Consider the following 42,048-nt stretch of genomic DNA (forward strand, 5'->3'; position numbering starts at 1 on the left):
CCGCAGCGGTGAGGCACATGTCGTACTCTGCGAGGCCGCAGGCCGGCCGCCCGGCCAACTCCCGCTGCTCGCCGGGGAACTGCACCGCGCCGGGCTCGGCGCCGACTGGGCCGAGCTGCTCTGGGAAGCCTCCTCGCTGCCGCCCGCTCCGCTCGCCGCCGCAGCGGGCGCACTGGCCGGGGCCGGCCGCGACGGCGACTGCGCGCAGCTACTGCGGCAGGGGGCTTCCCGGCCGGCGGAGGAGATCGCGGACGCCGTTCTCGCGCTCGGCGAGGTGGGCAGGGCGCCGGAGGCGCAGGCGCTGCTCAGCGCCTTCGTACAGTCCCGTACGCCCGAGGACGCGGCGCTCATCGCCGCGCCGGACCCGCGCCGCCTCGTCCCGCAGCTCCTCGACGCGGCGCGCGCGGTCTCGTCCGCCCGCGAACGCGACCTCGTCCACGCGCTGCGGATCGCCGGCATCCCGGCCGCCTGACGGGGTCCCTGCCCCCACCCTTGACCGCTTCCGTAACCGTCCCCGACCGATGTGGACCGCTCGGGTGTGAAACTTGATCGACTCAGCGGGTTAATGACGATGGTCTTGCCCCTGCCTGTGCAGGGGCTTACGTTCTCCTCTACGCGCATCTACGTGCGTAGAAGCCCCGGCCGGCAGCCGGCCGACGCCGAACGGACGCATCCGCCGAAGGAGCAGCTCGTGGCCCACGTCGTACGCGCCGCACTCGTCCAGGCGACCTGGACCGGTGACACCGAATCCATGATCGCCAAGCATGAGGAGCACGCCCGCGAGGCGGCCCGGCAGGGCGCGAAGATCATCGGATTCCAAGAGGTCTTCAACGCCCCCTACTTCTGTCAGGTCCAGGAGCCCGAGCACTACCGGTGGGCCGAGTCCGTCCCCGACGGGCCGACCGTCACCCGGATGCGGGAGCTGGCCAGGGAGACCGGGATGGTCATCGTCGTACCGGTCTTCGAGGTCGAACAGTCGGGCTTCTACTACAACACCGCCGCCGTGATCGACGCCGACGGCTCGTACCTCGGGATGTACCGCAAGCACCACATCCCGCAGCTCAAGGGCTTCTGGGAGAAGTACTACTTCAAACCAGGCAACGCCGGCTGGCCCGTCTTCGACACCGCGGTCGGCAAGGTCGGCGTCTACATCTGCTACGACCGGCACTTCCCCGAAGGCTGGCGCCAACTCGGCCTGAACGGCGCCCAGATCGTCTACAACCCGTCCGCCACCTCGCGCGGTCTCTCCTCCCACCTCTGGCAGTTGGAACAGCCGGCGGCCGCCGTCGCCAACGAGTACTTCATCGCGGCGATCAACCGCGTCGGCCGGGAGGTGTACGGCGACAACGACTTCTACGGGACGAGCTACTTCGTGGACCCGCGCGGTCAGTTCGTCGGCGACACCGCGAGCGACAAGACGGAGGAACTGCTCGTACGCGACCTCGATCTCGACCTGATCGAAGAGGTACGGCAGCAGTGGGCGTTCTACCGTGACCGCAGGCCCGACGCGTACGAGGGACTGGTGCAGCCGTGACCCAGCAGGACGCCCGCACTCCGGCGACTTCCGCGACCGTGTTCACCCCCGGCGTTCCCGCGCCGACCGACCTTCACGAGCGCCACCGCGCCGTCCTCCCGGACTGGCTGGCGCTCTACTACAAGCAGCCCATCGAGATCACCCATGGCGAGGGCCGCCACGTCTGGGACGCCGAGGGCAACCGCTACCTCGACTTCTTCGGCGGCATCCTCACCACCATGACCGCGCACGCCCTCCCCGAGGTCACCAAAGCGGTGAGCGAGCAGGCGGCGCGGATCATCCACTCCTCGACGCTCTACCTCAACCGCCCCATGGTCGAGCTGGCCGAGCGGATCGCCCACCTGTCCAAAATCCCGGACGCCCGGGTCTTCTTCACCACGTCGGGCACCGAGGCCAACGACACCGCGCTGATGCTGGCGACCGCCTACCGGGGGTCCAACCAGATCCTGGCGATGCGCAACAGCTACCACGGCAGGTCGTTCTCCACCGTCTCCATCACCGGCAACCGGGGCTGGTCGCCGACCGGTCTCTCGCCGCTCCAGACGCTGTACGTGCACGGCGGCGTTCGCACCCGTGGACCGTACGCGCACCTGAGCGACGCCGAGTTCATCGAGGCGTGCGTCGCCGACCTGGAGGACCTGCTCGGACACACCCGGGCGCCGGCCGCGCTGATCGCCGAACCGGTGCAGGGCGTCGGCGGGTTCACCCTGCCGCCCGACGGGCTGTACGCCGCGTTCCGCGAAGTCCTCGACCGGCACGGCATCTTGTGGATCAGCGACGAGGTGCAGACGGGCTGGGGCCGTACCGGCGACCACTTCTGGGGCTGGGAGGCCCACGCGGCGAGCGGTCCGCCCGACATCCTCACCTTCGCCAAGGGCATCGGCAACGGCATGTCCATCGGCGGTGTCGTCGCCCGCGCCGACATCATGAACTGCCTTGACTCCAACTCCATTTCGACCTTCGGCGGCAGCCCTGTCACCATGGCGGCCGGCCTGGCGAACCTCTCGTACCTGCTGGAGCACGATCTCCAGGGCAACGCCCGCCGTGTCGGCGGACTGCTGATCGAGCGGCTGCGGGCGATCGGCGTCACCGTCGACGCCGTACGCGAGGTGCGCGGCCGGGGGCTGATGATCGGCTTGGAGCTGGCGAAACCCGGCACGGACGAGGCGTCCCCCGAGCTGGCTGCGGCCGTCCTCGAAGCGGCGCGCGAAGGCGGCCTGTTGATCGGCAAGGGCGGCGGCCACAACACCAGCGTCCTGCGCATCGCGCCGCCCCTCACCCTGACCGTCGCCGAGGCGGAAGAGGGCGCCGCGATCCTCGAACGGGCCCTGCGCAGCGTCTAGTCGGTCTTCCCGGCAGGGCCGGGCCGGTCGCCGCCGGCCCGGCCGTACGTACGAAAGGGAGCGTCACCACCATGAGCAGCACCCGCACCCTGATCCGCGGCGGACTCGTGATCACCGCCTCCGACGAGATCCACGCCGATGTCCTCATCGACGGCAGCCGGATCGTCGCCCTCGCGGCGCACGGATCCGACGTGGCGGCGGGCTGGAGCGCCGACCGTACGATCGACGCCACCGGCAAGTACGTCATCCCGGGCGGGGTCGACGGCCACACCCACATGGAGATGCCGTTCGGCGGCACCTACGCCTCCGACACCTTCGAGACCGGTACGAGGGCCGCCGCCTGGGGCGGCACGACGACCATCGTGGACTTCGCCATCCAGTCCCCGGGGAAGTCGCTGCGCGAAGGGCTCGACGCCTGGCACGAGAAGGCCGACGGCAACTGCGCGGTCGACTACGGCTTCCACATGATCCTCGCCGACGTCAACGAGCAGTCCCTGAAGGAGATGGACCTCCTCGTCCAGGAGGGCGTCACCTCGTTCAAGCTCTTCATGGCGTATCCCGGGGTCTTCTACAGCGACGACGGCCAGATCCTGCGGGCCATGCAGCGCGCCTCCGGCAACGGCGGGCTGATCATGATGCACGCGGAGAACGGCATCGCGATCGATGTCCTCGTCGAACAGGCCCTGGCCGAGGGCCGTACCGATCCGCGCCACCACGGAGAGGTACGCAAGGCCCTGCTGGAGGCCGAGGCCACCCACCGGGCGATCCAGCTCGCACGCGTCGCCGAGGCGCCGCTGTACGTGGTGCACGTGTCGGCGGAGGAAGCCCTCGCCGAACTGGCGGCGGCGCGTGACAAGGGGCTGCCGGTCTTCGGCGAGACCTGCCCGCAGTATCTCTTCCTCTCCACCGACAATCTCGCCGAGCCGGACTTCGAGGGTTCCAAGTACGTCTGCTCGACGCCGCTCCGGCCGAAGGAACACCAGGCCGCCCTCTGGCGCGGGCTGCGCACCAACGACCTCCAGGTGGTCTCCACCGACCACTGTCCGTTCTGCTTCACGGGCCAGAAGGAGCTGGGGCGGGGCGACTTCTCGAAGATCCCCAACGGGCTGCCGGGGGTGGAGAACCGGATGGACCTGCTCCATCAGGCCGTTGTCGACGGCCACATCACCCGCCGCCGCTGGATCGAGATCGCCTGCGCCACCCCGGCCCGGATGTTCGGCCTGTATCCGAAGAAGGGGACGATCGCACCGGGGGCGGACGCCGACATCGTCATCTACGATCCGCATGCCGAGCAGATCATCTCCGCCGAAACACACCACATGAACGTCGACTACTCGGCCTACGAGGGCAAGCGCGTGACGGGCCGGGTGGAGACGGTGCTCTCCCGAGGCGTTCCGGTGATCGACACCCGCCACTACGTAGGTCACGCGGGCCAGGGAGTCTACTTGCCGCGGGGAGTTTGTCAGTATGCGAACTGACAGATCCGCTTGGCTAGTAAGGGGAAATGCCTGGCTGAGCAAGGGCAGTAGCCGTCCTGTGCCTTAGAAGCCGTCTCATTTGGTGATCGAAGGAACATGAAGTCGCTGCTGGGAGTCGGTGTGCGGGCGGTTGAATGACGTCGTGAGTGACTACTGGACGCCGGCCCACGACGCGGTCGAGCACGATGATGTGGAGTCCTTGGCCCGGCTGCTGGCCAGGGGAGCGGACCCGGACGAGGTCTTCGGAAACATGACGCTGTTGACGCACGCGATCGATATGGAGGGGGACGGAGCCCTGCAAACCGGGCAGCCGTTGACTGTGCACACCACGGCGGTGCTGCTGGCCTTCGGCGCGGATCCACAGCTCGCGGATCCCGATGGGCAAACCCCTATGGACCTGGCCGAGCACTATGGCCACGACTTGGCCATGGGGCTACTGCAGCGGCACTTCAGCAAGTGAGTCCGCGGTAGCAGATGAGGGTGCGGGCGATGCTGGTGAAGGCGAGGAAGTGCTCGGCTTTTCGCTCGTGGCGGCGGTGCGGTCGGCGGCATCCGGCGAGCCAGGACATCGTGCGTTCTATGGTCCAACGGTGGCGGCCCAGGCGGGTCGAGGACTCGACGCGCTTACGGGCGATGCGGAGACTGATGCCGCGCCCGGAAAGCCATCGCCGCAGGTAATCGTCGTCGTACCCCTTGCCTGCGTGGGGCTTTCCCGGTCTGCGCCGTCGGCGTCCGCGCCGGGAGCGGATCGGCGGTATGCCCTGCACCAGCCTGACCTTCGTCCACTCGGCAAAGCGCCGGTGCGCGGTCGCCCCCGACAGGCCGAATGAAGCGGACGGCAACCGCTGCCACGTGCAGCCCGACGTGGCCACGAACACGATCGCAGCCAGCACCTCCCGGGGTTGACGGCCGCAGCCCGTACACGGATGCGCACCTCACCTTCCCCCGCGTGCGGTGTGGGCCGCTCCAGGATCCGCAGCACCTCGGGGCCGCCGTACCGCAGAAGTCCTACTGTCCTCATAGGAGGATCCCGCTCAGGGTTCAAGGGCGCTCGGCAGTCGTTCACGCCGGGCGCCCGTAGGTCAGGTGGTCGAGAATCCGCAGGGCCTTGATCGGCCGGGGGCCGGCCGGCCCGCAGGAGTCAGTTCACCGTCTGGGTGTTGCCGGTCGCCGCGGCGCGTTCGATCGCGTCGATGAGGCGGTGCCGGGCCAGGGCGTGTTCGAAGTCGGGCACCGTGTGCGTATCTTCGGCCAGGTCCCTGGCCAGCGCGGCGTAGAGCCGGGCGACGTTCGCGCCGGCGGTGCCCCGCAGTTCGGCCGGGATGTCCTCAGTGTGCGAGGCGGGGAGGTCAAGTGGCTTGACGGTGCTGTCCGTTCCCCGCCCGCCGGCGAGGTCGAGCTGAGCGACCTGCATGTTGCCCCAGGTGGAGGTCAGTACCAGGTCGCCCTGCGAACCGTTGATCTCCCAGCGGAAGTTGTCGCCGCGCGACGCGCCGCCGCGGTAGAAGACGGACGCGGCGGCGCCGCCGTGGAGCGTGCCGATCACGGCGACCTGGTCGGCGACGGTGACCGGGACGGTCCGCCCGCTTCCGGCGACCGTGGCCTCCGTGCGGCCGACGGCCAGGTTGGCCGCCACCGTGTCGAACTCGCCCAGGACGAAGTGCAGCGGGTCCAGGGCGTGAAGCGTGGGAGAGGTCAGCGGGGTGGCGCCGTTGGCGTTGTCGTACCAGTAGACCTGGCTCTCGGCCGCCTCCGCGCCCCACGCCATGCCGGAGCCGGTCATCGTGGTTCCGAGGACCTTGCCCACGTAGCCATCGCGGACCAGGTCGCGGGCCAGGCGCACCTCGGGGGCGTACCGTCCCTGCAACCCGACCACGGTACGGACGTGCGCGGCCCTGGCCAGCTCTGCGAGCTTCTCGGCCTCGGCCCGCCCGTTCGCCAGCGGCCACTCGCTGTAGACCGTCTTCCCCGCAGCGAGCGCCGCCGCGATGATGTCGAGGTGTTCGGTGACCTTCACGGACACCACGACCACGTCGACGCCCGGGTGCGCGATGAGTTCCTGGTGATGGTCGTAGGCGGGCACACCGTGTTGCAGTGAGGCGGCCTGCGCTGAGCTGTGCCGCGAGGTACTCACCGCCCGTAGTTCGAAGTCGGGGGACGCGGCGAGCGCCGGAAGGTGCGCCAGGGACGCCCATCCGCTCGTGCTGCCACCGACGACGCCGACACCGATCGTCTTCATGATGATCCTTTCAAGGATTTATCTTGAGCATTCGTTCCATAATGAGGCCATGCGAAGCGGCACCGCGAGGAGCCGATGAAGCGAGGTCCTACGGCATGGGCCCGAGCCGGTGAGAAAACGGCCCCGGAAGTCGTCGGCCGGCCTCTCAGGCGAGGCAGGTCAGTGCGACCTCGGCGGAGCGCATCAGCGTGGCGCGGTCGGGGCTGATCGCCGCCATCACCCTCAGGCCCTGGAGGTTGGTCACCAGGAATCCGGCGAGATCGGAGGCGTCGCGGTCGGCCGGGACCTGGCCGCGCGTCTGCCCCTCGGCGATCACATCGAACAGCGCGAGTTCCAGCGCCTGCGTGGTCGACCGGAGCCGGGCCGCAACCCGGTCGTCGTCCCGGGCCCGTTCCATCGCCGCCGCCACGATCAGGCAGGCCCGGCGCCGGCCATCCCTGGCGATCTCGTCCACGGCGGCGACGAAGACCCCCCGGACCACCTCCCGCGCATCGCCATGGGTGGAGCGCAGCAGGTCGGTCAGGGGCATGGCGTACTGCTGCCGGTACAGGTCGAGCGCCGCGAGATACAGGCCCTCCTTGCTCCCGAACGCCGCATAGATCGACCCACTCCCCAAGCCGGTGGCCTCGGCGAGGTCCCGCATCGAGGTGCCTTCGAACCCCGTACGGCGAAACGCCTCCATCGCCGCCGCGACGGCGGCGTCGGTGTCGAACTCTCGGGTGCGTGCCATATCCCCACCGTACCCATATCTGGAACGATCGACAAATTATTGAGGCGCATCACACTCCGTGGGCGACCGCGTCCTTGACGAGCCATTGCCGCGGAGCCGACGGGGCGGTTGCCGGCGTGGCAGTGGTCATCCGACTGGTGCGGCTGACGGTTCCCGGGAAGAGAATGGGGGAGACGGGACGAAGGCGGGAGGTTGTCTCCGCGAGCTGTCACCTGTGCGCACGCAGCGGGAATGCCTCCCCCGCCTCTCCCCTCCGGCCCATGCGAGCAATAAGGGAGATCCCAAACATGTCCCATCCGCAGGAAATCAGTTACGAAGCCACCCGTTTGAACATTCCTCTGCCAGGATCGTTCGAAGATGCTGTGTGGCGTTATGAGAGTCTCGTCCCGCCCCTGAATGACTCGGAGATCAAGAGCCTTTCCGAGTCGCGAGCACCTTGGAATTCCTATGTGGAGCAGGCCGAGCGGAACGCCCCGCGGTTCGTGATCGACAAGCCCAGCTCGCACTTCGACAGTTACCGTAGGCGGGAGATCGCACAAGTCGGCTCAGAACTCGACCAGAAGGTTGCATGCCTGATCGCGTTGATGGGTGCCCCGGTACCAGTAAGTCTTCGGTGAAGCCGGCATCGTTCGCGCTGTTGCCGACGGGGAGGCGCACCGTCGTCTATGAGATCTGCCGCTGTGGGCTCACTCGGCGCTCACTCGGTCATCGGCCGGGTGGTCGCGTTCGCGGATTCCGCCCTGAGGGTTCCGCTGATCTTTCTGGCCGCTGCGCGAACGGATGGTGCAACTGCACGAAACGATTGCGTTCCCGCCCGGAAACAGATCGACACAGCCGCCACCACGGTGTCGTCCGGCCCGTATATCGGGGCGCCCACACAGTGCACATCCGCCGCCATCATCCTGTCACTGTTGGAGTGGCCGTCCCGGCGGACGGCGGCCAGGATGGAACGGAGCCGTCCGGGGTCAGTCACGGTTTCTTCGGTGTACCGGGCCAACGGGTTGCTCAGGTATTCCTCCCGCACGTCGAAGGGGGCGTGCGCAAGCAGGACCAACCCCGCACCCGTGGCGAATGTGCCGAACCGGCCGCCCGTCCGGCCGACGGCCTGGGGGGCGTTGGGCGCACTGAGACGCTCCAAGATGACGACGTCCGTGTGATTCCGGACGGAAAGGTGAATGTGCTGCTGTTTCGACACGTCGTACAGGTCCTGGAGAACCGGCAGAGCCACATCCCGAATGCCGTGTCCGCGGGGCGCGAGGGTAGCCACTTCCCACAGGCGCAGACCCACTCGGTACCGCCGGTCGCGGCCACGCTCAAGTGCTCCCCACTCGACGAGTTCGCCGACACGACGATGGACCGTGGGCAATGAAAGCCCCGTGCGCTGCGACAACTCTGTCAGCGTCAGCGCGGGCTCTTCGTGGGAAAATGCTCCGAGCAAAGCCAGGACTTTGTCGGTCACCGACACGCGGTCCTCGTCGGACATCTTCTCCGCCCCTTCGCTGCATGGTTGCGCGCTGCATGGTCACGCTCTTTTTCGCATGTACTCTGTGCCCTCGAAAGAGAAAGCAGTTCCGATGATCAACGGGAATATTGGCGGCATACCCCGTAGTTCATCATTATATCATCGCGACTTTGCTGTCGGTGAGTGATTTTCGCGCAGTGATTTGGCGTCAGCACGGACAGCGCATTCTTCCGAAGGGCGGGTGGACCGCCTTTGAGATTTCCCGCACTCGCAACACGATACTGAAGCCGTCAGTGGACCGGCGGCGCCTCAATGCTCAGGCGGCCGCTGCGCACCATGCCTGTGGCCAGTTCGGCGGCAGCGCGGACAGGGGTAATCAGACGCACGGGGAGCGAGGACCCGCGGGGAATCGAAACCGAGACGGTGAAGGCCCCCGCCGGGATCTGCCCTGCGAAGAACGGGGCCGAGACACAGGCCACGCCCTCGGTGAACTCCTCCTGGTCCAACGCGTAGCCCCGCCTGCGGACCAGGGCCAGGTCGGCGGTGAGTGCCGCGAAGTCGGTGATCGTGTGCGGAGTCAGCCGCTCCAGTGACCGGCTGGAGAGAATCGCCTCTAGCTGGTCGTCCGGCAGGCAGGCAAGGACGGCCTTGCAGGAAGCCCTGGCGTGCATGTGCGCGGCGTAGCCCACGTCGAGACCTGTGACGTCGTCGGTGGGAGCGTCGGCCACGTAGTGCTGAAGCCGCAGTACGCCGTGATGCCAGCCGGAGAGATACGAGGTCTCACGTGTGCGGGCGTGCAACTGGGCCAGGATCGCCACCAGTTCGGGGGCGGGTCCGGAACGCCGTTGGAGGTGGCGGCTGAGGGACGACGCGCGGGGGCCTACGTCGTAGCGGCCACCGGGCAGCCGCACGATGTATCCGCCCGCGCGCAGGGTGCGCAACAAGTGGTAGCAGGTGCCGATCTTCAGGTCCAGTCGGCGGGAGAGGGCTTTGGCCGTTGCCGTGCCGTCAGAGGCTGCGACGGCTTCGAGCAGTGCGAGTCCGCGTTCCAGGGTGTGCAGGACGGTGGCGCTCGGCGTACGGGCCCCGGCCGCGATGTTTTCGAGCATGAGGGCCTTCCGGCCGTAGGGGGTCCTGTTCTTGTCATCGACACCTTCTGGTTCTAGACGCATTCTGCACCAGGAGGACAAGCATCTTTTCAACTATATGAACACCTGGGTGCAGGGCGCGCTGATGGGCGCGGTCGGCAAGGTGGGGGACACCCTGTCGCTCGCAGATGCGGATGATCGGGTTCCGGGCAGCGGTCAGATCATGAGGGCGCGGCCGGGCAAAGCTGACGGGATCCACAGCATCTCGCCGGCAAGGTCGATCACTTGGACGTTCACTCCGTGCCGACGGTGCCTGGGTGAGTAGTCGCCGCGGCTGTCGCCGAGGCGGTTGCGTTCGGCGAGGGTGCCATTTGGGCCCTGTTTCCCGGATCTTCGCGGGCCCGGACGCCTGGTACGGCACCTCGCCGCCTTGTCGGAGTCGTCCACGTACGTCCAGTACGAGGACGATCCCCCCGCCTGGCGGTGCTCCCCCGTGGCCTGACGGCACGGGAGGGACCCCGTCCACCGGACGGCCCCGAGCTCCTCCACGAAGACCCGGGAAACAGAACCTAGGTCAGGCCGCCGCCGCCGAGCGCAGGGCGGCGAGGGCGGTCGCGACGTCGGAGTCGTCATTGAAGTAGTGGAAGCCGACCCTCAGGCGATCTGGCAGGACACTGGCCCGCACGCCGGCCGCCGTGAACTCCCGCGCCAGCCGAGTCGCAGAACTGTGCCGCACAACTGCCACGTGACTCGGTTCACCCGGCGCCGGCACGGGGTGTCCCAGTGCACGGGCGGCCTCCGTGAACACGGCGGCGAGGCGCAGGCAGTGCCGTTCGACGCTCGCTGGATCCAGGCACGCGTGCACGCGCAGCGCTTCCCGTGCTCCCAGCCACGGCAGCCAGGCGGCAGGGGTGTCGCAACGGGCGGCCGTCGCCTGGAGGTGCAGGCGGCCGCCGAAATATCCGTACTCGGCGTCCGAGTGCCAGCTCGGCAGCAGCGGCGCGAGCCGGTGCACCTGATCGGGCCGCACCACCAGCCAGGCCGCACCTCGGGGGCACAGCATCCACTTGTAGCCGTGTACCGCCACGTAGTCCGGCCGCAAGGCAGCGAAGTCGAGCCGCAGAACACCCTGCGACTGGCTGGCGTCGACGAACAGCCTCGCTCCGTACTCGTCGGTCGCTGCCCGCAGGGCCGGCAGGTCGGTCCGTACGCCGTTGCTGGTCAGTACCTCGCTGACCGCCAGCAACACCGTGGTGTCGTCGAGTGCCGAAACAAGATCCTCCGTACGCACAGCCCCGTCCCGGGAAGGCACCGTGACGACGTCGTAGCGCGCCGGGTCCAATGCCAGCCACGGATACAGGTTGCTGCGGAACTCCTGCTCGGGCACGACGACGCGACCCGGCGGCAGCGACGCCGCGACCGTGGCAGCGGCCTCCGCCACCGAGCCCATCAGGGCCACCGAGCCGACCCCGACGCCCAGGAAGTCGGCGATCAGGGGCCGGCAGGCGACGGAAGCCTGATCCCACGCCTTCCATTCGAACGTCCCGTCGCTCCAGGCGTCCAGCACCGAACGCAGCGCGTCCGTCACCGGCGCGGCGCCCGGAGGGCTGCCCGGGGAGTCCAACCACACCGCACCCGAGTCAAGCGCCGGGAACAGGGCCCGGAAGGCCGGTTGGTCCAGCGCGGCGGGCGCTGTCGGGGTCGACGCGGCCGCGCGGGCCTGCCGGTCGTGCGAGGTCATGAGTCACCCGGCACGACGATTACACCCTCGGTCTCCACCAGCAGGTCGTGGCGGGCCAGCGCGGTCACCACAGCCAGCGAGTGCGCCGGGTAGGACCCGTCCGGGTACCACTGGGCATAGACATCGTCCCGCGCCTCGGCCCATCCCGGCAGGCTCTCCGTTCCGGCGACGAACGTCAGCAGCTTGACCAGGTGCTCCGGGCCCGCACCCAACTCGTCAAGCAAGACACGCAAGTTGGCGAACACCAACCGCGTCTGCTCTTTCGCGTCGGCCGGGACACTGCCGTCCGGGTGCGCGCCGACCTGTCCGGAGACGAACACCAGCCGGTGTCCGGCGGGCGGTTCCGCCAGGTGGCTGTACTTGCCCACTGGGGCCGCCACGCGCGGTGGATCGGTGGCTGCGAATCCGGAGAGCCCCTGGCTATCGCCTACGTGCCGTCCGGCCAACCCGTCGGAGGCGTCCCTGCCCACAACTTCCGCCATCTCGCTGTTCTCCTCTTCCCGCAGCCGGTCCGCAGTCTCATTGCGGGTCTTGAACTGTCAACCCGCACGGCACCGGCCTGCCACGCGGACGGCGGCTGTGAGCGAGGGCCCCGCCCGGGCCACCATCCCCCGGGTTCCGGATTCTAGAGCCGGCCTTGCGGGGCACCAGGGAGAGCCACGGCTTTCCCACTATCTGAAATGCGCGGCCTCCGGGGCCCCGCACAACAGCAGTTGTTCGAGTATGTGAAGCCCAGTACCCGTCCGTGCCCGCACTGCCGTCGCCCCCCCGCTATGTTGAGGGGGACCCGCCGTGGACACCGAAGCCAGGTTGGAGAATGAGGACCGTCCGGCCGTACTTCCTCGGCGCAGGAGTGCTCGGCGCGCCTGTCTGGCAAGTGCGGGCGTCTCGCGAGAGTCGCTCCGCACCCCTCCTCAGTCATCGTGAAGGGCAGATGGACATCACCACCGAGCGGGTCCCCGAACTGATCGCGAGCCTGCGGGAGATGCTGCTGCCTGTCCACTGCTTCGAAGAGTGGGTCAACGCTTTGCAAGGCAGCGGCGACATCGTTAGGTTCCCTGCACCTACCTGTGCGACGGGCAGGAGGCCATGTACGTCGGCGCGTGCGCGGCTCTGGACCTGAAACAGGACGCCGTCGGCCACGTCGCACGCGTTCCGCGTGTCGTGACTGACCGGGGTCACTGTTTGACAAGGGTGGGCGCGGCATGAGCTTTCGATCCGGCGCCGGCCCCTACCCCGGCTGAGCGGACCGGGCCCCTCGTCCCTTGACAGCCGGATGTCGTAACGGCTGCCCCGGGTCAGCCGCCCCGGCGACCGCAACTGTCCGCCGTGGTACAGGTCATGCCCGGTCGCTGGGGCGAGCGGCAATGATCCGCGGCGGGCGGTTGCCTTTCGGGCTGTCCACCGCACTCGTGACGGCTTCGACTGCGCGCACGACATCCATTCGGGTGCCGACCTGTTGCGCGAGGGCCCCGTCGACCCTGCCGGCCAGGCCCGGGTACTGACCGTCGTACGCCCAGGCCGTCTCGCTGTCGTCCGGACGGACCAGCCCGGCGGGCCCGCCGCCGTCTGTCGCGCACGCACGCGAGACGATGGTGCACACCTCGATCCCGAACCCGGCCAGTTCCCTTGCGTAGCTCACAGCCAGGTGGTCGATCAACATGACGGCCTCGGAGTGCAGGGCCAGGTAGGAAGGCTCGTACGCACGGTCGGCTGGGGGCAGCATCCACACGAGCAGTCCGTCCCGGCGCTCTCGCATCTGCGGTAGCACGGCTCGGTTGACCCGCTGGGCGGTGAGCACGTGTGCGTCATAGATCTGCGCCAACTGGTAGGGAGTGAAACACTCGACGGGCCCACGGGGCACGGGGCCCGTGCCGTGGACAACCACATCGATCCGGCCGCACTCCGCGGTGATCTCCCTGACTGCGGCGGAGACCGAGCGCTGGTCGGCAACGTCAAGCGCGAGGGGACGCAGCCGCCGATCCGGCAGCAACGCCTGCTTCTCCAACTCCGCAAGTCCAGCAACTGGGATACCCGGGGAGGGGCCGATCCCGGCGTATGCCGTGTGGCCTGCTCCGGCCAACGCAGTCGCCGTCGCCGCACCGAGTTCGGTGGAGGCGGCGGTGACGAGAACGACCTTCCCCATCAGGCTCCTCCACGTACGGTGCGCGCGGGAGGACGAACCTCGGCAAGGCAGCGTCCGCGCCGCGGGCACCCGCCACGCCGCGGTGCGGCTCCGGCGAGCGCGTGACCTCGCGTGTTCCCCGCCGGGGCGGCTTTCGACCTCTGACTGTCCACCGTGCTTCTCATATGAGACCTGGCCCAACATGCCTTGTGTGGCGGACGGAGCGCGCTGCCCCTCCGGGGCCGTTCGTCCGGCACGGAGATGCCGGCTGGGACTCCGCCCGACAGATGCACTGTGCACCTGAACCACGTCACCACTATCTGTCCGGCTTGGATCGGCTCGCGTCAGTCAAATGACTGTGTCGGAGGCTATCTCTCTGACGTCTGCCGCCTGGCCTGCACGAAACACGGACCGGCCGGCCCCGGTCTGCCCGCTCCACAAGCGGGCGCCTATGGGTGTTACGGCCTCAGGGGGACGATTCACACGGTCCTCGAACTCCGCCTGCCGCAGGCCTGAGCACCCGCTGGGGCCGAGTCCCGCCACTTGGAGGTTGCGGCGCTCGTAAACCGCCGCCCGCCGGGACCGCCATGGCCGAGGTGGGCGAACTCCGTTCCTTTGAGGAGGGAGGCAGGCCGCAGCGCGTGGCAGGCCTCAGCCACCGCTCCGCTGTGATGTCCCGGACAAACGGCTGCCCAAGGCGCGGCGAGGAGACGGCCGATTGACAGATGCACCCCGGACAGCGGGTGGAGAAGTCTGTGCATTGCCGCTGGACACGCCGTACTGGACACGTGTCAGGGCGGCACACGGAGAGCGCCGCTCCGGCTTCGCCTGCGACGAGCAGTGGCTGTCGGGCTGCGGTCGGCTCTCCTTCGAGGACACGGCACACGATGACGGCTTCTCACTCCGTTGTTCCCGCCGTTGATCTCGTCCTGTCGAGCACGCTCCAACCGCGTTCGTAGCGGTGATGCACTTGGGAGATCTAATGGACGACACCGACACCGACACCAACAGCGGTCAGGCCGGCACGGTCGTGCTGATCCACGGCCTGTGGGTGAACCCCCGTAGCTGGGAGGGATGGAAGCACCACTACGAGTCCCGGGGTTACAAGGTGCTGGCACCTGCATGGCCCGGCCTCGACCGCGAAGTGGAGGAACTCCAGCGCGACCCCGTGGGAATCGCTGGGGTAGGGCTGGAGGAGGTGGTCGATCACTACGAGACGATCATCCGTGGTCTCGACCGGCCGCCGATCATCATGGGCCACTCGTACGGGGGCACGGTCGTACAGATCCTGCTCGATCGAGGGCTCGGCAGTGTGGGGGTCGCCATCGACTCCGCAGCAGTCAAGGGCGTACTCCCGCTGCCACTGTCCACACTGAAGTCGGCCTGGCCCGTGCTGGGCAACCCGGCCAACAGGAACAAGGCCGTCCCCCTGACGGCGGAGCAGTTCCACTATGCCGTCACCAACACCTTGAGTGAGAGCGAGTCGGCGGCCCACTATCGGCGGTACGCCGTTCCGGGTTCGGCCCGGGTGCTCTTTCAGGGGGCGTTCGCCAACTTCAACCCGAAGGCCCCCACGCGCATCAACTTCCGCAACGCCCTCAGGGCACCGCTGCTGTTCATCGCTGGAGAAGCCGACCACATCGTCCCTCCCAAGGTGAACAAGGCCAATTGGCACCTGTACCGCAAGTCGACCGCCGTCACGGACTACCAAGAGTTCCCGGGGCGTTCGCACTTCATCATCGGCCAGAAGGGCTGGCAGGAGGTCGCCGACTACGCCCTGAACTGGGCTGAGGAACACACTCACACACTCGTGTGACGGCGGGGGCCCCACCACTCCTCCGCAGCTCACCTTCCCGCGGAGCGTGCGCCTGCCGCTCTGCCCAGGACCTCCGGTCCCACCGAACGTCACGCCCGAAACACCGCACATGTGATCACCAGCAAGCATTCAAGGAGACAACCATGCACAAGCGTCCCAAGCACCGCGCCCTCCGCATCACCGCTCTGACAGTCGCCGGCCTTGCCCTCGCGGGCGGTGCGACGACCCTCGCATCGGCTGCGCCGTCCTACTTCGGAAAGTCGGCGCCGAAGCCGACCGTCGTCCTCGTCAACGGCGCCTGGTCCGGTCCGAGCAGTTGGAGCAAAGAGATCAAGTCCCTGCAGGCCGCCGGCTACCCCGTCACCGCCCCGCCCACCGCCTTGCGCAGCCTGTCCGACGACTCGGCCTACCTGGGCTCCTACCTCAAGACCATCAAGGGCCCCGTCGTCCTGGTCGGCCAGTCCTACGGCGGGTCCGTCATCACCAACGCGGCCACCGGCAACTCCAACGTCAAGGCGCTCGTCTACATCTCCGCCTTCGCCCCCGACAAGGGCGAGACCGTGCAGGGACTGACTGCGAAGTTCCCCGGCACCCGGATCACCACCGACCCCAACCCCGACGCACTTCCGACCGCTCTGAGCCCCGTGCCTTTCACGCTCGCCAACGGAACCAGCGGAGTGGACCTCTACGCCAAGGCCGACCAGTACCGCGACCTGTTCCTGAGCAACCGCCTCAGCAGCAAGGACTCGGCGGAACTCGCAGCGGAGCAGAGCCCGATCAACTCGCAGGCCCTCAGTGAGGCGTCGGGGGAGCCTGCCTGGAGGACGATCCCCTCCTGGTACCTCGTGTCCAAGGAGGACCACCTGATCCCCCCGGCGGCCGAGCGCTTCATGGCTGCTCGCGCCCACGCTCACACCGTCGTTGCCGACACCCCCCACGCCGCGCAGGTGACCGACCCTTCCACCGTCACCAGGCTCATCGAGCAGGCTGCCGACGCGACCCGCTGACACAGGGATCCTTCTCGCCGTCACCGGGCGGCCCGGGACTCGCCCGTGCTTCGTGCACCGTTCACCCGGTGGACGGCAAGGCGCCAGGCGATGTCCCGGCCGTCCGGACGTACGACGGCCAGCACCCCAAAACCACCGGGGAGCGGGCCGTTGGAGTGCAGTGTGTCCGACGACGGGGCGGGTCAGTTGAGTCGCTCCGTCCTCGGCCTTCCCCTGCGCCGTGGGGACGTTCGGCCCCTCCGCACACCCGAAGCGGGCAGCCGTGCCGCCAGCTAGATCTGCGGGCACTTGGCCGACGGCCTCGTGGCAGCAGCAGAACTCAGTTGCCACGAGGCCCTCACCACTACCGGACGCCGCTAGCCGTCGATGCCGGCCCGTCCGATCCCACACCAGGAAGCAAGTGCCGCGCCACCACGGCCGGCACACGACAGTAAGGCACCACCATGTCTGCAACGAAAGATGCCGCCACCAGGACAGTGAATGTCGGCGGGACTTCCTTCGCCTACCGCGAGGCAGGGCCCGCCGGGGGTGTTCCCCTCGTGCTCCTGCACCACGTCACCGCCGTGCTGGACGACTGGGACCCTGCGGTTGTCGACGGCCTTGCGGCCGAGCGGCACGTTATTCTGGTCGACCTTCGGGGGGTCGGCGCCTCCGGCGGCACCACACCGGACACCTTCGAGGCCATGGCGGAGGATGCCGTGGCGTTCATCGGAGCGCTCGGACTCCCCACGGTCGACCTTCTCGGGTACTCCCTGGGCGGGATTGTCGCCCAGGTGATCGCCCAGACGAACCCGGACCTCGTTCGCCGAATCGTCCTCGCGGCCACCACACCCGCGGGCGCCCAGGGGCCCGCCTCCACCGGTGCCGTGCTCCAAGCCGCCATCCAGAGGGCCACCTCCGAGGGCAAGCACCCGAAGCACTACCTGTTCTTCGAACCGACGCCCGCCGGCCAGAAGGCAGCGGACTCCTTCCTTGGCCGCCTGGACGAACGGACCGAGGACCGCGACACCCCCATGACCGACGAGACGATCGCGGCGCAGTTGACCGCACTCGCCAGTTGGGAGCAGGACACCTCGCCCACCGGGCTGAAGACGGTGAACCATCCCGTCCTGGTGGTCAACGGCGACAACGACACGATGTGGCCGACCACCGGCACACTGCAACTCGCCCAGATGCTGCCCAATGCGAGGCTGGCCATCTACCCCGACTCGGGCCATGGCGGCATCTTCCAGTACCACGAGCTGTTCGTGCGGCAGACACTGGAATTCCTCCGCGGCTAACACGCGCGTCGGCCGCCGCCGACGCTCCAGTACTCCAGCATGTGGCGCCTGACCTGTGGGTTTCACTGGGCGGCCGGAGTGTGGCGGATTAGGGAGTGGTCGAGGGGCGGTCTCACGGAGACTGCCCCTCGACTGCGACAACGTGGTCCGGTGAGGGGAGCGTCGGGAAGTGCCGGGCCTCCGTCCCGCCGCCGTTCGCCGACTGCCTGTCCGCGTTCGCCGCCGCGTCCTCCGTGCCGCCTGCGGACCGGCGCCGGGGCCGGGCGCACCACGGCTCGGGCGGTGCGGTCAGCGCGTCCCACCGGGACGCGGCAGTCAGCACTCTGTGACGTCGAGTATCCGGCGGAGTTCCGCGGCGGGAACCTGAGCGGCCGATTGCTGACGGACATCGCTCGCGTCCCCGGCTCCGTAAGGGGCGTGGCAAGCCGGCTGGCAGGGCTGGAAGCGCCACCCTTCGCCAAGCGGCCCGACATCGACGGAGTCAAAGCCCAGGCGATCCGGCAGCCAGGCGACCATCCTCTTGGCGACCTCGTCGTCGCCCGCCAGGGGAAGGGCGGTTCCGTTGTCAACGTTATGGGGTCGGGCCAGGTCCTTGAAATGCTTGTAGTCGATGTTGTCGATGGCCTTGACGACATGGGCTTCTTTGAAGTGACGCCGCACCAACTCGCTGCTCATAGTGGCCTGGGGAACCAATCCCTCGGGGGCGAGCGGCCGGGGGTGGCGGTTGGTCATGCCGATGAGCGGTTTCCCTGCCTCCGGACCGACGGGAAGCGACCAGTGCTCCTCGAACGGCATCAGTGGGACCAGTCACTCACCCGCCTCGGCTGCCTCCTCGGGGCCCCGCGGCACCCGGAAGCGGGTCATTCGCCCAACTTCGCAAGTGCGTCGCGAAGCGCTGCGCGTGACGCGATATTGAGCTTGGGGAAGATCTGATACAGGTGTGCGCCGATTGTCCTCGGCGACAGATAGAGCCGCTCGGCGATCTGCTTGTTACTCAGCCCGGACGCCGCCAGTTCCGCAATCTGCCACTCCTGCGGGGTGAGCAGATCGTTCCCCGCTGATGCTGTTCTCGGCGCCACCCATCCGGAGGCGCGTAGTTCCTTGTAGGCGCGTTCCGTCCAGGGACGAGCGCCGAGCAGAGTGAAGGCGTCGTGCGCCAGGCTCAACGGCCCTCTGCACTCCGAGTTCGCTCGGGCCCGGCGCAGCCTCTCCCCGTAGGCGAGTCGCACCCGGGCCAGGTCGAACGGCCATCGCTCGGTGCCGGGCAGCGCCAAGGCTGCTTCGAACAGTCGTACTGCCTCCTCGTCGTCATCGGCGCACAGCGCGGCCGACCCACCGGCGAGCAGAGCGAGCCGAGGAGTGAAGGCCGCTATGCACGCCTCGTGCATGGCGCGTACGTGGGTGGCCGCTTCTGTCCGGCGGTCGGTGCGGAGGGCGGCTTCGACGAGGTCCATGACCACCCACAGGGCGTGGGGGACGTGGGACGCGAAGGTACCGGGTTGGCTGATGGCCGAGGCCTGCTGAAAGGCGCTTTCGAACTCTCCGCGTCCGAGGTCCGCGAGGGTTCGTACGTGCCGGGCGTAGTGCAGTGCCGTTCCGACGCCCCGCGGTGTCGCGAAGCGGACGATCTGGTCGGTGAGGCGAGTGACGGTGTCGTCGTCCCCCCGTGAGGCGGCGACGACGGCTCGGCAGTACCAGAAATACCAGGCGAAGAACTCGTATCCGGAGTTCTCGCACAACTGCAGGCCCTCGTCCGCCAGCTCATCGCTCTCGTCCCATCTCCCGGACAGGAAGTCACCCAGGCACAGGTGCATGAGGGCGCCGAGGGTTCTGCGGGCAGGACCACCGTCCCGTCCTTGGAGAACGACCTTCCAGGAAGGCCCCCGAAGGTCCGCCAGCCGATCTGCGTAAAGCGACGCGGTTCCGATACGGACGATGCGTCCCGGGTCGCTCTCGTCGGGGAGCGCGCCGAGGATGGACTGAAGTTGCTCCAAAGCCGCTACCCCTGAACGGGCCGGATCGGAGAACGTCTTCCCGGCGACCGACAACAGTGCCGGCGGCTCAGGACGCAAGCGGGCGAGAGCTGTGTAGAAGGGACCCCAGAGCTCGGCCCGGCCGCTGTAGAAGCACAGGAGCAGCAGAAGGTGGATGGCCTCGACGAGAGCCGCGTCCTTGGCGTCGTAACGGTGGGTGCCCGACTCGATGGCGCCCACCAGCAGGCGGTGAGCGGTGTCGATGTCGCCGCCACCGTTGATGATCAGGTAGACGGCCGCAGCAGCGGAGTGCAACGAGTCCATGAGGCCCGGGTCGGCCTGGCGAGCGTTTTCGAGCAGATCCGACACGCTCCGCAAATCCCCGGTCGCTTCGGCCCCGATATAGGCGGCCTCGGCGAGTCTGCGGGCCCGATCCGGGGCGCGGGGGCTCAGATCGGCGCTCCGTACCAGGGCCGCCACCGCCCCGACGGCGTCACCGCGTGCGGTGATGAGGCGCGCGGCCTGTTCGAGGAGGGAGGCCACCTCCTCGTCCGGTTCGACGCAGGCCTCGCCCAGATGCCAGGCGCGGCGCTCGGGCTGCTCCAACAGCACGTCGGCCAGCGCGCGATGGGCGGAGCGGCGCTCCGCGGTCGTGCTGGCCACCACCACCGCGGAGCTGATCAAGGGGTGGCGGAAGACGAGACGCCGGGAGCCTTCCTCGAAGTGCACCAGCCGGTCTTGCTCGGCGGGTGCCAGAGCCTCAAGAGCGCCATCCTGGCCGACCTGCCGTGCTGCAGCCTGGAGAAGGCCCAGGTCACCGGTCCCGTCAAGAGTCGCGAGCAGCAGAAGGTGCCTCGCCGGATCCGGAAGGGCGGAGACCCGCGAGACGAAGAGCGCCTGTAGCCGGTCGCTGAGGGGTAGCACGGCCGGCAGATCCGCCAACGCGATGCGTTGCTTCCCGCTCAGCGCTGTCGGCAACTCGAGCAAGGCCAGCGGGTTCCCCTCAGCCACCGTCAGCAGTCGCTCTCGCACCCGCTCGGCGAGGTGGGGGGAGCTTGCGTCGAGCAACTGCCTCGACGACTTCCGGTCCAGCGGGGGGACTTCGTACTCCCGAAGCCCGATGCGGCTGAAAAAGGTGTCGCTTCCTGAGCGCATGGCTCCGAGAAAACCCACTCGGCTGCTGTCCAGCCTGCGGGCGACGAAACCCAGGACAGCAGCGCTGGCTCGGTCCAACCATGGCAGGTCGTCGATGACGAGGAGCAGCCGGTCGGCCGAGGCGATCTGACGCAGAAGCATCAAGGTCGCACTGGAGACGACGAGTTGATCCGGTGCTGGACCACTGCCGAAGCCCAGTGCGACGCGCAGGGCCTCACAGTGGATGCTGTCCAGAGCGCCGAACGACTCGGACAGGGGAAAAAGGAGCTGATTCAGCCCGGAGTAGCTCACGTCGGCTTCGAATTCGACTCCCTGGGCGCGCAGGACCCGTGTCCCTGTCGACGACACAACGGTCGCGGTGGCATCGAGCAGGGCTGTCTTTCCCACTCCCGCCTCTCCCGACAGCACGAGAGCCCCACCGCGAGAGGTGGAGGCGACGAAATCGCAGATACGCCTGACTTCCTGCGTGCGCCCCACCAGGGCGGCGCGCACGTCGTCCTCGAACAGGTCCGCCACCGGTCATGCTCCAGTCAACCGTCCACGCGGAGCCGGGTCCATCGGGACGCCAGCCTCCTTGAAACTTGAAATACCTGAGCTGCCGATGCTACCCACGGATCGTTGCATGGCGAAAAAGTTTCACTGGGTGAAAGTCCGGCCCGGGTTGCTGTGTGTAGTTGCACATCGCAGCCAGGGTGCCTACAGGACAAGAGGTCCGCTGAGCGGAGTGGGGTCGTGTAACTCTCGCAGAGAGTCGGGCGATGTCCTGGTCCCGGATCTCGTGGCCTTCGGCGCGGAGCTGGGCGGTGGCGCCATCGATGCACTTTGTCGTCCACAGCACGATCGCGTTGAGGGCCAGGCGGAGCTCCCCGAGTTGGTCCTCGATCCCGTCCCGGTACGCCTGGTGGATGGTGCCGCGCTTGCCGCGGCGCACATCGCCGGCGCGCTTGTGGCGGGACTCGCGGACGGTGAGCTGACGGTTCATCTGCTGGCGGTAGGCGTGGTCGACTGGGTCGACCATCCGCATCAGGTGCTCGGTCTTGGTGAATCCGCCCGTACTCCGCGAACGCCTGCCCCAAGGGCATGGGGTGGCCCTCGCGCCCGAACACCCAGGATCGGAATATACCCCGAACAACTACGAGCAGAAATGATGCGGTTGGACAGCCGGCAGAGCACGGGCCGCACCGGCATCTGCGACGAGGATGCTGCCGCCGAGAGCTGAGGGGGCCGGCGCGCGGGCTTGAACGTCCCGCGGAATGGGCCGCTGAGCTCAGTCTCGGGTGACCGGTGCGGCTGACTGTGGTGCTGCCTGTCAGCCTGCGATCCCTTCGACGACCAGTCGGAGAAGCCTCTCGGATCTTTCCTCGTCGCCGTTTTCATTCGCTATTGCCAGGGCCCCCACCACTGCGAGTAGGTCGGCGATCTGCAGGTCTCCGCGTACCTCTCCGGCGCGAACGGCTGCTTCCAGCAGTGCGCTACCGGCTTTGGCCACCGCGGTCTGGCACGCGGCGACCAGGGTGTCGTCCTCCTGGGTGCCGGTGTTCAGTGCGGCGCCCAGCCCGCGGTGGGCACTGACGTGGCCGATATAGGCCCGAATCCAGTCGATCAGTGCGCCGCGCGCATCCGGTGCGGCGCGCATCTGCCCGGCCAGCTCGCACAGAGCCTCCACCTCGCCGACGCATACAGCCACCAGGAGGTCGCGCCGAGCAGGGAAGTGCCGATAGAGCGTCGCGTTTCCGACGCCGGCTCGCCGCGCGATCAGGTCCAGGGGGGCGTCGGTGCCCTCCGCGATGAAGACCTCCTCCGCGGTTGCGACCAGTGCTTCATAGTTGCGCCGGGCGTCGGCGCGCGCCGGCAGGCGGGCGAGTTCCCTCGGTTTGATCACGGGCAGTCCTCGTTTGACGAAGCGGGGAGTTCCCCGTTAATTTACCCGAGAGAAAACGGGGAACTCCCCGTTTAGCGAGGAGAGACGGTCGCCATGTTGAAGCTGCTCAGCTATCTGAAGAGGCGCGACGACATCACGAGCGAAGCGTTCAAGGAGTACTACGAGAACAGTCACGTTCCGCTCATCTTGAGTCTTGCTCCGTCACCCACCGTGTATAAGCGGCACTATTTGGTGCGCGGCGACGCGGCCAACCTGCGCGAGGATGAGATCGACTTCGACGTGGTGACCGAGTTGGGCTGGGAGGACCGCGACGTCTTCAATGCCTGGATGACGGCCGTTTCCGACGAGCGGGTGGGCATTGATGAGGCGCGGTTCCTCGATCGGGCCCGAACCCGCGCGGTGCTGGTCGAAGACCGCCCGACCGCGGGCTGAACCAGCTCCCGAGCGGGTTCGGCCCGCCGTCTCCGAGATACCTCGGCAGCCCCGGCTGGTGGGCTGGACAGTGGTGTGGTGACGCTGCGAGGGCGACCGCGCCCTCGGCTCGGCAAGGGCCGCACGTCACTACCGGCTGCTGCCGGCGTGCCGGTGCGGGAGAGGGAAACGGTTGTCCAGCGTGTTGGCCGGCGCGCATCCGGATGCCGCCCGGGGCTGGATGCGCGGAGAACCGGTTGACGCGACCACCCCGGCCGGGCCGTAACCCGCCAGGGAAAGCGAACAAGATCAGCCCACCCGAGGTTCACGAGGCCCGGGAGAGAGCCCGTCACCAGCACTCCTCCCAGCGCATCTCCGTCGAACCCGCGCTCGCCGATCACAAGCGCTGGAAGCAACTGACCCGCTGGACCCACCGACGAGACCGCCTCGCCCCCACCTACCAAGCCATCGTCGGCCCCGTTCAGACCGCACCGCGATCGTCTGCACCACAGCCCACGAGCAAGCCATCACGCCCCCACCCGCTGTCACGCACCAACTCGTAAGCCGCGTGCGCTGAATCGCCGCAGTCAGGTACGGACCGTGTCCGCGGTCGCCGACAGATGACGCGACACCTCCAGGATTGAGTGCCCCTCGGCACACTCCAAAACGATCATTGAACGCTGGGCCAAGGCCTGCGCTGTCGACCGAGGACGCACCCAGCCCTCCAGCACAAAACGCTCTGCATCAGTCACCAACAACGGCGCGATCTTCGGCCCCGGACAACTCATGCCCACCAATGGCAAACCTTCGACTCAGGTCACTACTGCACTTGGTCGCTTGATGTCGGGCCGTTCGCCAGACAGCGTGAGGGCGGCCTCGGTAGTTCTCGTTCGGTGAGATACGCGCAGGGCGGCGGCTTGACCGACATCAAGAGAAAGTCGCGCGGGAGCGGGTTCGGCGCCAGGCTCCCGAGGTTCACCACGCGCGGCCCGCAGGTCGAAGCCCGGAACCCGTCCAGGAGCCGGGCGGTCAGGGCGAAGTGCCCCAGGGAGTTGGTGGCCAGTTGCAGCTCAAGTCCGTCGGGGGAGAGCACCCGGCGCGGGATGTCCATAACGCCAGCGTTGTTGATCAGTATGTCCACAGTGGTGCGCGCAAGGGCGAGACGGGTCAGTGAAACGTCGTACGGAGGCGAGGGAGGCCGCGTCCAAGTCCTCCTGAAGCACCGCCGCGCCCATCCACAGTGGTCCGTATCGCATCAAGGGCCGCGCGCATGTGGTCGGCCGCGCCATAGTCGTCGCTTGGCCATTTGACCGCTGGATGACCCTTCCCGCCCCCTCCGCCCTCACGCAGCCGGTCATGCACACCGCGCCCGGTTCCACCACCGATGGCGGCCGTTGAGCGGCCAGTTCACGACAGCGGGGGGTCATGCGGTCGTTGACCACGGCGTGCCGGTCGTGGATAAGACGATGTCCTACGTGGTCACTTTGAGGACGCCGATGCGTTTGCCGCGCAGCCAACGGCACGGTTCAGGTATGTCATACGCCTTGTCGGCATGCAGTTTTCGGGGCTTGTAGGGCCAGCCCTTTTGAGGGTCGTGTCCTGTTCGGAGACCGGTCACCTTGGGCTTCAGGCCGTGGCTGTCGTGGGTGTTGCCCGCTGAGAGGATGCCGGGCCTCCCCAAGGCCCCGGCAACCTCAAGTGAGGTCGGTCGCGTGGGCATGCCGAGTCGGGTTAGAGGCGCCCGACGGCAGAGCCCAAGCGGGTAAAGGGAAGGTCGTGACATGGATCGATCCTTTCAAGAAATCGAGTCTCCATTGGAACCGCGGCGCTTCACTGCCGAGGGGTCCTGGAATCGGGGCGAGTGGTTGAACGGCACCGGTTCTTCGGATCTTGTCCCCTGCTTCCGTGGCCGCTGAAGGCGCGGCCCCGAGGGCGGAAGTTGTTCGTGTATCACAGGGTGCGATCTTCCCGCATGACAATCTCGTCCAGAGGGATGTGGGCGAGCAGGCAGGGGCGGGCTTCGAGCGCCAAGGCCCGCTCCTTACTGATCTGTGCATCGCTGGACCATTCGGTGATTGATGGCGTCCGTTGTATTGAATTACATCCCACTTCGCCCTACTCGGCGTGCGGTTGTCCGGGCCGTCAAAGTAATCTGACACCGTTGGGTCAATGGCGGCGCGACTTATGCTCGTTTCGCTTTCCGAGTATTTTCCCAAAAATTCACCCCTGGGTGGAAACTGGACGTTTCCTGGATGAAATTTCCAGAGGTGTGGGCGGGAAATAAAAGGGATTCGTAGGCCTTCTTTGTGTGGAGTCCGCTGCCGTGCGGCGGGGGGAGCAAGGGTGGTCCGAGTTGCGTCGATGACCGACAAACAGACGGCGAGAGCGGAAAGCCCGTTCGCCGAGAACATTGCAGAGTGTTCTGAATGGTGCTTCGACGCTCCCGCGACCGACCCCACGAAGGAGAGAAGTACGTGAAGAACAAGCGACAACTCATTCTGGTTCCCATGGCAGCGGCCGCAGCTCTCACCCTGGCGGCAGGCTGCGCGTCCGCCAGCAACAGTCATGCACGCGCGGGCGGGCCGGCACACGGCCAGACACCGACAATCGTGCTGGTGCACGGGGCATGGGCTGACGCGTCCAGTTGGGCTGAGGTCACCGAGCGTCTGCAGAAGCGTGGGTTCAACGTTGTGGCTCCCCCCAATACTCTGCGGGGAGTGGCCACGGATACAGCCAACCTCAAGGCGTTCCTCCAGACCCTGACCGGGCCTGTGGTGCTGGCCGGGCACTCCTACGGAGGATTCGTCATCACCAACGCGGCAACAGGCAACAAAAACATAAAGGCGCTCGTCTACATCGACGCCTTCATCCCCGACAAGGGAGAGACCGTGGGGCAGTTGACCGCGGCCAAGCCCGGATCGGTGCTGGCCGTGCCGGACCCCAGCACCGTCTTCAACTCCGTGCCCATTCCGGGGGGCGGCGGAGACGTGGACCTGTACGTGAAGCCGAAGCTGTTTCCCTCCTTCTTCGCTGAGGGTGTACCCCGCAACAAGTCCGATGTGCTCGCGGCGGGACAACGGCCCTTTGCGGCGAGCGCCCTGGACGAACCGTCCGGGAAGCCGGCCTGGAAGAGCATCCCGTCCTGGGCCCTGATCGGTACTGCGGACAGGGTGATTCCCCCCGCCGAACAGAAGGTCATGACCGCACGAGCCGGCTCCCACACCGTCAGCGTCGAGGCTCCGCACCTGTCGATGGTGTCCAACCCCAAGGCGGTCACCGACGTCGTGATCAGAGCCGTCCAGAACGGCGGCTGACCGCCGCGGAGGAAGGTGACGAGCGAGGCTGCTCGGTAACCACCCCTACCCGGCTGTGAAGCGTCGGTCTCCGCCAGCCCCGCTCGCGGAGACCGACGTCTTCGGGCTGCTCGAAGACGATGACAGCGACAGTGCGCGAGGCGCCTGCCGGGGAAGGAACGCGTTCGCGACTCCCGATTCAGCGCAGATGGGACGCGGCAGGCGCGCCAACCGCCGGGCGATCCCGAGCAGGTTCAGCTTCTTCGACGGCTCGGGCCGTGGCGCGTCGGGCCTCCGGCAACGGCGGGCTGATCATGATGCACGCGGAGAACGGCATCGCGATCGATGTTCTCGTCGAACAGGCCCTGGCCGAGGGCCGTACCGATCCGCGCCACCACGGAGAGGTACGCAAGGTCCTGCTGGAGGCCGAGGCGACGACACTCCGCGTCGGGGCCTGGGCGGATTCCAGGGATCGTTGCAACACGTGATCACCGACGTGTGTCGGCGGGCGGTCTACGCAAGTGCTCGACTGGGAACCCGGGAACCCGAGGTCTTGAACCTGCGTGGGGCATGACGGCATTCGGGCGGCCGGGGCGAGCGGTGATGCCGGCGACCTCCGCCGGGCGTACGGTGCGCCCTCATGCGACCCATCCACCAGTCCGATAGCTTCGCGTTACATTTCAACGCAAGGAGTGACAATGCGAGGTCGTGTACCTGCCATCCTCGGCAGTCTCGCCGCCAGTGCCGTGCTTGCGCTGGCCCTTCCCGGCGCAGCCCACGCTGCTCAAGGCGCCTTCCAGTACCGCGCGCAGTCCGGGGTTCCGGAGCTGCTCAACAACCCCGTCGACAACCAGTGTTACAACGTCGGAAACGCCGGCGGGTCGGTCCGGAACGACACCAACCGCCACGCCGAGCTGTACGCAGCCCCCGGCTGTCAGGGAGACGCGATCCAGACTCTCAACCCGGGGGATGATTCGGACTGGTCCGAGTTCCAGGGTGTGAGGTTCACGCGTTGACGCGGATCGGCCACAGGTCGGCCCGATAGCCCTTTGCTCCGATCCTCGGGCTCTCCCACTCAAGCCGTTTGAGCGAGCCGGGTCGGACAATGGGCCCACGGAGACCGACGCCGGTATGACGTTGGTTGTCAGCGGGAGGTGGCCGTGACCAGGGCGGACAGGCGCTCGGCTGGGGTTTCCCAGCCGAGCGTCTTGCGTGGCCTGCCGTTGAGTTCGGCCGCGACGGTGTCGAGGTGCGACAACTGCTCACGACGCGGGCCTCGGTTACGGACGCGGTCCGGTGCCGCGGACGTTCCGGACGAAGTCCGCCACCGCGGGGCCGATCAGATCCGCACTGTCCTCCTGGGCGAAGTGGTTACCCGGCACGTTCACTTGGGTCTGGTTCGGCCAGGAGCGGCAGAACTCGCGCTGTCTCCCTAGCAGGATCATGCCGGGGTCCACCTCGAAGTACGGCTTCGGCACCGGCGAGGTGGCCGGCCACTGGCCGTAGTCCTCGACGATCCGCACCACGTCGGCGGGTTCACCCGCGATCGGCAACTGGCGCGGCCAGCTCAGCGTGGGTCGCCGGCTCTCACCGGGAGTGAGGTAGGGCGCGCGGTAGACGGCCATCTCCTCCTCGGTCATGTCCCGCAGGACTCCGCCCGGAAAGAGCTTTTCGACGAACACGTTGTCGGAGATCGCCATTGACTCGCCGGCCGGAGGACGGAGTGCCTGGAAGATCTCCCGGCCCACGCGAAAGTCCTCCCACTCCCTCGGAGCCACGATCGCCTGCATGTAGGCGATCCCGCCGACCCGGTCCTGGTGCTGGTACGCCCAGTCGAACCCGAGCGCGGAACCCCTGTCGTGCACGACGAACACGGCATCGTCGCCGAGGTCGAGGTGATCCCGGAGCGCGAACAGGTATTCCCGCTGCTCCTGGTAGGAGTAACTGTCCGGGCCCGACGACGGCAGCGGGGCGGAGTCGCCCATCCCGACGAGGTCGCAGGCGATCAGCCGACCCATACCCTCCAGGTGCGGCATCACGTTGCGCCACAGATAGGACGAGGTCGGGTTGCCGTGCTGGAAGATGATCGGAGCCCCCTCTCCCTCATCGATGTAGGCCATCCGGACCCCGTTGATCTCGGCGAACTCCTTCTCCGCGTGGGGACGGCCATTCGGCATGGTTGCCTCCAGGGGCGGGTCGCGGAACTCGACGCCAGATGATTGAAGTTGGTGGTGCCGGCCGGGCTCGGGGCGACGGGCCCGCCGGCGAGCCGGCGCGGCACAGAGCAGTGCCTCGGGAAGGCGGGGCCACAGATCGTGCGGTGTGTTTCACACCAGTGCTCGACGGGTGGGTTTCCAGCAAAGGGGCCTGGGCCCTGTGGCGGGTACCCGCGGGCGTTCCGCTGAGCGCCTCCCTGGACGCCCTGGGCAACGCCGGGCAGATCCGCCTGGATCGGACCCCACACCATCGGCGCACCGCGGGCGGGTGACACGGTCCTCGTCACCGCGGGCGCGGTGCGGCGAATGAGATCGGCGCCGACGATCGCGTCAACTACCGGGAGGAGGTATCGCGTCCTGCGCACACTGACAGCGCCCGTCAGCCTTCTCCTGCCGCGCTTCCTGCCCGCGGCGCTGGTCACGACCGAGCAAGTGGGAAGGGGCATGCTCGCCGTCGCCCGCCGAGGCCGGCCCGTCCCTTCCTGTCCGGCCGGGACCCCGCGGCCGCCGCCGAGTCATGGGATTCAGGCGTACGCGGTTGAGCGGCGCCGGCGCGCGAGGCGTAGGCCCCTCGGCGCGCGGGCGGGGCGGGGGTGGCGTAACCTACGATAGGTAAGTTACGGCAGGTAGGTTACGAAGGAGTGGAATCAATGGATATCTCTTCCGTCGGCGGCGCGAAGCCGCGTCTGAAGCGGGTGCTGGTGGTCGGAGGCTACGGACTCGTCGGAGGATGGATCGTTCGCCTCCTCCGCACCACGTGGGACGACGTGGAGGTGGTGATCGGCGGCCGCCGCCCCGAGGAGGGCGAGGCGCTGGCGAAGGAGTACGGCGCGACCCTCGCGCGCATCGATACGACCGACGCGGAAGCGGGCCTGGTCGCCCTCGGACCGGTCGACCTGGTCGTGGCAGCGGTCCAGGACCCGGACGACGATCTCCTGCGCGCGGCCCTGCGTGCCGAAACGGCACACATCGGGATCGTCCGGAAGGCGGACAACCTGGGGCCCACGGCGGTCCTCGCCACGGATCTGGCGCGAAGGCCGGCCATGGTCATGGGTCACTGGCAGGCGGGAGCAGCGACCTTCGCCGCCCTGGAAACCGCCCGGGAGTTCGGCCGCGTCGAGCGCGTGGAACTGGCCGCCCTGTTCGACCCGGCCGATCCGGCCGGCCAGATGTCGACGCAGGACAGTGAGTCGTTCTTCACCCGGGCCCTGATGCGCGCGGACGGCCACTGGAAGTGGGTCACGCCCAAAGATGCCGTTCGCATGGTCGGCAGGGACGGCGAGCAGCCCTTCGGCGCCCAGCCGATGGGCGTGCTGGACGTGCCCGCCGTCGTGGCGGCGACGGGCGCCCCCCATGTCCGCTTCGACATCGGGACCGGCGAGTCGGCCGGCACGTCCTCCGGCGGGACCGCGTCGCACGAGATCTTCGTCGACATGTGGGGCGAGGACACGCGCGGCCACCCGTTGGCGCGCCGCACCACGGTCAGCGACGCGCGTGGACAGGCCCATCTCACAGCCCTCGGAGCACTGATCGGCATCGAGCGCGTCCTGGGCCTGGACGACGGCGAACCCCTCCCGGCGGGGCTCGCCCTGCCCGAGAAGGCCGTCGACTCGTCGTACGCCGTCGACCGGCTCAGGCACTTCGGCGTCACCGTGACGACAGACCCGCTTCCGTCGTCACGTACACCGCTCTGACCCCACGGGTCCCGAACGAGGCAGCGGAGCGGGCACACCGGGCGGTGCGGCCCTCAGCCGTGCAGGGTCCCGAGCATGATGCGGCTGATACCCCGGACGGCCGTTGCCCGGTCCAGCCGTTCGGAGGCGGCCTCCCGCGCGAGCGCCTCGGCGGCACCGATCACGCCCAGCATGAGCGCGTCCGCGTCCGCCGGAAGTCGCATGAAGCGCTCCAGCGCTTCGCGGAGAATCCCCGCGTAGCGTTCGCGGCCGTCACGCACCCTGTCCTCCGCACCGGCGATGGAACCGAGCGCGGCCGTGACAGCGCCGAACTCTCCGCCGGTGCCGAGTGTGCAGTCGACGTAGGCCTCGGCTGCGAACCGGACCGCCTCCTCCAGGGTGGTAGCCCGGGAGCCGAGAGCCGCGCGCGCAGCCTCGGCCTGCTGGTCGTCCATCCGCGCGTAGAGCATGGCCAGCAGGCTCGCGCGACGCTCGAAGTGCTCGTACGCGACCGGCTTCGAAACCCCCGCTTCCTCCGCGACGCGGGCGAGAGTCAGAGCGTCGGCACCTTCCGTGCGTACGATCTTCGCGGCTGTGTCGAGCAGTTGGGCATGGCGGTCCGCGTAGGACATCCGACGCCCGGCCATGGCGACACCTCCCTCCCGACCTGGCTACCAAAAGTAGCTTACCGTCGCCATCTTCTGTCGACCGAGCAGAGGGTCGGACGGAGGCCGCCCTCACAGCTCACGACCCGTTGACGTCGTTCCGGCTGATTCCGACCGGACTGCCGGACCCCGCGCTCACCCGCGCGCCGGGGCAGTGGTCGAGCCGCACCGAGAGGGTGCCCGCTGCCGTGGTGTTGCCGATGACGACGAGACCGGCGACACTCGTCGCGTCGACGATCCAGTTGCCGGCCTCCGGGCCCGACTCGTCGCCTTCGTGCGGCCACGGCGCGCAGTTCGAGACTTCGTTGTCGAGCACCCGGATGTCGCGGTGCAAGGATTCGCCGTCGGTGTGGAACTGGTCAGGACTGATCAACACCGCTGGGCCGCCGAGCTCTTCGAACCGGTTGCCACGGATGGTGCAGTCGGTCACCGGGCCCGACTCCCAGTAGCTGCCGGCCTCGGCGGTGATCAGGACGCCCGCCATGCCGAGCCCCCGGAACACGCAGTCCTCGATGAGGATCGGCTTACGCGTCGACACGAGCGCTCCGCGTGTCGGCAGGTTCTCGAACGTCGAGCGCCGCACCGTCACGGACGGTGTGCGGGTGATGTTCTCCATGGCCAGCTCGCCGGGCGCCGATGTGGCGACGGCTTCCGGCAGCGGACCCCGGCACCGGATGCGCATGCGCGTGAGGTCGTGGGCGTGGTCCCGCCCGCTCGGCCCGTCGACACTGAGCACCTCGATGTCGGTCGCCACGACGGCGCCGTCGTCGACGCGCACGATCTCACACCGTTCGCCGACCGAGAACTGCGGGAAACCGGCGGTCTCCGGATGCGGGTAGGTCAGCTCGAGTTCATCGCCGTCGACACGGTCGACACGCAGATAGAGACCGTGCACATTGATCGCGTCGTCGTGCGCGCCGTCGAACCGGCAGTCCTCGACCACGACCCGGCCGCGCAGGCCGGACGCCTGCACGAAGTCCGCGAAACCGGCCGTGGTCCGCCCGGTGCCCTCACGTGCGGCGAAGGTGCAGTTCTGTACGAGGAGGTCGCCGCCGCTCTGCGCCAGAAGCCCGAAGCCATGCAGGTATCCGAATCGCACGTCACGGAACCGGGCACTTCCGCTTTCCAGGACGAAGACGCCGGGATGGTCGCGATCCGTGTGGCGGAGCTGGTAGACCAGCCCCTGATCGTCGGGCGCGGAGGAATCCGGCCGGTAGTCGATGCGCAGGCCGTCGGACGTCGACGTAACGCGTTCGACGTTGTCGAAGAGCGGGCATTCGGTTCGCCAGGTGCGGTTCGTACGGGGGTCGAGCACCTGGCAGTAGTCCAGCGCCCCCTCGCCGTCCCACGCCGGTTCGCCGCTGCCGGGGTCGGTCTCCCCCAGCCACCTGACCGTACGGCCGCTGGGACGGACATCGGTTCCCGGTGGCACCGAGACCAGACGGAACGGCCCGCTGTCGGCGATTCCGGCCTCCCGTACGGTCATCTCGACGACGGTCGGCCGCACCATGTCGACGGCGAAGTCGTGCAGTTCGGCCCGGCCGCAGTCGATGACGGCGATCGTCGTCTGAAGGCCGTGGTACTCGAACAGGGCGCCACCCCCGTCGATCTCGATGTCGTCGAATCCCTCCAGCAGGATCCCGATGGCCTTCTCGCGGTAGCGGGGGTCGGCGCCGACCGTGTTCGAGACATACAGCTCGCGGCGCGTCGCCGCCGACGCCCAGAAGGCGTAGGTGCCGGGTTCGAAGCGGATCGTCACGGGGCCGCCCGCCTGATGTGCCGCGGCAACCGCGTCCCGCACGGCGCGCGAAGCGTCTCGCCGGCCGGTGGGGTCCGCACCGTGGGCGGTCACCTCGACGATGTGGCGGGGTGGGGTGGTGGTGCGTTCGGTCATGGGTGGGTCGTTCTCCTCATGAGGTGCCGACCGTCGAGGGTGACGGCTCCGTGTGTCAGGTCGACGACGACGCGGCGACCGTGCGCGCCGACGGTGACTGGTGCCCACGCGTGCTTGCCGCGCGGGGTGAGTGTCGCGGCGACAAGCGCCGGACGGCCGTGCTCGTCTGCGTCCCATTCGATGTCTACGCGCACGCCCGGGCGGGCGATCAGCCCGCGTACCGCTCCGCGCGCCCAGGCGGCGGGGACGGCCGGAAGCAGTTCTATCCAGCCGGCGTGACTCTGGAGGAGTGCCTCGGCGACGCCCGCGACGTATCCGAGATTGCCGTCGATCTGGAACGGGGGGTGAGCGGCGAACAGGTTGGGGTACAGGCCCGCGCGCTGGCCGGACTGCTCGGGCGGGGCGGGGCGCAGCATCAACCGGATGAGTCGCGCGACACGCTCCGGCTGCCTGAGGCGCGCGCGCAGCGCGATCCGCCAGGCGAGCGACCAACCGGTCGACTCGTCCCCGCGGGCATCGATCGACGCGCCGGCCCCCGGGTGGAGAGCCGCGGGGATGCCCGGGCCCGGGTAGAGCGGCCAGAGGTGGCTGAGGTGACGGTGGTGCGGTTCCGCCGGAGCCGGGTCGCCGCGCCATTCGGCGATCAGACCGTCCCGCCCGATCGAGGGGCCGGGGATCATCGGACGCGCGCGGCGCACGCGCGCGAGCAGATCATCCGTCTTGTCGCCGGACGCGAACTCGATGACGGCGTCGAACAGGGCGGCGACGAGGGCGAGATCCATCGCGGACGACTCGCCCACCGCGCTCACCCCGCCGTCGGGGGTGCGGAAGTGATTCTCCGGTGACGTGGACGGGCTCGTGCCGAGCACGCCGTCACCGGCGGGAACGAGCTGACGCAACGCGAACTCCGCGGCCCCGCGCAACAGCGGCCGTACCCGGCCGAGCAGCCCGGGGGAGCCGAACCGCACCAGATCGGCCAGCTCAAGCGACAACCACACTCCGGCCATCGGCCAGAACGCCCACGCCGGGTCGGCGTCACCCGTGCCGACGGGCGGCGTGTAGCCCCACGCGTCGGTGTTGTGGTGAGCGACCCATCCGGGCGACGCGTACAACTCGCGCGCGGTGACGGCGCCCGTCACGGCGAGCGCCTCGACGAGTTCGAGCAGCGGGACGGCGCATTCGGCGAGGTCGGTGACGCCTGCCGCCCAGTAGTTCATCTCGGTGTTGATGTTGAGTGTGTAGCCCGAGCCCCAGGGCGCGCGCAGTTCGGTGTTCCAGAGCCCCTGCAAGGTGGCGGGCAGGCCGCCGGGCCGCGAGCCGGCGAGCAGCAGATACCGGCCGTAATGGAACAACAGCACGGCGAGCCCGGGGTCGTCGACGAGCACGTCCCCTTCGGCTGCCGCCGTGACACGGCGCCAAGTGGCCCCCGCCCCCGCGTTGTTGTGCGTCTCGCGGCCGCCGGGCCCGTCCGCGATCCGCAACGCGACGCGACCGTAACGTTCGGTGTGATCGGCGTGGTGGCGTTCGCGAAGCGTCGGCACGCCCAGATGGAGCGCCGCTTCGACCGTTTCGGCCGCCGCGTCCAGTGCTTCGTCGGCGAGCAGCGGTCGCGCGATCCCGCCGAACGTCGTGGCCGTGGCGACGACGAGGTCGAGCCGGGTCACCGACCGTACGATCAGCGCCTCCGCGTCCGTGTCGGGCGGGGGCGAGGCGGCGCTCGCGTTGTGGGTGAGCCGCGCGTGGACGACGCCTCGCAGGGCCTCGGCCGGCGACTCGGACCATACGACGGGGTGGTCGGGCTCGTGCGGGGGCGGCACGTCGGACGGCATCCGGAAGCGGAGTTCGGCCGTGTCCTCCCCCATGTCGCGCCGCAGGACGCCGAGTTGGGTGGTCAGCTCGACGCCGATGTCCAGTGGTGCGTCGGCTTCGACCGAGACGACGAGTACCGAGTCGGGCGCGGAGACGAACACACGCTGACAGACGTCGACGGCGTTGAGGCGGAACCGTGTCTCGACTTCCGCGTGGTTCAGGTCCAGGACTCGTCGGTACTCGTCGTTCCCGCTTCCCTGAAGGTCCGTTCCGGACCCCTGGGACGGCGTCAGAGTCAGTACGAGATCGGCGAAGGGGAGATAGGACTGGGCCCATCCGGCCTGCGTTCCCCGCACTTCCCGGGTCGCGGCCTCGTATTCGCCGCGTGCGAGGTGGTGACGTGCCCGCTGTACGGCGGCCGGACCGTCGGCAGGTGGTCGGGGGGCGCTTGACGGGCCACCCGACCACGCGGTTCCGTCGTTGAGCGAGATACGGTCCCGCGCGGTGCCGCCGTGGGCGAGGGCGCCGAGGCGCCCGTTGCCCAGCGGCGCGGCTTCGAGCCAGCTCCGCGCGGGGGCGTCGAAGACCAGCCGGTGAAGGTCGCCGTCCGTGCCGGTCACATCCATCCTCCGTCTCACCTTCGTCCTCGCTCGACGGACCTCACTTCTGGCCGATGGTCTGCTTACTCGTCTTCTGTAGCCGCGCGAACACCTCGTCGCCGATCTGGTGCTCCCAGTACTGCTGGAAGACCGGGACGACGGCCGTCTGCAATCCGGCGCCGTTGGTGTAGTTGGCGCCGGCAGTCAGGCCGTGCTGGAGGTAGTTGCTGAACGCGGTGATGTCCATGCCCTTCGCGGCCACCTGCTTCGCCGTCGAGTCGAACACGGACGGGATGCCGGAGAAGAACGCCGGGTTGGCCTTCGCGGCCGCCTGCTGGCAGGAGTTCGAGGTCATGTAGGTCAGCCACTTGTAGGCGGCGTCCTGCTGTTTCGAGCCCTGCCAGATGAACTCCAGGTCACCGCCGGCCTGGATGAGGCTCTTGTCGGTCTGGCTGTCCTTGACCAGGGGCGCGACACCGACGTTGACCTTCGAGTTACCGGAGAAGGTGGCCACGTCCCACGATCCCTGGATCATCATGGCGACCTTGCCGCTCGTGAGCTGGTCCTCCACGCTCGTATTCGCGCCGAACTCGCCGATCTTCGGGGCGAAGCCGTCGTCGGAGAGTGAGCGCAGGTACTTCATCGTCTCGCTGAAGCGGGGGTCCGCGTACGGGATCTGCGTCGGGTACGGGAGCTTGTCGCCCGCCTGCCAGCCGAGGGCGCCGGCGAAGGAGCTGAACGTCTGCGAGCCGTTGGGGTCCTGCGGGGCCATGAGCTGCATGCCGTAGGTCGCGACGTGCTTGGGGTCGAAGCCGGGCTGGTTGCCGTGCACACCGTGCTCGTCGACGGTAAGTGCCTTGACCACCTTGCCGAAGGTGCCGCCGTCGGTGGGGTTCCAGGTCAGGTGCTGCATCTGGGCGTCGGTGACGCCGGCCTTGGCGAGCAGGTCCTTGTTGTAGTAGATACCGGTGGCGTTCCAGTCCACGGTCAGACCGTAGGTCTTGCCGTCGGTGCCCTTGACGGGATCGATGCCCTTGGCGAACTCGTTCGAGTAGCCGTTCTTCTTCATCAGCGGCCCGATCTCGGCGATCTGGTGCTGCGCTATGTACGTCGGGTAGTACTGACCCGAGGCCTGGAAGACGTCAGGCGCGTTGCCGGCGGTGAAATCGGCGGTCAGTTTTGTGAAGTAGTCGGGCACGTTGTAACGGGAGATCTTGACCGTGTAACCGGGATTGGCCTTCTCGAAGCCCGGAACGCAGGCACCCATGGCGGTGACCATGTTCGGGTCCCAGTTCCAGTAGTTGATGACCTTCTTGCCGTCGGCGGTGGTTTCCCCACCGCCGGACGAACAGCCCGTGAGGGCCGTGGCGGCCGCCACCGTGGCCGCCACGAGCGCGATCAGCGACTTTCGCTGCATTCCATTACTCCTCGTTGAGTTGGACTTGCCGGGACAGGCGAGCTTGGGAGAAGGCGCCACCGGTATCAGCGGATGCCGGTGAAACCGATGGAGTTGACGATCCGTCGGCCGAATATGACGAACACAAGGAGCATCGGCAGCGCGGCGACGAGCGTCGCCGCCATGAGCCCGCCCCAGTCGGGTGTGACGGTCGGGGCGTTCTGCTGGAACGAGGCGAGTCCCACAGTGAGTGGCTGGGTTGTCTTGTCGTTCGTGACCAGGAGCGGCCAGAAGTATTCGTTCCAGGTGTTGATGAACGTCAGGATCGTCAGCGTGGTGATCGGCGCCGCCGTCATCGGGATGGTGACGGAGAACAGCGCCCTGATGGGCCCCACTCCGTCGATCCGTGCCGCGTCGTCGATCTCGTTCGGCAGGCCGAGCATGAACTGCCGGAGGAAGAAGATGTTGAACGCCGAGAACAGCGCGCCCGGCAGGACCAGGCCGGGCAGCGAGTTCAGGAGGCCGAGATCTTTGATGAGGACGAAGTTCGGCAGCATGCTCATGATGCCCGGCACCATGAGCGCCACAAGGAACAGCGAGAACATCAGGTTGCGCCCTCGCCAGTGGAGACGCGCGAAGGCATACGCGGCGGTCGTCGAGAAGAAGATGACGAACGCCGTCATGATCGTGGCGTAGAGCGTGGAATTGCGCAGGTAGAACAGAAAATCGCCGGAATCCAGGGCGCTCACTGTGCCGGTGCTGTTGCCGTGCGCCAGCCCCAGGACGCGTTCGAAGCCGTCGAGGGTCAGGCCCACGGGCCACAGCGACTGCGGGTTCTGCGACAGGGCGTCATTGGACGACAGCGCGGTTCGCAGGATCCAGTAGAACGGGAAGATCGTGATGATCAGGATGACCGTGACGTATATCCACGCGACGACACGACCGATCGACACGCGCGAGGGGTGAGCCGAGGCGCGCAGTCCGCCCGAGGCCGGCCGGCTGGAGGAGAGTTCCGGGGCTCGCTGACTTGAGGAGAGTTGTGACACGCGCTGTCCTCAATTCGTGTCGGACTCGTTGGCCCGAGTCACGCGCAACTGGATGAAGGTGATGATGGTGAGCATCGCGAAGAGTACGAGCGACATCGCGGACGCGTAGCCGAAGTTGTACTGGCTGAACGCTGTGTCGTAGATGTACATCTGGAGCACGTTGCTGGCGTTGGCTGGGCCGCCCTTCGTCGCCACCTGCACGATGTCGAAGACCTGGATGGAGCTGATGACCGCCAGGATCACGACCATGGCCAGAATCGGCCGCAGCAAGGGGACCGTGATGTGGCGGAACATCCGCATCTCGGACGCTCCGTCCAGGCGGGCGGCCTCGTAGAACTCCCCTGGGATCGTCTGGAGTCCCGCGAAGATCAGCACCGCGTTGTATCCCAGTGACTTCCAGACGCTGATCATCGCGACGGAGGGAATCGCGAGTGAACCCGAGCCGAGGAACTCGACGCGCTGCCCGGTCACCGCCTTGATCGCGACGTTGACTATGCCCAACTGCGGGTCGAGCATCCAGGACCAGATGACGGCGGCGACGACTCCCGATATGAGGAAGGGGAGGAGAACCAGCCCGCGGATGACCGTGGATCGCGTCAGCCGGTGGAGGACGACGGCAGTGATGAGCGAGAGCAGGATGCCCATCACCACGCTGAGGGCGACGAAGTACACCGTCACCCAGAGCGAGTGCCAAAACGTCTGGTCGTGGATCAATCGCTGGAAGTTCGCGAGCCCGGTCCACTGGGCGGGCGAAAGCAGGTGATACGTCGTGAAGCTGAAGTAGGTCCCGCGCAGCGTCGGGTACACGGCGAAGAGAAGGAACCCGATCAGTGCCGGCGCGATGAGGATCCAGGCAGCGGTGGCATGCCCGCGGTACGCCGGATGTCGTCGACGGGACTTCGACGCGCGCGCCGAGACCCTCGCAGGGGTCGGTGTGGACACCGTTGTCCCTTCGTTATTTTCAACACAGTGATTACTTAATCGGACACTAAGGGGTCCGATAATGCTCGTCAAGATCTCAGACAGATGAGGTGTCCGGCGCCGCACCGGCCGCAGCGGGCACCCGGATTGGGCGAGGGCCGCGGGCGGTACGGTGAGCATCCAGCGCAGAGCGAGGGGGAGACGCAGATGAGTGGCACCGGGGTCAACCTTGGCGCTCTCGCTGAGTTCAACGTGGCTGTCGTCCTCGATGCGATCCGCCGCCAACCGGCAGGCGTGGCCCGCACCGAGATCTCCACGCTCACGGCTCTCAGCGGCATGACCGTTTCGAATGTTTGCCGAAGACTCGTCGAGGCCGGGCTCGTTACCGAGGAAGCCGCACCGGCCAGGGGCCGCGGCAAGCCTCCGAAGATCATCACCCTGAATCCGGACGGCGGATTCGCGGTCGGCGTGCACATCGACCCCGCCGTGGTCACCTATGCGCTGATCGACCTCTCCGGCCGGGTGCGCGAGCGGATCCGTACCGCGACCCCGACGGTGCAGGACGCGGAAAAAGTGGTGCGGGAGATGACGACGATGATCGACGCCCTCCTGTTGACCGCGGGCGTCGACCGCGCCAAGGTCCTGGGCATCGGCGTGGCGTCGCCGGGGCCGATCGACCCGCGGACGGGCGTCGTGCTCAACCCCCCGATGCTGCCCGGCTGGCACAGGGTGGAGCTGCGGACGGCGCTCAATCTCGCCACCGGCCTGCCGGTTCTGATCGAGAAGGACGCCACGGCGGCGGTCGTGTCGGAGCTGTGGTTAAGCGAACCGGGTGAGCGTCGCGACTTCGCCTTCCTGTACTACGGAACGGGCTTCGCGACCGGGATCGCCATAGGCGGCTCGGCCGTTCGCGGGGTGAGCTCCAACGCCGGTGACGCCGGCCATATCTCCGTCGACCCCGATGGACCGATGTGCGGCTGCGGTCGACGCGGTTGCGTCGGCGTGGTGACCGTCCCCCGCGCGCTCGTCGAAAAGGCGCTGCGCGAGGGCGTCCTGACGGAGGCTCAGGTCGGCGACACGACTGATGTGCTCCGAGTGGGCGCCGCCTTCGGCCTGTTGGCGGACGCGGCCGATGCCGGGAACGCGCAGGCGGTACGGATCCTCACGACAGCCGCGCGGCAGATCGCCCGCGCCCTGGTCGTCGTCATCGACCTGCTCGACATCGGGGAAGTCGTGTTCGGCGGACCCTTCTGGTCGCGGATCGCACCTCTCGCGCTGACCACACTGCCCGAGGCGGTGCACTCCGACCCGGGGCTCGTGGTGCCTCACGGCGTCCGGTTCAGCGAGTCGGCGATCGCCGGCGATGTGGCCGCGGTGGGTGCCGCCATCCTCGTTCTGGACGACTCCTTCTCGCCACGGCCGGAGGCGCTGCGCATCTGCAACCCGGGTGAGGCTGTTGCACGATTTTCAACACCCTGATTTGATAATCAGGACCTGGCGGTGCCCCGTCAATTTCGTGCTGAGTGGATCCCATCATGTCCTCCCCCGTACGCAGTCCCGCACTGTCGCCTCTTGAGGAGTCCGACGCCGTCTTCGTGCCCCACACCCATTGGGACCGCGAGTGGTACGAGCCCTTCCAGGTGTTTCGCCACCGGCTCGTGACCGAACTCGACCGTCTCCTCGACGCGGCCGAGGCCGACCCCGAGTTCCGATTCACCCTCGACGGACAGACCGCGGCGATCGAGGACTACCTCGAGATCCGGCCGGAGAACCGCGAACGCGTCCAGCAACTGGTGGAGCAGGGACGGCTCGCACTCGGGCCGTGGCTCATCCTGCTCGACGAGTTCCTCTGCGGCGGCGAGACCATCGTGCGCAACCTCCGGCTCGGCCACGAGGGAGCGCGGGCGCTCGGCGGTGCCATGCCCGTCGGCTATCTCCCCGACATGTTCGGGCACATCGCGCAGATGCCTCAGATCCTGCGCCGTGCCGGGATCGACCGAGCGGCGTTGTGGCGCGGAGTCCCGGCCTCGGTGGAAGGCCACCGCTTCAACTGGCAGTCACCCGACGGATCGACCGTCCTCACCGAGTACCTCTTCGACGGTTACGACAACGGGCTCGACGTGCTCCTCGTACCCGAAGCGATCGGCCGCGCCCTCGACGACTACTCCGCGATGACATCCGCGCGTTGGGGCGACGACCCGGTTCTCGCGATGGCGGGGACGGACCACACCGTGCCGGACCGGCGGCTGCTGGACTGGCTGCGCGCCGCTTCGCGCCCGGATCGACGCATCGCCGTCGCCACGCTCGCCGAATACCTGGACGGTGTGCCGACGAGCGGTCCCCTGTCTCTCGTACGCGGAGAGTTGCGCAGCCACGCGCGAGGCAACATCCTGCCCGGCGTGCTCTCGGTACGCCGCTCCCTCAAGCAGGCGATGGCTCAGGCCGAACGGACCGTTGACGAAGCGGAACGCGTCCTCGCGGTCTGGGGCACGCAGCCGGAGGACCCCTACCTGAGGCGAGCCTGGCACAAGATCATCGAATCGACGGCGCACGACTCCGTGGTGGGTTCCGGCACGGACGAGACGAGCGAACAGGTCGCCGCCCGACTGGCGGAAGCGACACAGATGGCTCGTGCCGTGCGCGACCGGGTGCTGGCATCGCTGGCGGCCGGTGTTCCTGCGAGCGGACACCTGGCAGTCAACACCCTGCCCCACGCAAGGGAGATGCTGGCCGAGATCGACGTCGAGGCGGCCGAACCGGCCGCCTCCATGCGTGCCAGGACTGCCGATGGACGAGAACTTCCGCTGCAACTGCTGTCCACCGCGGGGACGGTACTCGGCGACGAGCAGTTCGACGCGGCCGAGCTGGAGCGCGTACTGCGCCGCATCCATCGTCGCGAACTGTTCGGCCGGCAGATCGTGTCCTTCGAGCTGGAGCCGGGACAACTTACCTTCCGCCTGGCCGAGGAGGCGGGACCGAGCCCGTTCGACCTGCTCGAGCTGCGGGTCGCGGTCGCCGAGGCGACCGCTCGGCACCCCGGGCCCTGGCGCGTCCTGACCACCACGGTGTCCGTGCTCCGCGCCCTTGTCGCGGTGCCGGTCGAGGCGTCGGGCGCGATGCCGTTCAGGGTCGCCGCCGAGCCCGAGGCGAAGCCGGCCCCGGACGCTCCCGAATCCGGCGGGCGGGCGATCGACAACGGTCGCGTCCGTGCCGAGGTGGCCGCTGACGGCACCTTCACCCTGCGAGCCGCGGACGGAACGGCGTTGTCGGGG

General features: G+C 68.1%; 31 protein-coding genes and 8 pseudogenes. 17 read left to right on the plus strand and 22 right to left on the minus strand.

All coding sequences use genetic code 11. The annotated features are described in order from the left end of the window. From QR77_RS34330 to QR77_RS34350, 5 genes and pseudogenes are all read left to right on the plus strand, one after another. Window positions 1-472: pseudogene (locus QR77_RS34330) on the plus strand (hypothetical protein); the annotation flags it as partial. Between the two features lie 219 nt (window positions 473-691). Next, window positions 692-1,534 (plus strand): nitrilase-related carbon-nitrogen hydrolase, encoded by an 843-nt coding sequence (locus QR77_RS34335; RefSeq protein ID WP_040025932.1) that lies wholly within the window; start codon window positions 692-694, stop codon window positions 1,532-1,534. A gap of 38 nt (window positions 1,535-1,572) precedes the next feature. Next, window positions 1,573-2,877, plus strand: a complete 1,305-nt coding sequence (locus QR77_RS34340; RefSeq protein ID WP_040029133.1) for an aspartate aminotransferase family protein — start codon at window positions 1,573-1,575, stop codon at window positions 2,875-2,877. Window positions 2,878-2,948: 71 nt separating this feature from the next. Continuing rightward, window positions 2,949-4,355, plus strand: coding sequence for a dihydropyrimidinase (gene hydA / locus QR77_RS34345; protein WP_040025933.1), 1,407 nt, complete (start codon window positions 2,949-2,951; stop codon window positions 4,353-4,355). Between the two features lie 142 nt (window positions 4,356-4,497). Beyond that, on the plus strand, window positions 4,498-4,815 hold the full coding sequence (locus QR77_RS34350; RefSeq protein WP_040029134.1) for an ankyrin repeat domain-containing protein: 318 nt from the start codon (window positions 4,498-4,500) through the stop codon (window positions 4,813-4,815). Here the strand turns inward: QR77_RS34350 and QR77_RS44320 are convergent. From QR77_RS44320 to QR77_RS34360, 4 genes and pseudogenes are all read right to left on the minus strand, one after another. Further along, a pseudogene (locus tag QR77_RS44320) lies at window positions 4,805-5,254 on the minus strand (transposase); the annotation flags it as partial. The gene QR77_RS34350 and the pseudogene QR77_RS44320 sit on opposite strands and share 11 nt — an antisense overlap. Continuing rightward, window positions 5,254-5,376: pseudogene (locus QR77_RS49465) on the minus strand (NADP-dependent oxidoreductase); the annotation flags it as partial. The pseudogenes QR77_RS44320 and QR77_RS49465, both read right to left, overlap by 1 nt. 120 nt (window positions 5,377-5,496) lie before the next feature. Beyond that, entirely contained in the window at window positions 5,497-6,594 is a 1,098-nt protein-coding gene (locus QR77_RS34355) for a Gfo/Idh/MocA family oxidoreductase (RefSeq protein ID WP_078877494.1), read from the minus strand. Between the two features lie 145 nt (window positions 6,595-6,739). After that, window positions 6,740-7,324: a TetR/AcrR family transcriptional regulator gene (locus QR77_RS34360; protein ID WP_040025934.1), complete on the minus strand. Its 585-nt coding sequence runs from the start codon at window positions 7,322-7,324 to the stop codon at window positions 6,740-6,742. Between the two features lie 287 nt (window positions 7,325-7,611). Here QR77_RS34360 and QR77_RS46140 point away from each other — a divergent pair, with 287 nt between their 5' ends. Then, the gene (locus QR77_RS46140) at window positions 7,612-7,941 is read left to right on the plus strand and encodes a hypothetical protein (protein WP_150130478.1); all 330 of its coding nucleotides are present in this window, start codon (window positions 7,612-7,614) and stop codon (window positions 7,939-7,941) included. 80 nt (window positions 7,942-8,021) lie between these two features. Here the strand turns inward: QR77_RS46140 and QR77_RS34365 are convergent, their stop codons facing one another. From QR77_RS34365 to QR77_RS34395, 6 genes and pseudogenes are all read right to left on the minus strand, one after another. Then, window positions 8,022-8,807 carry an IclR family transcriptional regulator gene (locus QR77_RS34365; RefSeq protein WP_040025935.1) on the minus strand — a complete coding sequence of 262 codons (786 nt, stop codon included), beginning with the start codon at window positions 8,805-8,807 and terminating at the stop codon, window positions 8,022-8,024. Window positions 8,808-9,076: 269 nt separating this feature from the next. Continuing rightward, window positions 9,077-9,895 (minus strand): IclR family transcriptional regulator, encoded by an 819-nt coding sequence (locus QR77_RS34370; protein ID WP_052489263.1) that lies wholly within the window; start codon window positions 9,893-9,895, stop codon window positions 9,077-9,079. A 115-nt stretch (window positions 9,896-10,010) separates the two neighbouring features. Beyond that, window positions 10,011-10,246: pseudogene (locus tag QR77_RS49470) on the minus strand (IS5/IS1182 family transposase); the annotation flags it as partial. Between the two features lie 202 nt (window positions 10,247-10,448). Continuing rightward, window positions 10,449-11,615, minus strand: a complete 1,167-nt coding sequence (locus QR77_RS34380) for an aminotransferase class V-fold PLP-dependent enzyme (protein ID WP_078877496.1) — start codon at window positions 11,613-11,615, stop codon at window positions 10,449-10,451. Then, the gene (locus tag QR77_RS34385; RefSeq protein WP_040029138.1) at window positions 11,612-11,995 is read right to left on the minus strand and encodes a RidA family protein; all 384 of its coding nucleotides are present in this window, start codon (window positions 11,993-11,995) and stop codon (window positions 11,612-11,614) included. Before QR77_RS34385 ends, QR77_RS34380 begins: the two co-directional genes overlap by 4 nt. 959 nt (window positions 11,996-12,954) lie before the next feature. Beyond that, entirely contained in the window at window positions 12,955-13,944 is a 990-nt protein-coding gene (locus QR77_RS34395) for an SDR family NAD(P)-dependent oxidoreductase (RefSeq protein ID WP_078877500.1), read from the minus strand. 778 nt (window positions 13,945-14,722) lie between these two features. Here QR77_RS34395 and QR77_RS34400 point away from each other — a divergent pair. From QR77_RS34400 to QR77_RS34410, 3 genes are all read left to right on the plus strand, one after another. Beyond that, entirely contained in the window at window positions 14,723-15,556 is an 834-nt protein-coding gene (locus tag QR77_RS34400) for an alpha/beta hydrolase (RefSeq protein ID WP_040025938.1), read from the plus strand. Window positions 15,557-15,699: 143 nt separating this feature from the next. Continuing rightward, window positions 15,700-16,563 (plus strand): alpha/beta hydrolase, encoded by an 864-nt coding sequence (locus tag QR77_RS34405; protein ID WP_040025939.1) that lies wholly within the window; start codon window positions 15,700-15,702, stop codon window positions 16,561-16,563. Between the two features lie 443 nt (window positions 16,564-17,006). Then, window positions 17,007-17,843: an alpha/beta hydrolase gene (locus QR77_RS34410; protein ID WP_040025940.1), complete on the plus strand. Its 837-nt coding sequence runs from the start codon at window positions 17,007-17,009 to the stop codon at window positions 17,841-17,843. A gap of 315 nt (window positions 17,844-18,158) precedes the next feature. Here QR77_RS34410 and QR77_RS34415 read toward each other — a convergent pair whose 3' ends face one another. From QR77_RS34415 to QR77_RS34430, 4 genes and pseudogenes are all read right to left on the minus strand, one after another. Then, the gene (locus QR77_RS34415; RefSeq protein ID WP_052489265.1) at window positions 18,159-18,638 is read right to left on the minus strand and encodes a hypothetical protein; all 480 of its coding nucleotides are present in this window, start codon (window positions 18,636-18,638) and stop codon (window positions 18,159-18,161) included. 65 nt (window positions 18,639-18,703) lie between these two features. Beyond that, window positions 18,704-21,487: a LuxR family transcriptional regulator gene (locus QR77_RS34420; protein WP_052489266.1), complete on the minus strand. Its 2,784-nt coding sequence runs from the start codon at window positions 21,485-21,487 to the stop codon at window positions 18,704-18,706. Between the two features lie 229 nt (window positions 21,488-21,716). Then, a pseudogene (locus QR77_RS34425) lies at window positions 21,717-22,077 on the minus strand (Tn3 family transposase); the annotation flags it as partial. 203 nt (window positions 22,078-22,280) lie between these two features. Then, window positions 22,281-22,853, minus strand: coding sequence for a TetR/AcrR family transcriptional regulator (locus QR77_RS34430; protein WP_063798113.1), 573 nt, complete (start codon window positions 22,851-22,853; stop codon window positions 22,281-22,283). 93 nt (window positions 22,854-22,946) lie between these two features. Here QR77_RS34430 and QR77_RS34435 point away from each other — a divergent pair, with 93 nt between their 5' ends. Next, a complete protein-coding gene (locus tag QR77_RS34435; protein ID WP_040025941.1) occupies window positions 22,947-23,285 on the plus strand; it encodes an EthD domain-containing protein in 339 nt (112 codons plus the stop codon). A gap of 290 nt (window positions 23,286-23,575) precedes the next feature. Then, window positions 23,576-23,827 (plus strand): annotated as a pseudogene (locus QR77_RS50100) (hypothetical protein); the annotation flags it as partial. Between the two features lie 257 nt (window positions 23,828-24,084). Here QR77_RS50100 and QR77_RS34440 read toward each other — a convergent pair. Further along, the gene (locus QR77_RS34440; RefSeq protein ID WP_040025942.1) at window positions 24,085-24,375 is read right to left on the minus strand and encodes a hypothetical protein; all 291 of its coding nucleotides are present in this window, start codon (window positions 24,373-24,375) and stop codon (window positions 24,085-24,087) included. 1,396 nt (window positions 24,376-25,771) lie between these two features. Here QR77_RS34440 and QR77_RS34445 point away from each other — a divergent pair. The 3 genes and pseudogenes from QR77_RS34445 (at window position 25,772) to QR77_RS34455 (ending at window position 27,573) form a co-directional block, all read left to right on the plus strand. Further along, window positions 25,772-26,578: an alpha/beta hydrolase gene (locus QR77_RS34445; protein ID WP_040029143.1), complete on the plus strand. Its 807-nt coding sequence runs from the start codon at window positions 25,772-25,774 to the stop codon at window positions 26,576-26,578. Between the two features lie 251 nt (window positions 26,579-26,829). After that, window positions 26,830-26,994, plus strand: a pseudogene (locus QR77_RS45525) (dihydropyrimidinase); the annotation flags it as partial. 261 nt (window positions 26,995-27,255) lie between these two features. Then, a complete protein-coding gene (locus QR77_RS34455; protein WP_040025944.1) occupies window positions 27,256-27,573 on the plus strand; it encodes a hypothetical protein in 318 nt (105 codons plus the stop codon). Window positions 27,574-27,837: 264 nt separating this feature from the next. Here the strand turns inward: QR77_RS34455 and QR77_RS34460 are convergent, their stop codons facing one another. Beyond that, complete coding sequence (locus tag QR77_RS34460) at window positions 27,838-28,734, minus strand: haloalkane dehalogenase (RefSeq protein WP_040025945.1); 897 nt, start codon at window positions 28,732-28,734, stop codon at window positions 27,838-27,840. Window positions 28,735-29,423: 689 nt separating this feature from the next. On the opposite strand from QR77_RS34460, the gene QR77_RS46145 reads away from it, so the two are divergent. Further along, a complete protein-coding gene (locus QR77_RS46145) occupies window positions 29,424-30,467 on the plus strand; it encodes a hypothetical protein (RefSeq protein WP_052489267.1) in 1,044 nt (347 codons plus the stop codon). 53 nt (window positions 30,468-30,520) lie between these two features. On the opposite strand, the gene QR77_RS34470 is transcribed toward QR77_RS46145, so the two are convergent. The 6 genes from QR77_RS34470 to QR77_RS34495 all read right to left on the minus strand — a co-directional run bounded on the left by QR77_RS34470 (window position 30,521) and on the right by QR77_RS34495 (window position 38,797). After that, complete coding sequence (locus QR77_RS34470; protein ID WP_040025946.1) at window positions 30,521-31,093, minus strand: TetR/AcrR family transcriptional regulator; 573 nt, start codon at window positions 31,091-31,093, stop codon at window positions 30,521-30,523. 97 nt (window positions 31,094-31,190) lie between these two features. Beyond that, entirely contained in the window at window positions 31,191-33,005 is a 1,815-nt protein-coding gene (locus QR77_RS34475; protein ID WP_052489269.1) for a right-handed parallel beta-helix repeat-containing protein, read from the minus strand. Next, on the minus strand, window positions 33,002-35,440 hold the full coding sequence (locus QR77_RS34480; RefSeq protein WP_052489270.1) for a glycoside hydrolase family 95 protein: 2,439 nt from the start codon (window positions 35,438-35,440) through the stop codon (window positions 33,002-33,004). Before QR77_RS34480 ends, QR77_RS34475 begins: the two co-directional genes overlap by 4 nt. A gap of 34 nt (window positions 35,441-35,474) precedes the next feature. After that, a complete protein-coding gene (locus tag QR77_RS34485; protein ID WP_040025947.1) occupies window positions 35,475-36,830 on the minus strand; it encodes a sugar ABC transporter substrate-binding protein in 1,356 nt (451 codons plus the stop codon). 65 nt (window positions 36,831-36,895) lie between these two features. Further along, on the minus strand, window positions 36,896-37,762 hold the full coding sequence (locus QR77_RS34490; protein WP_236710934.1) for a carbohydrate ABC transporter permease: 867 nt from the start codon (window positions 37,760-37,762) through the stop codon (window positions 36,896-36,898). 102 nt (window positions 37,763-37,864) lie between these two features. After that, window positions 37,865-38,797, minus strand: coding sequence for a sugar ABC transporter permease (locus QR77_RS34495; RefSeq protein WP_040025948.1), 933 nt, complete (start codon window positions 38,795-38,797; stop codon window positions 37,865-37,867). Window positions 38,798-38,983: 186 nt separating this feature from the next. Between QR77_RS34495 and QR77_RS34500 the strand changes: the two genes are divergently transcribed. Both QR77_RS34500 and QR77_RS34505 read left to right on the plus strand, forming a co-directional pair. Further along, entirely contained in the window at window positions 38,984-40,255 is a 1,272-nt protein-coding gene (locus QR77_RS34500) for an ROK family transcriptional regulator (protein ID WP_052489271.1), read from the plus strand. A gap of 56 nt (window positions 40,256-40,311) precedes the next feature. Beyond that, a pseudogene (locus QR77_RS34505) lies at window positions 40,312-42,048 on the plus strand (alpha-mannosidase); the annotation flags it as partial.

The organism is Streptomyces sp. 150FB (genome assembly GCF_000818195.1).
Classification (GTDB): Bacteria; Actinomycetota; Actinomycetes; order Streptomycetales; family Streptomycetaceae; genus Streptomyces.

What these genes read in the sequence shown, in the direction of transcription:
- hydA (WP_040025933.1), top strand. Translation starts at nt 2,949, where the DNA reads ATGAGCAGCACCCGCACCCTGATCCGCGGCGGACTCGTGATCACCGCC.
- QR77_RS34355 (WP_078877494.1), bottom strand. Translation starts at nt 6,594, where the DNA reads ATGAAGACGATCGGTGTCGGCGTCGTCGGTGGCAGCACGAGCGGATGG.
- QR77_RS34360 (WP_040025934.1), bottom strand. Translation starts at nt 7,324, where the DNA reads ATGGCACGCACCCGAGAGTTCGACACCGACGCCGCCGTCGCGGCGGCG.
- QR77_RS46140 (WP_150130478.1), top strand. Translation starts at nt 7,612, where the DNA reads ATGTCCCATCCGCAGGAAATCAGTTACGAAGCCACCCGTTTGAACATT.
- QR77_RS34365 (WP_040025935.1), bottom strand. Translation starts at nt 8,807, where the DNA reads ATGTCCGACGAGGACCGCGTGTCGGTGACCGACAAAGTCCTGGCTTTG.
- QR77_RS34370 (WP_052489263.1), bottom strand. Translation starts at nt 9,895, where the DNA reads ATGCTCGAAAACATCGCGGCCGGGGCCCGTACGCCGAGCGCCACCGTC.
- QR77_RS34380 (WP_078877496.1), bottom strand. Translation starts at nt 11,615, where the DNA reads ATGACCTCGCACGACCGGCAGGCCCGCGCGGCCGCGTCGACCCCGACA.
- QR77_RS34395 (WP_078877500.1), bottom strand. Translation starts at nt 13,944, where the DNA reads ATGTTGGGCCAGGTCTCATATGAGAAGCACGGTGGACAGTCAGAGGTC.
- QR77_RS34400 (WP_040025938.1), top strand. Translation starts at nt 14,723, where the DNA reads ATGGACGACACCGACACCGACACCAACAGCGGTCAGGCCGGCACGGTC.
- QR77_RS34405 (WP_040025939.1), top strand. Translation starts at nt 15,700, where the DNA reads ATGCACAAGCGTCCCAAGCACCGCGCCCTCCGCATCACCGCTCTGACA.
- QR77_RS34410 (WP_040025940.1), top strand. Translation starts at nt 17,007, where the DNA reads ATGTCTGCAACGAAAGATGCCGCCACCAGGACAGTGAATGTCGGCGGG.
- QR77_RS34415 (WP_052489265.1), bottom strand. Translation starts at nt 18,638, where the DNA reads ATGCCGTTCGAGGAGCACTGGTCGCTTCCCGTCGGTCCGGAGGCAGGG.
- QR77_RS34435 (WP_040025941.1), top strand. Translation starts at nt 22,947, where the DNA reads ATGTTGAAGCTGCTCAGCTATCTGAAGAGGCGCGACGACATCACGAGC.
- QR77_RS34440 (WP_040025942.1), bottom strand. Translation starts at nt 24,375, where the DNA reads ATGGACATCCCGCGCCGGGTGCTCTCCCCCGACGGACTTGAGCTGCAA.
- QR77_RS34445 (WP_040029143.1), top strand. Translation starts at nt 25,772, where the DNA reads ATGGCAGCGGCCGCAGCTCTCACCCTGGCGGCAGGCTGCGCGTCCGCC.
- QR77_RS34455 (WP_040025944.1), top strand. Translation starts at nt 27,256, where the DNA reads ATGCGAGGTCGTGTACCTGCCATCCTCGGCAGTCTCGCCGCCAGTGCC.
- QR77_RS34460 (WP_040025945.1), bottom strand. Translation starts at nt 28,734, where the DNA reads ATGCCGAATGGCCGTCCCCACGCGGAGAAGGAGTTCGCCGAGATCAAC.
- QR77_RS46145 (WP_052489267.1), top strand. Translation starts at nt 29,424, where the DNA reads ATGGATATCTCTTCCGTCGGCGGCGCGAAGCCGCGTCTGAAGCGGGTG.
- QR77_RS34470 (WP_040025946.1), bottom strand. Translation starts at nt 31,093, where the DNA reads ATGGCCGGGCGTCGGATGTCCTACGCGGACCGCCATGCCCAACTGCTC.
- QR77_RS34475 (WP_052489269.1), bottom strand. Translation starts at nt 33,005, where the DNA reads ATGACCGAACGCACCACCACCCCACCCCGCCACATCGTCGAGGTGACC.
- QR77_RS34480 (WP_052489270.1), bottom strand. Translation starts at nt 35,440, where the DNA reads ATGGATGTGACCGGCACGGACGGCGACCTTCACCGGCTGGTCTTCGAC.
- QR77_RS34485 (WP_040025947.1), bottom strand. Translation starts at nt 36,830, where the DNA reads ATGCAGCGAAAGTCGCTGATCGCGCTCGTGGCGGCCACGGTGGCGGCC.
- QR77_RS34500 (WP_052489271.1), top strand. Translation starts at nt 38,984, where the DNA reads ATGAGTGGCACCGGGGTCAACCTTGGCGCTCTCGCTGAGTTCAACGTG.